The following is a 56,452-nucleotide window of genomic DNA, read 5'->3' as shown; positions in this document are numbered from 1 at the left end:
ACGGCCTCTTGTGGAGCCGAGCTTCACACCATGCAATAGCCATGCCGGCTTGCCCATTCGCGCAAATCCCGATGGATTTGCCAAGCGCCTGCGGTTTATATAAATTGATAGCTGTCAGCGCTTATGGGTAAAGGGCTAAAGAGCTAAAAACCTTAAACTTCAGACGACTTTAAATGCTGAGCGGATCCACATCCACCAGCCAGCGCACCAGCGGCCTGTGCTCGGGCAGAGTGCGCAGCCAGTGCAGATACTGCTGCCAGGCATTCAGAAAGCGCAGCAGGGCGCTGCGGTTGCCGGCTTCCAGCAGCATCTGGGCACGCTCCACATTGGCCACGCGCTGCACCGCCATGGGGATGGGCGGGTAGATGAACACTTCGTCCAGATAAGGCAGCTTGGCCTCTTTGGCGACCTGGGTGGCGGCATTCAGAAAGGCCTGGGCGGCTTCCTGGGTGCGTGCATCGGCCCGGACTATGGCCTGAAAGGCATAGGGCGGCATGCCGGCATCCAGCCGTTCCTTGAGCTGCTGCCTGGCAAACGCCGGGTAGTCATGCTTGCGCAGTGCGGTGTAGACGGCGTTTTGCGGGTCGTGGCTTTGAATCCACATTTCCGGATGGCTGCCCTGTGCCTGCACATATTGCGCGTCGCGTCCGGCACGCCCGGCGGCCTGCATCAGCAGGCAGAACAGCCGCTCCGGGGCGCGATAGTCGCTGGAGTACAGCGCGCTGTCGGGTTGCACGGCCGCCACCAGCGTGATGCGCCGAAAGTCATGGCCCTTGGCCACCATCTGGGTGCCTACCAGCACATCCACATCGCCGGCATGCACCTGGGCCAGTTGCTGCTCCAGGCTGCCCTTGGCCTTGGTGGTGTCGGCGTCGATGCGCGCCACGCGGGCCGGATTGCCGTCGGGGCGCTGCACATTGCGCAGCAGCCGCTCCAGCTCTTCCTGCAACTGCTCCGTGCCCTTGCCCAGCGGCAGGATGTCGGGGTTGCCGCAGTTGGGGCAGGCAAACGGCACACGCTGGGTAAAGCCGCAGTGGTGGCAGCGCAGCGTGCGGTCGCCCTTGTGAAAGACCTGGTGAGCGCTGCAATGGGGGCAGTCGCTCTTCCAGTTGCAGTCGGCGCAGAACAGCACGGGGGCAAAGCCGCGGCGGTTGAGCAGAATCAGGCTTTGCTCGCCGCGTTTGACGCGCTCGGTGATGGCCTCGATCAGCGGCGGCGAGAACACGGCGCGTTTGGGTTGCTGGCCCATGTCCACCATTCTCACCCTGGGAAGGCTGGCCGCGCCTGAGCCGGCCGCGCCAATGCTGGCCGCGCCGATACGGCTGGGCATATGCAGGCGCAGGTAGCGGCCGACATCGGGTTCCGAGGCATGCCAGCTCTCCAGCGACGGTGTGGCGCTGCCCAGAATGACCTTGGCGCCGGTATCGCGCCCGCGCCAGATGGCCAGATCGCGTGCCGAATAGCGTGCCCCTTCCTGCTGCTTGTAGCTGGCGTCATGCTCCTCGTCGACCACGATCAGCGCCAGTTGCGGCACGCTGGCAAAAATAGCCATGCGCGTACCCAGCACGATGCGGGCGCGGCCCGTGTGAGCGGCCAGCCAGCTTTTGAGACGCTGCGGGTTGGTCATGCCGCTGTGCATGCTGACTACGGCGTCCTTGCCGTACTGAGGCACGAAGCGGGCGACAAATCGCTCTTCCAGCTGAGGCGTGAGGTTGATCTCGGGCACCATCACCAGGGCTTGAGCCTCCGGGTTGGCATCCAGCACGGCTTGCACTGCACGCAGATAAACCTCGGTCTTGCCGCTGCCAGTGCTGCCGTAGAGCAGGAACGGGCCGGGGTTTTGCTCAATTTGCTCAAAAACCGCCGATTGTTCGGCACTGAGGGCGAGCAAAGGCGTTGCGCTGCTGGCGTCCTGCGTGTGAGCCATCGTCTCGGTGCTCGCTTGTGCTGCTTCAGCGACTTGTGTCTTCTTGCGCTTGCCGGCTGGCGTCTTGGCTGTCTTGGACGGAGTCAGCCGCCGCGCCAGTTGTTCGGGCGACATATCGCGCAATTGAGGCGGCAAGGCGGTGACGGCGATCTCGCCCAAGCTGCGCTGGTAATAGTGCGCGGCAAAAGCCACCAGGCGTCGCCAGGCCTGGTTCAGCGGTTCTATGCCCTGCAGCAGGCCGGCAATGCTGCGCAGTTCCACCCCGTCTGGAATGGCTTCGGGGGCGGCGGGCGTATCCCAGACCACACCCAGCAACTCTCTTTTTCCCAGAGGAACGCGCGCCAAGCTGCCGGGCTCCAGCCATGCATCGCTAACGTAGCTCAACAGATCACCTACGGCGCTGTGGGCAGGGGTCTGGACGGCAACGTAAACGATATGGGACATGGAGTTGGATCGGGGGAAGGCGCTGCAGAGGCCGCGGTTCCTCAGAGCTATAGCAGATTTTGAGGCCTGCAAAGGCTTTGCGTTCTGTGGATAACTTTGTGAGAAACAATATGCGCGAAAGGCCTGAGCAAGTCCTGTTCGTGTTTGCAAGCCGGCAGGATGGCTGAGCGGTTGAATAATTAATTTATTTAAAACAAAGACTTATATGTATTCATGAGGCGATGATGAGCTTGCTTCGACGGAGTGTTGGCAGGGAGTCTGCATCGCCATATCTGTGCATAAATCAGGCGGCGAGTCACTGTCAACCGAGAAGCTCCCTAAACCTAAATGCTTCCAAACCGCTGTGCAAAGTCCTTAACTTCTCAAAAAATAGCACTAGAGCCAGCAGCCATGAGGCATGCAGTTATCTTGAAGCATTCATATGTGGATAACTTCCGTCAATCGATGCCAAGGTGGATGAAAAAATAAAAAAGCGCCAAGCACTGCTGGCGCCGAATTTTTCAGGGTCTGAGATTTAGTGATTTGAAATCAATGATTTGCTGCCGCTTTGCTGCATCTCAGGCCGGCAATTGTCGTTCAATAACCATTTGATCTTATCGGGTGATTGGGGCCCGTTGCTCTGCAACAAATGCCTGGGAAGGCAGTTGTTGCAGGGGGGAATCAGCCCTTTGTGCGCAGCAGGCGCGAGTGGCTGTGCACAGCTTCGACCAGCGCGGCCACATGTTCGGGCGGGGTGAACTGGCTGATGCCGTGACCCAGATTGAAGATGTGGGTGGGGCCGGTGGTGCTCTTGTCGGTATGGGGCTTGCCAAAGCTGTCCAGCACGGCACGCGCCTGGGCGGCGACCTGCTCGGGTGCGGCAAACAGCACATTCGGGTCGATATTGCCCTGCAGCGCCTTGCCGGGGCCGCCGATCTCGCCGCCCACGATGGCGCGCGCCTTGCCCAGATTGGCAGTCCAGTCCAGACCCAGCACTTCGCAGTCGATGTCCTTCATGTCGGGCAGCCAGATGCCACCGCCCTTGGTGAAGACGATGCGGGGCACGTCGCTGCCGTCCACGCCGGTGCGCTTGAGCTGAGCCAGCACGCGCTTGGTATAGGCGAGGCTGAACTCCTGGAAAGCACCGTCGGCCAGCACGCCGCCCCAGCTGTCAAAAATCATCACGGCCTGTGCGCCGGCATCGATCTGGGCGTTCAGGTAGGCCGCCACGCTGTCGGCGTTGACTTCCAGGATGCGGTGCATCAGGTCGGGGCGCGAGTACATCAGCGACTTGACGGTACGGTAGTCATCGCTGCCCTTGCCCTCGGTCATGTAGCAGGCCAGAGTCCAGGGGCTGCCCGAGAAGCCGATCAGCGGTACACGGCCATTGAGCACCTTGCGGATATTGGTGACGGCGTCAAACACATAGCGCAGCTTGTCCATGTCGGGCACGGCCAGCTCGGCCACGGCGGCCTCGTCGCGCACCACCTTGGCAAAGCGCGGACCTTCGCCTTCGGCGAACGACAGGCCCAGGCCCATGGCGTCGGGCACGGTCAGGATGTCGCTGAACAGAATGGCAGCGTCCAGCGGGAAGCGATCCAGCGGCTGCAGGGTCACCTCGGTGGCGTAGTCCACATTGGTGGCCAGGCCCATGAAGCTGCCGGCCTTGGCGCGGGTGGCCTTGTACTCGGGCAGGTAGCGTCCCGCCTGGCGCATCAGCCACAGGGGCGTGTAGTCAGTAGCCTGGCGACGGCATGCGCGCAGGAAGGTGTCATTGGTCAGGGGGGCGAAACTCATATGCCGATTGTCGCCCACTCCGGCTTTCCCATTCACCACAATCCCGAGCGGCAATTCAGCTCTCTGTGCAGGGATGGCGGCTGCCATGGTTTGTCATGCAACCGTCATCCAAATGTCGCGCGGGCTTCATCTGCGTTTTCCACAATGACGCCACGCAGACACACCGTGTGGCACAGGCAGGCCGCCAACTGCGTCCAACACCGGAGGAAAGCAGACATGAGGCATCCCGAGATTCTTGATGCGCTGAATGGCCAGAGCATCGCGACGACATCATCATCGGCTCCCTCGCTTTCCCATCGTCCCGCCAGTCCCGTGCATCCTGCCGCGCCCGCTTTGCGCCTGCAGGTGCGCTGGGCCCGGCATCTGGACGAGGTTCGCCAGGCCCAGCGCCTGCGCTATCAGATCTTTGCCGAAGAAATGGGCGCTGTGCTGCAGACCCCCGTGGCAGGTCATGACATCGATGTCTTTGACGATTTCTGCGAGCATCTGATGGTCTGCGATGAAGAGCAGAACAAGGTGATCGGCACCTACCGTCTGCTGACCCCCGCCCAGGCCCAGCGCGCCGGCGGTTTGTACAGCGATCAGGAATTCGATCTCTCGCCCATCAACGCCTGGCGGGCACAGATGGTCGAGCTGGGGCGCAGCTGCGTGCATGCGGAGCATCGCCAGGGCGGCGTGATTCTGGCGCTCTGGGGGGCGTTGGCCGAATTCATGCAGCGCAACCGGCTCGAGGCCATGGTGGGCTGCGCCAGCATTCCCATGCAGTACCCGGGCCTGGCCCATGGCGAAGGTCCGGCACGCATCTGGCAGCAACTGCGCCAGAGCCATCTGGCCGAGCCCGAGTTGCAGGTGCGCCCCCGAGTAGCCCTGCCCGAGGAGTTGGCGCATATCAGCAATGTCTCGGCAGATGCGTTGAAGGTCGAGCCGCCAGCGCTGATCCAGGGCTATCTGCGTGCCGGTGCCAAGGTGCTGGGTGCGCCGGCCTGGGACAGCGACTTCAATACGGCCGATCTGCCCATCATGATGCGCATGCAGGATCTACCCTCACGCTACCGCCGACTGTTCGGGCGCATGAAGGCCTGAGGCGAGAGCAGCAAGTAAAAAGCCTGTGGCCATGCCACAGGCTTTTTTGATGGCGGGACGGGTCATGCCGCGTGGCTGGGCTCATCTTCCAGGCCTTCGGCAAACAGGCCCAGCGCCGTAACCATCAGGCCCAGCATGAGGAAGGCATAGGCTGCAATGGACAGCACCAGACTCATGCTGTAGCCCCATTGCAGAACCGAGCAGGCCCAATCCCAGGACCCATAAAGCGCGCTGCACTGATTGCTGGCCGGCATGTGCACATACCAGGTGACGGCGATCCACATCAGGACCAGCATCACCACCGTGGTGCGAAGCTTGTGTGACGGCGTCTGGTCCATGTTCTTGAGCAAGACCAGCGGTATGGCTCCGCCCCAGACAAACATCATCAGCCAACTGAAGGCAGGAGCCTGCGCCAGTGCCTGTTGCAACCAGTGCATCTTGGGCATGCTGTTGATGCTGGCCAGGACGTCCCAGGCAAAGGGCAGGGCCAGACCGGCGATTGCCAGGCTGGCCAGCGCCAGTGCACGCAACAAGCAAAGACGTTTGTGAGACGGCTGGTGGATAAGGTTGGCATGCATGGCTTACCTCCTGTGCAGTTCAGGCAGTTCGCAGTGGTCAACGCGTGCAAGGCTGGCAAAGGCTGGAAACTGCGGTTGCGCCTGGCTTGTGGGCAGTTCCAGTCTAGAGCTTTTGCCTGGTTTGTGCCATAGGCACTATGCGCCTGCTTGAAGTCGCGCTCCACTCCAAGGCGAGGCCGATGTGCCCAGTCGTAAAGTTGATTGCGCCAGGTTCATTGAGCTTGCCGGGGCTGGCATCTGCCAACCCCTGGGGCTAAGCTTGATCCGCTCGACTCAGGGCCATGAACCCGCAGCGCCGGGCAAAGGAGTTCTTATGCTGAGCCATTCTGCTGTGACGACGATGCTGCCGGTAATGGATATGGCGCGTGCTCGTGCTTTCTACGAAGAAAGCCTGGGTCTGCAGCCAGGAGAGCTGCGGCCCGATGGAAAGTTTGTCTACCTGGTTGGCGGCAGTGCGCTGGCCCTGTTTCCAAAGCCTGGCGGTACCAAGGCCGAGCACACGGCCATCAGCTTTCGGGTGCCCGATATCGCTGCCAGCATTCGGGAACTGAAAAGCCGGGGTGTGGTGTTTGAGGACTACGACTTCCCCGACTTCAAGACCGTCAACCATGTCTGCGTGCTGGGGTCCGAGAAAGCCGCCTGGTTCAAGGACACCGAGGGTAACTACCTCTGCCTGCACGAGGAAGTGGAGACAGCCTGAATTGCGTCATGCTTTGCGCACGGTAATGGCCTAGATCTGTTTGAGTGCGTCAAGCACCTCGCTTTTGGAGAGCAGCTCGCTCAGCACCACAGGCTGCTTGCCGGGCAGGTACAGCACGTAGACGGGGACGCCGCTGCGCCCCAGCGATTGCAGTGCCTGGGTGATGGCCGGATCTTGGCGTGTCCAGTCGGCGCGCAGCAGCTGCACCTGGTGCTGCGCAAAGGCAGCAAGCACCTCGGCATTGCTGAGCGTGGTGCGCTTGTTGACCTGGCAGGTCACGCACCAAGCGGCCGTGAAGTCCACAAACACCGGCTGGCCCGAGGCATGGGCAGACTGAACCTTGTCTGCCGACCAGGGTTGCCAGAGTTCGCCGGCCTGTGTTTGAGCCTGGCCCGCAGGCTCGGCCTTGATCAGCGGCAGGGCGTAATAGGCCACGCCAGCGGCCAGCAGCAGGGCGAGAGCGCCGAGGCTGATGCGGCTCTTGCCGCGCAGGCCCAGGGCCCAGATCAGCGCGGCCAGCACCAGCAGCAGGGCCAGCAGGGCCGCAGCGGCATCCATGCCGCCCTGATGGCCCAACACCCAGACCAGCCAGACCACAGTGGCAAACATGGGGAAAGCCATGGCGTGGCGGAAGGTCTGCATCCAGGGGCCGGGCCGCGGCAGCCAGCCCACGACGGAAGGCACGAAGCTGGCCAGCAGATAGGGCAGGGCCATGCCGACGCCGAGTGCGGCAAACACCGTCAGTGCCTGCGCCGCAGGCATATCGATGGCAAAGCCCAGCGAGGCCCCCATGAAGGGCGCCGTGCAAGGCGAGGCAATCGCCACGGCCAGCACGCCGGAGAGAAAGGAGTCCAGCACCGGGTTGCGTGCCTGGGCGCTGGCAATGCGGCTGGGCAGCAGGCTGCCGAATTCGAACAGTCCGGCCAGATTCAGCCCCAGCACGGTGAACAGCGCTGCCAGCAGCGACACCACCACGGGTGACTGCAGCTGGAAGCCCCAGCCCAGCTGCTGGCCCGCCGCGCGCAGGCCCAGCAGCAGTGCGCCGAGTGCCACAAAGGACAGCACCACGCCGGCGGTATAGGCCAGGCCGCCCAGTTTCTGGGCCTGGCGGTTCTGGCCATGGCCCGCAAAGCCCAGCACCTTGATGGCCAGTACGGGAAACACACAGGGCATGAGATTGAGGATCAGGCCGCCGATCAGGCCGCCCAGAAGGGCCGCCCAGAGGCTGCCTGCACTGGCCGTATTGCCTGCCAGTACGGGCTGTGAAGCGGTCTTGTTGGCCTCCAGCGCCGCAGCCAGGGCCGGCGATACGCCAGCCAGTGCGGGGGCGCTCCATCGGCCCTGCACGGTCAGTTCGCTGCGCCAGCCAGCGCTTTCGCCGCGCTCCAGCGCGGCAGCGCGCTCAGCAGGCGGCAGGGCCAGCACCACGGCCAGTTGCGCCGCGGTTTCGCCGCGCATATCGGACATCGGCATGTTCTCGCCCACCCAGACCTCTCCGTCCCAGTGCTGCGTCCAGTCCTTGCCCGACTCTGCGGCATGTTTGAAGGTGTCGGCATTCTCGGGATAGAACTCCAGTGTCTTGCCCTTGAGGCTGGCCGGCAGTCCGGGTATGCGCAGCGTCACTCGGTCGTCGGGCAGGTTCGTGCCTTCGGCCTTGCCGGACTCGACAAGGGCCTGGCCGCCCTGGCTTAGCGCCTGGGGCTGGCCGGCCTGTGCCTGCACAAAGGCCTGGCTGTGAGGGGCGCTGCTGCCCTGAACGGGGATCTGCAGCTGGAAGTTACCGGACTCGGGAATGCATTCCACGCGGCAGACCAGCCATTCGGCGGCCAGGCCCAGGTCCACTACGCCAGAGACCGGTGCCTTGAAGTCGGCAGCGACCTTGATGGGCACGGGCAGCAGCACCGTGTCCTCATAGCCATAGTTGACCAGGGGCCCCACGCGCAGCGCATGAGGCAGCGGCCAGGCGATGGGGCCGGCCTCCAGGCCCGGAGGCAGTTGCCACTGCAGCACGGTGGGTAGGCCCGAATCGCCAGCATTTTTCCAATAGGTATGCCATTCGGGTTGATGGCTGATCTTCAACCCCAGCCAGAAGACCTGGCCGGCGACGATGCCCTCGGGGGCCTGGGCCACCAGCTCGGCCTGCACGCGCGGCGTCTGCACGGTGGCGGCACCCGAAGCCGCATTTTTGAGCAGGATCTGCGCGCCAGCGCCGGTGGCAAAAGCACAGGCCCAGACGGCCAGCGCCAGCATCAGCCAGAGTGAAAGGCGCTGAGAGAGGCGGCGGGGTCCGGTGGTCAGGGAAAGGGCTTGAGAAGACATGGCGGACGGTGGGAGTCTGGAGCGGTGTTTTTGGTTCCCTGCACGGGGGCGGCCGATTGGCAAAACCAATGCTTGCATAGGCGCATGGTATTGGACAGAAGGCGCGGGCGGACTCCATCATGGTTCGGCCTACAAGGCTCAAACAGCCCGCAGCCGGAGCCGGTCGCAGGAGTCCGTTTCCGGGCAATTACAGGAGACAAGCATTATGGTGAATACTTCACGCCGCCGCTTTCTTGCCACCTCGGCTGCCTGTGCTGCCACCGCGCTGCCCTGGCATGCGGCCGCTGCGCCCGGCTATCCGGACAAGCCGGTACGAGTCATCGTGCCGTTTCCGGCCGGTGGCACCACCGACGTCGTGGCCCGGCTGACCATGCAGAAGTTGGGTGAACTTGCGGGCCAGTCCTTCGTGGTCGACAACAAGAGTGGCGCCAACGGCGTCATAGGCTCCGAGCTGGCGGCCCGCGCAGCACCCGACGGCTATACCTTGCTGATGAACACGGCGGGAGCGCAGACCCTGAGCCCAGTGCTCTACAAGACCGGCTACGAGGCGCTGGCCAGCTTCGAGCCCATCAGCCATCTGTGCGATGTGGGCTTTGTGGTGATTGCGCGCAAGGACCTGCCCGTCAACAGCATGCAGGAGCTGACGGCCATGGCCAAGCAGGGCAAGCCGCTGAGCGCCTCCTCGGGCAGCAGCATGATTTCGCTGATCACCGAGCAGTTCAAGAAAGTGATCGAGGCACCGGGCATCGTGAATGCCCAGTACAAGGGCACGGGCCCGCAGATGCAGGCCGTGGTGGCGGGCGAGGTGGACTTCTCGTTCGACTCCTTCACCTCGGTGGAGATGATTCGCGCTGGCAAGGTCAAGGCCCTGGCCGTGCTGCTGCCCCAGCGTGTACCGGCCTTTGCGCAGCTGCCCACGCTGCGCGAGCTGGGCATAGCGGGCATGGATTTCAATTCCTGGTCGGGGCTGCTGGCTCCCAAAGGTACGCCTCAGGACATCGTGGGCTATCTGGCCCAGCAGATGGACAAGATCATGCAGATGCCTGATGTGCTGGCCAGGCTTGCCGGCTACAACTACATGCCGCGGCGCAGCACGCCCCAGGAGTTCGGTCGGCTCATTGCCGCCGACCATGAGCGCTGGAAGCGCATCGTCAAGGAAACAGGCATCACCCTGGGCTAGCTTCGCGCGAAGCAGATCCGGCCTCCGCGGCCAGGTTGGCGACGGAGCTGGGCGGCTGCCCGCCCACCTCGGCCGGGATGGCGATGCGCTTGCAGGGCTCGGCACTGGCCATCAGCGCATCGCTGTCCACGGGGGGCTGTGCTTGGAGTTCCTCTGCCGTCTGGGCCTGCTCCTCCGTCCCTGCGGGCTGTACCGGGGCCTGGGCTGCAGCCGGCAGCATGTGCGCCTGGCGCCAGTTGCCCCAGCGGTAGTAGGCCAGCATCATCAGCATGGAGCAGACGGAGCTGATGGGAAAGCTCCACCAGATGGCATCCACGCCCATCACGGGTTGCAGCCAGCGCGCCACGGGCACGCGTATGCCCCACATGGCAATTGCCAGGATGAGCACCGGCGCCATCACGGCCCCCGTGGAGCGCACCACGCCGGCCAGCACAAAGGTCACGCCGAAGAAGAGGAAGGAGCCTATGGCAATGTGGTTGAGATGGCGGGCCACCTCCAGTGAGGGGCTGCCGCCGGGCAGAAACCAGCCCAGCACATGACGGTCCAGCAGCACGATGAGGACGATCAGGCTGCCCGTCATCAAGAGATTGCCCAGCATGCCTGCATTGGCCGTGGCGCTGACACGCCTCCAGAGCCCTGCTCCCACGTTCTGCGCAGCCATGGACGAACAGGCTGCGCCTATGGCCATGGCCGGCATCTGCACATAGGTCCACAGCTGCAGCGCTGCGCTATAGGCTGATGCCGTCTGCACGCCATGCTCGTTGACCATGGAGATCATGGCGATCATGGCCAGCGAGATCATCACGATCTGCACGCCCATGGGCAGGCCCTTGACCACCAGAGTGCGCACAATTGTCAGATCGGGCTTGAACAGCCCCAGCTGCCGGCGACCTATCCACAAGGGATGGCGGCGCAGGCGCAGCCAGCCCAGCAGGGCAAAAAAGCTCACGGCATTGGCAATCAGCGTGGCCACTGCCGAGCCCTGGATGCCCATGCGCGGTACCGGCCCCCAGCCAAAGATCAGCAGAGGGTTGAGCGCCATGTCCAGCGCCACGACGACGAGCAGAAACCAGAACGGCGTTCGGGTGTCTCCCGCGCCGCGCAGGGCCGCCGTCACAAAGCTGAACATGAACAGCAGCGGAATGGCCAGAAAGATGATCCGGAGATAGGCCTCGGCCAGCGGCAAAGCCGCCTCGGGCGTGCTCATCCATTGCATGAGATGGCGCGACAGCGGCCAGCCCAGCACGGCAATCAGCAGCGAGACAACACCAAAAAACGTAGCGCTGGTGCCAAGCACACGTTTGGCCTGCGCGATGTTTTTCGATCCCATGCTCTGGGCGATCAGGATATTGGTTGCCATGCTGATGCCGAACACCGCGCCGATCAGCGCAAACATCACGTTGTTGGCATTGGCGGTGGCCGTCAGAGCGGCCTCTCCCAGGTGGCCGCCGACCCAGATGGCATTGACCGAGCCGTTGAGCGACTGCAGCACATTGCCGGCCAGGATCGGCAGGGCAAAGACCAGCAAGGTGCTGGCAATCGGGCCCTGGGTCAGGTCGCGGGTCTGGGGCTTGGAGTTGGCGGTGCGCGTACTCTGGCGCGGGGCGCTGGCGGAGGCTTCAGGCATCGGCCCATTGTGGGGCATGTCGGCCGGTTGCGGTTGACGGGCGGTGGGCCCGGAATCCAGGGCAGGAGGTGGTTTTGGGGCGCTGGCGCAGCTACGATGATGGCCATGAGCAATACACCGACCACTCCCGCAAGCGCGCTTCCCCGCTGGCCGTCACGCTTCTGGGCGCAGGCCTCGGCCCATGACTTTGCCCTGGCCCAGAGCAATGGTCTGGCCGCCGATACCGTGGCCGTGCTGCCCGTGGCGGCGGTGGAGCAGCATGGGCCGCATCTGCCGCTGTCGGTGGATGCCAGCCTGATAGAGGGCGTCATCGATGCTGCTCTGGCGCAACTGCCCGCCGAGCTGCCGGTGCTGTTTCTGCCGGCGCAGAATATCGGCTTTTCGGTCGAGCATACGCACTATGCGGGCACCTTGAGCCTGCAGCCGGCCACGCTGATCGCGCTGTGGACGGAGCTGGGCGCCTGCGTGGCGCGCGCCGGCATCAGGAAGCTGCTGCTGCTCAACGGTCATGGCGGCCAGGTCAGCGTGATGGACATCGTTGCGCGCGAGCTGCGCATCAAGCATGGCCTGCTGGTCTACAGCGCCAGCTGGTTCGGGCTGGTGGACGACGCGGCCAACCAGCAGTTCTGCGCGCATGAGCATCGCTTCGGTATTCACGGCGGCGAAGTGGAGACATCGATGATGCTGCACCTGGCACCCGAGACCGTGCATATGGAGCGTGCGCAGAACTTCGCCTCCAGCTCGGAGTTGCGGGCCGGTAAATACCACTTCATCGGCAATGGCCGCAGTGCCAAGCTGGGCTGGGCGATCGAGGACTACAACCCGGCCGGAGCCGTGGGCAACTCCGCCGCCGCGACGGCCGAGCGCGGCGCGGCCATGGTGCATTCATCGGCCGAGGGCCTGGTCAGGCTGCTGAGCGAGATTCATGACCTGCCCCTGAGCACGGTGGGAAACCAGCCGCAGCCGCTTTGAATTCAGGAGCTTCTTACACAAGAACAGCCTGCATTTGCAGGCTGTTTTGTTTTGAAAATCAATGCTCTCAATCGCTAGAAGCTACTGAAAGCATAGTCCTCGCTGTCATTGCTTCGGTATTTTTGCCTGAGCAATCACATCGCCCCAGCGCTTGATTTCCGATTGCAGCAGCTTGGCGGTCTGCTCTGGCGTGCTGGCCTGGGCCTGCACATTCAGTTCGCGCAGCTTCTTGGCGACCTCGGGGTTGTTGACGGCGGCGTTGATTTCCTTGTTCAGACGCGCGATCACGGGGGCGGGTGTCTTGGAGGGTGCCGCCAGTGCATTCCAGGACGAGGCCACAAAGCCCTTGACGCCGGATTCCTGGGCCGTGGGCACATTGGGCAGCAGCGGCGAGCGCTTCTCGCCCGTCACCGCGAGCAGGTTCACGGCTTTGGAATTGATCTGGCCCATGATGGGTGTGAGAATTTCCACGGCCGCATCGATCTGCTTGCCGCGCAGCGCGGTCACCACGGCGGGGGTGCCGTTGAAGGGCACGATCTGAGCATCGATGCCGGCCGTGGTCTTGAACAGCTCGGCCGCCAGGTGCTGGGTGCTGCCCACGTTGATGCTGCCCAGGTTCAGCTTGCCGGGATTGGCCTTGGCATAGCTCACGAGTTCGCCCAGGTTCTTGAAGGGCGATTTGGCATCGGTGATGACGCCGATGTCGAAGTAGCCCAGCGTGGAGATGGGCGTCAGGTCCTTGACCATGTCGAAGGGCAGATTGTTGAACAGGTTCACCGTGACGGCGCTGCCGTTGGACATGAGAAACAGCGTATGGCCGTCGGGCGCCGCCTTGGCCACGGTGTCGGCCGCCACGATACCGCCCGCGCTGGGCTTGTTGTCTATGACCACGGGCTGGCCGAGCTGGGTGGACAGCTGCTGCGCCACCACACGGGCCGTCACATCGGCCACGCCGCCGGCTCCGAAGGGAACGACGATGCGGATGGGTCGGTTGGACAGGCCTTCGGCCTGGGCGGTGGCGGCAAATCCGCTCAGCAGGGCAGCCCCCGCTGCGGCACTGATCAGGGATTGGGTAAAACTGCGGCGTTTCATGCTTGTCCTTCTGTCTGAAACTTTTATCCCAAGAGTGTGCCGCCGAAAGATGCCCGGAGGCAGCCGCAAAGCGTTCTGTCTGCTATGCCGCACAGGTATGGCTAGTTACCGCTTGCTTGCAGGGTATCCAGTCCCCAGTGATGCATGACCTCGCGCACTATCAGCAGGGCGGCTGCATGCTCGGGGGTCTGCGGCAGCTGCGGGTCGGCATGGCCGGGCTGCTGGGCCTGGCGCGCCAGCAGCTCGAACAGGTTCTCGATGGCCTCGCGTGACGCCTGAGTGGCTTGCGGGTCGGCTGTGGCACTGTGGATCAATTGCCGCAGCAGCGGGGCTGTCGTTTGCAGCAGACTGGCGCCTGCAGGCAGCCAGCGCCCGGCCGGCATGACGGCATCCTCGACATCGGCAATCGCGTTTTCCAGCATCAGCGCATTGGGCATGCGCTGGGCAAAGGCCTTGACCAGGGTGGCAATGCCGATGGGCAGCCGGTGCTGCTGCGCGCCTATGTCAAGCGTCAGCGCCGTATTGCCAAGGCTGAGAAAGATGGAGTCCATGCAGGACTTGTAGCAGCTTGTGTTTGCCTGCGCCGGGGTCGTGGGTGATCAGGCTGCGGTGACCCAGTCTCTGTACTCGAGCCCATCCAAATGATTGAGCGTATTGAAGCTTTGCAGCATCAGCCGCTTGGGGCTGATGCTGAATTCGGTCACGGCAATATTGCGCAGCCGCATATTGAGGGCGATGGTTACCTCGGGCGCGGTTCCAAGCACCTGGCCCACGGCCGCGGAGATGGGGCCGCCGCTGCTGACCAGCAGCACGTTCTGGCCGCTGTGCTGGTGGCGTATCTCCTCGAGCACCTGGTGCACTCCATCCGCAAACCCGTTCCAGTCAGGCATGCCGACCGGGCTGATGGTGCCTCCCATCCATTGCGCCAGCGCGTCGCACAGCAGGCGGAAATGATGGCGGTACAGCTCGGGCGTATCAGGCCTGGGCAGAGGGGCAGGATGGATGGCGCGCAGCAGGGCTTCGCTGTCGTACTCGTTGAGTCCGGGCCGGCTTTGTGCCTCGGGGCTGGAAGCGCTGCCCAGGCCCTGGACTATGCCGGCCAGCGTCTGCTGATGGCGCTTGAGCGTGCCTGCATAGACGGCGTCGAACTTCAGACCTCGCTCACGCCAGTATTCACCCAGACGCACCGCCTGTTCCTGGCCGCGTGGGCTGAGCTGGTCGTAATCATCCGCGCCAAACGAGGCCTGGCCATGGCGCACAAGGTAGAGGTTTCCCATGGCGCGGATGTTGGGCCTTGCCCGCTTGCGGCGCTGTCATGCCTGCGACCTGCTGGCGCTTGCGCGACAGCGCACGGGCTGGCATTTCCGCAACCGTCGTCAGGATTGACGCACGGGCAGAGCATGCTGCTCGGTTAAGATAGTTGAGAGCGATTCTCAAAAACATAACAACACGCTCCGCTTTCGGTACTGGTTCACGGATCTCCTGCACTTGGCTGGCAGGAGGCTTGTCGGTTTCGAGGCGGAGCGTGTTTTTTATGCCTGTTCACCTTCTGGAGCCCTCCATGTTTCGACGACCCCTGTTTGCACTGGCCGCCGTTGCCAGCCTGTGCGCCCCTGCGCTGTCCGCCCACGCCGAGGACATCACGCTCTATACCACCCGTGAACCGGCACTGATCCAGCCCTTGCTGGCGGCCTTCACGGCCCAGACCAAGATCGGCGTGAAGACGGTCTTCGTCAAGGACGGCCTGCTGGAGCGCGTCAAGGCCGAAGGCCAGCGCTCGCCTGCCGATGTGCTGATGACGGTGGATATCGGCAATCTGCTGGATCTGGTGGACGGTGGCGTGACCCAGCCAGTCAAGTCCAGCATTCTGGAAGCCGCCATTCCTGCCCAGCTGCGTGCCGCAGACAATCAGTGGTTTGCGCTGTCCATGCGGGCCCGCGTGCTGTATGCCGAAAAGGACATGAAGATCGGCGCCTTCCGCTATGAAGACCTGGCCAAGCCGCAGTTCAAGGGCAAGGTCTGCAGCCGTGCCGGCCAGCACCCCTACAACACGGCGCTGATTGCCGCCATGATTGCCCATGACGGCGAGGCCAAGACCGAGCAGTGGCTCAAGGGCGTCAAGGCCAATCTGGCACGCAAGGCCACAGGTGGTGACCGCGACGTGGCGCGTGACATTCTGGGCGGCATCTGCGATGTGGGCCTGGCCAACACTTATTACGTGGGCCATATGAAGGCGGCCAAGGAAGGTACGGACGCACGCAAGTGGGGTGATGCCATCAAGGTCGTCAAGCCTACTTTCAACGATCCCAAGAGCGGCACGCATATCAATATCAGCGGCGCCTCGGTGGCCAAGCACGCGCCCAACCGCGATCAGGCCGTGAAGCTGCTGGAGTTCCTGGTCTCCGAACCGGCCCAGAATATGTACGCTCAGGCCAACTACGAGCACCCTGTGCGCAAGGGCGTGGCGCTGGACCCCGTGGTGGCCCAGAGCATCGGCGAGATCAAGATCGATCCGCTGCCGCTGACCGAGATTGCCAAGCACCGCAAGGCTGCCAGCGTGCTGGTCGACAAGGTGGGGTTTGATAAATAAGTAGTCCCCTGAGGCGCTGATGCGCCTTCCCCCTCTCTCGCTTCGCGGGAGGGGGACAACACCTTCGCTGCGAGGCGGCTCTTGCTCGGTGTTCCTTTGATGGAGCATGCCTGTCCAAGGGCCGTTTCCTTTTTGATTTTTTGATGTTTTCTTATCTTCGTTCAGGGCTCAGGCCCGTTGGGCCGGTGTGGCAGGGCGCAAGCTGGTTGATTGCGCTGGGGGTGTTTGCGCCCATTGCCTCGCTGGCCTGGCTGGCGCTGGGGGCGGACTGGGCGCACTGGCAGGATCTGCTGCGCTATGTGCTGCCCGATGCCGCAGCCAATACGGCCTGGCTGCTGGGCGGGGTGGGCCTGGTGGTGCTGGTGGTGGGCACGGGCTGTGCCTGGCTGGTGACGGCCTGTGATTTTCCGGGGCGGCGCTGGCTGCACTGGGCACTGCTGCTGCCGCTGGCCATGCCGGCCTATATCGTGGCCTTTGCCTATCTGGACCTGCTTCACCCCATAGGCCCGGTGCAAGGCGCGCTGCGCTGGTTGCTGGGGTACGACAGCCCGCGTCAGTGGCGCCTGCCCGATCTTCGCTCCATGGGCGGTGCGATCTTCGTGCTGGGCTTCACGCTCTACCCCTATGTGTACATGACGGCGCGCTCCATGTTCATGACCCAGCCGGCGCATCTGATGGAGGCTGCACGCTCGCTCGGTGAGACCCGCTGGGGTGCTTTTTGGCGCGTGGCCCTGCCCATGGCGCGACCGGCGCTGGTTGTGGGTCTGAGCCTGGCGCTGCTGGAGACACTCAACGATATCGGTGCGTCCGAGTTTCTGGGCGTGCACACGCTCACGGTGTCGATCTACACCACCTGGGTCACGCGCTCCGATCTGGCTGGTGCCGCGCAGATTGCCTGCTCCATGCTGCTGGCCGTGGTGGCCCTGGTCTGGCTGGAGCGTCAGGGGCGCAGTCGTCAGCGCTTTGGCTCGGCCCAGCGCATGCGGGCCATAGCGCCGCACCGCCTGCCCGCGGGCAGGGCCTGGCTGGCAACACTGGCCTGCAGTCTGCCGGTGCTGATCGGCTTTGCTGCGCCAGCGGCCTATCTGGCCTGGGAAAGCGGCAAGCGTCTGGTGCAGGGCTCTGGCGTGTCCGAGGGCCTGGTATCCAGTCTGCTCAACACGTTGGGTTTGGCACTGGGCGTGACCGTGATCGCGGTGGCCGCGGGTCTTGTCGTGGCCTGGGCCACGCGCACAGGCATCAGCACGCGAGCGCCGTCACGCTGGCCCGCGCAGTTGGCGGCGCTGGGCTACGCCGTGCCGGGCACGGTGCTGGCCATCGGCCTGCTGACGCCTGCGCTGGCGTTCGACGCCGGGCTGGCCCAACTGTTTGGTATGAACGGCCTGCCGCTGATGGGGCAGGGCATTGTGTTGGTGGCTGCCTGCGTGATTCGCTTTCTGGTCATGCCCGTGGGCGGCATCGAGGCCGGACTGGCCCGTATTCCGCCGACGCTGGAGCAGGCATCGCGTCTGCTGGGCGAAAGCCGCCTGGGCACGCTGCGCCGCGTGCATCTGCCGCTGCTGCGGCCCGCCATGGCCACCAGTGCCATGCTGGTGTTTGTCGACGCCATGAAGGAGCTGCCCGCCACCTTGCTGCTGCGCCCGGCCGATTTCGACACCCTGGCCACCTGGCTCTATGCGGAAGCCGCGCGCGGCACCTATGAGGAGGGCGCGATCGCCGCGCTGTGCATTGTGGTCGCGGGGCTGGTTCCCGTCATGCTGCTGGCGCGCACGCAGCTGTCGGGTGGGCAGCGATGAATAAGCATGAAGATGGGCTGCGGCGCCTATGGGTATTACGCAAGCAGCTATTGAATATGAATAGGACTTACGCAAACAAGAATGCAACAATGGCCGGCCTTTTGAGGCAGTTGTCTTGCATGAACCCGTTTTGCGTAAGTCGTGATGAAGTGATTGCATGACCGCCTCTCTACAAATTGCGCAGCTGCAACTGGGCTATGACACGCCCAAGGGCTTGCACACCGTGCTGCAGGGCTTTGATCTGCAGGTGCCTGCAGGTCATATCGCCAGCCTGCTGGGGCCCTCGGGCTGCGGCAAGACCTCCGTGCTGCGAGCGATTGCGGGTTTTGAGCCGGTGCGCGCGGGAAGCATTCATCTGGGCGAGGTATTGCTCTCCGGCCCCGGCACGCATCTGCCTCCCGAGCAGCGCCATGTGGGCATGATGTTTCAGGAATACGGCCTGTTCCCGCATTTGACGGCAGTGCAGAACGTGGGCTTCGGCCTGCGTCGGATGGGCAAGCCAGAGCGCGACAAACGTGTGCAGGAGCTGCTTGCCGTGGTGGGGCTGGCGAATTCAGGTAGCAAGTTCCCGCACGAACTGTCCGGCGGTCAGCAGCAGCGTGTGGCGCTGGCCCGCGCCCTGGCGCCGTCCCCGGCCTTGCTGCTGCTCGATGAGCCATTTTCCAATCTTGATGCCGCCACGCGCGAGCGCCTGACGCTGGAGGTCCGCGACATTCTGCGGGCCACCGGGCAGACGGCGATTCTGGTCACGCACAACGCGCAGGAGGCCGAAACCATGGCCGACCAGATCTGCAGGATGACGCCGGCCCAGCTCTGAGCCGGCTCTGAGGTCTAAAGCAGGACGCGGCCTGATGTGACGGTCACGGTATGGCCGCCCACCCAGAGCTTGCCGTTGGCGGCGGTCTGGACATGAACCTGTCCGTCACGGCCCACGCATACGCCTTGTGCGGCGATATAGGGCGTCTGCAGCAGACCCTCGCCGGTCAGCCATTGGGCCAGTGCAGCATTCAGGCTGCCGGTGACAGGGTCTTCGCTGGCGGTCTCGCCTATCAGAGCGCGCACTTCAAGGCGTGGCTGGGCTAGGGTCACTTTTTCTTGAGCTGCTTCTTCCGCCTGCTTGGCAAAAGCGCGGGCCTCGCGGCTGGAGCGGCCAATCAGCGGGGCATCCTCTTCCACCTCATAAATGGCCGCCAGACCTGCTTTGGCCCCCAGCTTTTTGAGTGCTCCAAAGTCTGGCTCCACACTCAGAACCGTATCGGGGTGGTCGAGCAGCATTCCCAGCCAGGGCGAGCCGTTGTAGAGGCTACGCGCCATCAGCAATTGTTCCCGCTGCAGGCCCAGGGCCTGCAGCACGGGTGCCAGCTCCTCTTCGGAAATCTCCTGGGAGTCGAGTGAGGGTGCTTCGAAAAAAAGAGCGCCTTGTGCATTGCAGCCAATGGCTACCAGGCCTTTTTGGCACTCCTGCAGTACCTGCTCGGGGTTGCGCGGCTGGCCGCCCTGGGCCAGCCAGGCATGGCAGCTGCCCAGCGTGGGGTGGCCGGCAAAAGCCAGCTCGCCCGCGGGCGTGAAGATGCGCAGCCGGTAGTCGGCGCCCGCAGCCAGCCCCTCGGGCGTGGGCTGCAGCACAAAAGTGGTTTCCGACAGATTGGTCCAGCGCGCGAAGGCCTGCATCTGGGCCTCGCTCAAGCCGTCGGCACCCAGTGCCACGGCCACGGGGTTGCCGAGCAGCGCGGTGGTCGTGAATACGTCCACGGTCATATAGGGACGAGAGAGAGGGCTGGTATGTGCGGAGGCAGACATGGGCAGCGATTGTCGGCAAAAAGAAAAACCGGCGCTGCACGGAGGTTCGTGGCAGGCCGGTTGATGGGGCATTGCACATGCCATGGGGTGTTAGAGACGCCGAGCAAGAGCCGCCTTGCGGCGATGGCGTCGTTCCCCTCCCGACGAGAGAGGGGGAAGGCGCGTCAGCGCCTCAGGGGGTGTTGCTGCGGATGGCGTCAGCCAGAGCAGCAATGCCAATATTGATCTGCTCGGCAGACACTGTCACGTACGACAGGCGCAGCGTGTTGTTCTGCGCATCGCCGGCGTAGAAGGGGGCGCCGGGCACAAAAGCCATATTGCGCTCCACGGCCTTGGCCAGCAGGGCCTGGGCGTCCATGCCCGCAGGCAGCTTGACCCAGAGGAACATGCCGCCCACGGGGCGTGTCCACTTCACGTCGAGGCCGGCCATCTCGCGCTCCAGAGCCATCAGCATCACATCGCGCTGAGCCTTGTACATGGCTCGGATGGTGGGCACATGGCGGTCCAGGAAGCCGTCCTTGATGACTTCGGCCACTACGCGCTGATTGAAGCTGGGGGTGTGCAGGTCGGCGGCCTGCTTGGCCTGGGTCAGCTTGCCGTAGACGGACTTGGGCGCGACGATGAAGCCGATGCGCAGGCCCGGGGCAAGCACCTTGGAGAACGAGCCCATGTAGATCACGCCCTCGGGGTTGCGTGCAGCCAGGGGCAGGGGAGGCTCCTGTTCGTACCAGAGGTCGCCGTAGGGGTTGTCCTCGATCAGGGGAATGTCCAGCTCCCTGGCCTTGTCGACCAGAGCCTGGCGGCGCGCATCGCTCATGGTGCGGCCGGTGGGGTTCTGGAAATTGGGCAGCACATAGGCCAGACGGGCCTTGTCGGCGCCGCTGCCGATCTGCTTGGCGAAATCGTCGATCAGCATGCCTTCGTCATCGCTGTCCACGCCCACGGCCACGGGCTCCATGGGGGTGAAGGCCTGCAGGGCGCCCAGGTAGGTGGGCTTTTCGACCAGCAGACGGCTGCCCTTGTCCAGGAACACCTTGCCGATCAGGTCCAGCGCCTGCTGGCTGCCGGTGGTGATCAGGATCTGCTCGGGATCGACGTTCCAGGGCAGGAAGTCGGCAATCGCCTGGCGCAGCGGGGCAAAGCCCTCGGTGGTCGAGTACTGCAGGGCCGCGGCGCCGTCACGCTGCATCACGGTCTGGCAGGCTTCGGTGAACGCGTCCAGGGGGAAGGCCTTGGGGGAAGGCAGGCCGCCAGCCATGCTGATGATGCCGGGGCGGTCGGTCAGCTTGAGGATCTCGCGGATGGCGGAGGAATTCATCTTGGCAGCACGTTCTGCCAGCGTCCATGTTGTCATAAAACAGTACTCGATCTCTACGTTGCCAGCCCGGGCAGGGCTGGCCGGTGTGCATTCTCACGCCGTTGTCCGGCATGTGCCGGCCTGAGCTTGGGGCTCGGGATGCAATCGCTGCGGCGCACAAAGCGCTGCAACCATGCACCAGCAGGTGGGCTTATTGTGTCGCGGCCGGTTTGCCTGTGTGGGCTGGCGGGCAATTGCGACTGTTTGGTCTGCAGTCGGTGAGACTGCAGACCGTGACCATAGCCCTGTGTGGAGGGCGGCCAAGAGAGGTTGATGGACTCAATATACGCTTGAGACCATTACAGTACCTATACAGACAGTCTCACAATCATGGCTTCTGTATCGGTATTCGCTTCAATACAGTTCGCTGCACATCACCATGTCCATCTCCCTGTCCCGCCAGGCGGCCCTGACCCTGACCCAGCAGCTGGCCGAGCGTCTGGCCGAGCGCATACGCACAAGGCTGCTGCCCGCAGGCGCGCGCCTGCCTTCGGTGCGTGAATGCGCGCGCCAGCAAGGCGTGAGCCCCTACACGGTGGTGGCTGCCTACGACCTGCTGCAGGCCCAGGGGCTGGTCGAGGCCAGGCCGCAGCGCGGCTTTTATGTGCGCGATATTGTGCAAAATCCGCTTCAAATGCCGGAGGGTAAAGCGCAGATAGCTATCAATGCGGGAGCGGTCAATACCCCGGTAGGCATCCCGCCTGGCACGCGCATCAACGCCACCATGCTGATTCGCGGCATGTTTGTGGAGAGTGTGGCCGGCAAGCCCCAGCCCGGTGCCGGCGTGCTACCTGCCGAATGGCTGGATGCCGGCTTTCTGGTGGCCGCCATGCGCAAGGTCACCAGCGGGCAGGCGCTGCGCGAATCGCTGGTGCGCTATGGCGAGCCCATGGGCGACAGCCGGCTGCGCGAGGCGCTGGCGCGGCGCCTGCAGCGCATAGGCATTGCGGTGGGGACTGGCCAGATCATCACCACCCTGGGGGCGACCCAGGCGCTGGACATCGTGAGCCGAGCCTTGCTGCAGCCCGGCGATCCGGTGATGGTGGAAGAGCCGGGCTGGGCCGTGGAATATGCGCGCCTGGCCGCCATGGGCATGCGCGTGCTGCCCGTGCCGCGCGGGCCCGAGGGGCCGGACATGGCGGTGATGCAGCGCTATTGCGAGACCATGGCCCCCAAGCTCTATGTGAGTGTCAGTGTGCTGCACAACCCCACGGGCTACAGCCTGAGCGCGGCCAGCGCCCATGAGGTGCTGCAGATGGCGCAGCGATACGGCTTCTATGTGGTGGAGGACGATAGCTACTGCCATATCGCTGCCGATCACGCTCCGCGCGTGACGGTGCTGGACCGCTTGCAGCGCAGCATCTACATCAGCGGCTTTGCCAAGGTGCTGGTGCCCAACTGGCGCCTGGGCTATCTGGCCGCGCCGCCCGATCTGGTCGAGAGACTGCTGGACACCAAGCTGCTGTCCACCCTGTCCACGCCGACCCCCATGGAGCAGGCCCTGGCCCTGTGCATGGAGCAAGGCCAGTTGCGCCGCCATGCCGAGCGGCTGCGCCAGCATCTGGCCCAGGCGCGCACGCGCAGCGTGGCGCTGGCCCAGGCCGCTGGCTGCCTGTTTGTGGCCGAGCCTGCTGGCATGTTCGGCTGGGTGGATACCGGCGTGGATACCGAGGTGCTGACCCAGTTGCTGCTGGATCAGGGCTACATGATTGCCCCAGGTGCCATGTTCCATGCCAGCCGGGGCTCCAGCACCTGCATGCGCATCAACTTCGCGACCACACAGGATGCCGCCTTCTGGCGTGTCTTCGAGCGCGTGGTGGCCCAGATGCGGGCCCAGGCACAGAAGTTGTAGAACGTGTTGACGATCTCCTCGCGCCGCGACAGAGGGCTTTGCGGGATGGGATGCAAGGGGGCGGCCCCCCGCGCGCGATACCGCAGCAATAGCCCTGCTATTGCGAGGATTCGCGCGGCCGGCGAGGCAACGCCGCAGACCGCCCGCAAACCCTCTGTCCCGCAGGGTTGGGGCGAAATCGGGCGATTTCTGCGCGCTGACTCTTGCTTGCACCCCGGTGCAAGCGGCGAGCCAACGCTTTGAACTCATCCCGATTGCGCTCCAACGCGACTGCGTAGAGATCGTCAACACGTTCTTAACCCAGCTGGACGGGACCCTGATGAATATGGCAGCCGGTGCGCTGCAGCAGCTCGCCAAAGGCATCGGACATCAGATACTCGAATTCCACGGGGCGCTGCCTGCCTATGGCATCGCCCTCCACCACGCCGCTGGCCGGGTGGCACATCAGCAGGCCGCCGGCTGCCATATGCGGCAGCCAGCTGGCCATCTGCCGGCCGTAGCTGGCCGTGTCGGGCGCATCAAAGCCGTAGACGCCGCCAAAACCATGGTTCATGGGAATGTCTGCATGGCGTAGTTGCCGAGTGGTGGTCCAGCCGCCGAGCAAGGCGATGATGGCAGCCTTGGGGCTGCGCCACAGACCCGAGGCCGGTGCCGTGGAGCGCACCCAGGGCATCTCGTGCGCGGCGTAGCGGCTCTGGAGCTCCTGCTGCATGGCGGCCCGCAGACCCGGTAACTGATGCACATGCTGGTGGCCGTCTATGAAGTCCGGGGCCGTGCCCATGACCTGCTCGAAAGCATCGAGCTGTTCGCGCCAGGCCTGGCGCATCAGACCCTGCGGCATCTGCCGTGCATAGGCCTGGCGTAGCACCGTGCCCAGCGCCTGGGCGTCATGCTGTCCGCCATGGTCTTCGGTCAGGTTGAAATGCAGCCCCACCGAAAGCCGGGGGCGCAAGTCCCGTAATGCCGGCGCGGCTTGCGGCCACAGAGGCGAAGTGGTCATGCAACTGGTGGCCGAGAGACGGTCGGCTGCAGTCAGCTGCTGCACGGCCTCATCCACCAGCGGATGCAGGGCGTAATCATCGGCGCACAGCAGGATGGCGCGTGAGGTATTCATGTGATTCATGCGGCGCTGCGTGCCTTGAAGGCCCAGAACTTGCTCATGACAAAAGTGCCTATGGCCACCAGCACCAGCACCGCGGCCAGACTCCAGAAGTAATGCCAGTGCAGCCAGTTCAGGGCGATGTAGTACAGCGCCTCATTGGCGACAAACGAAAGACAGGCCACGGCAAAGAATTTCGCCACCACCGGCCAGCCCCTGGCCTGCGCTGCTGAAAAGGTGAGCAGCGCATGACCGTTGTAGCTGACCACAAAGGCCACGAGAAACGCCAGCACGTTGGCCCAGAGCGGCGGCATGCCGGAGAATGAGACCAGCAGGCCGACCACCGCCAGATGTGTGGCTGCTGCCGAGCCGCCCACCAGTACGAATTGCAATAGCTGCGGCAGGCGGCGCAGTCTTTGCAGCGCGTCCGCGATCACGATGGCTCGCGCAGCGGGCTGCGGTCCTCGTCATGCGCCACCAGGTAGATGGGGCGGCGCTTGACCTCTTCGTAGATGCGGCCGATGTACTCGCCCAGAATGCCTATGGACAGCAGCTGTACGCCCGAGAACAGCATGATGCTGGCGGCCAGCGTGGGCCAGCCGCGCAAAGGGTTGCCAAAGAACAGGGCTTCTGCCGCAATCCACAGGCCGTAGGCCAGAGCCAGCAGCGAAATGCCCGCCCCCACCATGCTCCAGACGCGCAGCGGCAGGGTGGTGAACGAGGTCAGGCCCAGGAGGGCCAGGGACCCCAGGCGGCGCAGATTGAAGCTGGAGCTGCCGGCGACCCGGTCCTTGGGAACAAAGGGCAGGGCGGCGGTCTTGAAGCCGACCCAGGCATACAAGCCCTTCATGAAGCGGTTGTTTTCGGGCAAGGCCTTGAGGGCATCGACGACCTTGTGGTCCATCCAGCGGAAGTCGCCCGCGTTGGGCGGCATCTTGACCGCGCTGCCCGAGTTCATCACGCGGTAGAACAGATCGGTACCCACGCGCTTGGCACCGCTTTCTGCGCCGCGGTCGGCGATCACGCCATAGATCATCTCGTAGCCCGATTGCCACAGCCCATGCATTTCGGCCAGCATCTCGAGCGGATGCTGGAAATCGGCGTCGATGAGCAGCACGGCATTGCCGCGGGCGTGGTCTATGCCGGCAGACAGTGCGGCTTCCTTGCCGAAGTTGCGCGACAGGGCCAGATAGCGCAGCGGCAGCTCCTGGGCGAGGCGCAGGCTCAGCTCATGCGTGCCGTCACGGCTGCCGTCGTTGACCACCACGATCTCGAAATCGGGCGTCAAGGCACGAACCGTCTGGGCCAGTGCACGCAGAAAGCCTTCGATATTGGCCTGTTCGTTATAGGCCGGCACCACGCAGCTCAGCCTCAGCGGCTGGCGCGGCAATTGTGCTGGCGGGGCTGCAGGTGCATATTCGGCGTGAAGATCGGTCATGGGGCAGGATTTTCGCGCAAGTCTGTAACTGCTTGCTGGAGCCGGTCACGGTTTGTGTCGCCTCAAAAGGGCCGTCGCTATACTCACGCCCCTGGGCAATGCTGCCCCTACTCCTTTCTTTTCCTGATCGTCTGATGACCGCTGTCCCACGCGAATCTCTTGTTCTTGGCGGCCGTGCCGTTGCCGCCTTGCTCGCTGTATACGGCGTGATCTGGCTGGCCATTCACTGGGTGACGGCCCTGGCTGCGCCCGGGGACAACGTGGAGCAGCTGATCTGGATTCACTCCCTGGAGCTGGGCTATTTCAAGCATCCGCCGATGCCGACCTGGATCATGGCCGCTTCCGCGGCTGTCTTTGGTCCGTCCATAGGGCTGACCTATGTGCTGGGCGGCGTGCTCACACTGGGCTCATTGGCGATTTTCTGGAAGCTGCTGTGCGATATGCGCGGCCGGGCCTATGCGACTGTGGGCCTGCTGGCGGCGCTGAGCATCACCTTCTATTGCGGGCGGCTCTACTACTACAACCACAACGTCGTGATGATGCTGTGGATCTCGCTGGCCGTGGCGCTGAGCTGGCATGTCACGCAAAAGCCGTCCCTGGCTGGCTGGGCCTTGCTGGGCCTGGTCTCGGGCCTGGGCATGCTCAGCAAATACCAGTATGTGCTGGCGCTGGGCGTGATCGGCCTGTGGTGGCTGCGCATTGGCGCCTGGAAGAACCCCGTGCATGTCAAAGGGGCTGCGCTGGCGACCGTGATCGGCCTGCTGGTGCTGTCTCCCCATCTGTACTGGCTGAGCACCCATGACTGGATGCCCATGCATTACGCCGAGCGCACTTCGCTGGGGCTGCACCTGGATACGGCCGCCCGTATCAATATGTCCTGGAAGTTCGCAGTGGACTGGATCTTCAACCGCTGCATGCCGGCCTGGATCGTGCTCGGGGTGGCGCTCTGGTGGGGGCGCCGCAGGGCGGGCAAAACTGGAGCGCAGACCGCGCCGGCAAAGGTTGCGCCGGTCGCCGCAGACAGGATGCTGAGGGAGTTCTGGCTGCTCTGGGGCCTGGTGCCGCTGCTGGCCATGCTGGCGCTATGCCTGTTCACGGGCTCCTATCTGCACCTGCAATGGGGTACGGCCTTCATGTTCCTGTGCGTGCCGGCCGTCATGGAGTGGGCGCGCTCGCCACGGAGCTGGGGTGCAGCCGGGGACATGCGTGCCGCCTGGCTGACCTTTGGGGTTCTGCAGGCGCTGCTGTTGCTGCAGTTCTGGCTTGCTTCGCCCATGGGGCTTTCGGGCTACAAGAGCACCCATCAGAACCATATCCCCGTGGACCGGATCGTGGAAGGTCTGGCGCCGGCGGCGCATCAGGCACTGGGCGGCCCTGTGGACATCATCATCGGCCCGCAGGCGCTGGCCGGGCGCATTGCCATGGAGTTGCCCGAGCGTCCACGCGTCTATGTGGAGCGCAATCTGCAATACAGCCCCTGGATTCGCGAGGATGAGCTGCCGAATGCTCGCATCATCGAGGTGATGGTGGCACCGGACCCCTTGCCCCCGGGTCTGACGCGTGCCTATGGTGTCTGGGCCTGGCGGCCCGTGAAGATCGCCCAGGGCGAGCATTGAGGGCCGCCCCCCACAAAGGCAAAGGCGGGCATCGAGCCCGCCTTTTTGATGGGAATGGCCGACGTGGCCTGACTCAGCTGGCTGCGTGATAGATGCGTGCGCGGCCGGTCTGCGATGCGCCGCGCAGACTGCTTTCATAGGTGCTGTCTTCGGCAGCAGGCACCAGGGCCTTGGTGCGACGCTGGTTGAGCACGGAAAGCCGTGCCAGTTGGTCACGGACCAGGGAAATTTCGCGGTCCAGGTTCTGTGCACGCTCGCGCAGTGCAGGCGTCCAGTCGTCTGCCGAGAAGCGTTTGACGAGCTGTGAGAACGCCACCATGGCGTCACGCAGGCGGGTGCTGGACTGTTCCAGCGCGGATGCGTCCGGTGACTGCAGCGATGCCGAAACGGTCTGAATCACCGCATCCAGCGAATCGAGCATTTCTTGCAAGGTCATCGGGTCAGCCTCTGTTCGGGAGTTCAGGCGCGGGCGCTTCAGCCGCGAGCGTGAACCAGGAATTCTTCGGTATTGGCCAGCAGCTTGTCTGCCACGGCCTCGGCGTTGACGCGGAAGCTGCCATTGGCAATGGCTTCGCGCATGGCCTTGACGCGATCGGCATCAAAGTCGGTATTGGTGCGGCTTTGGCTGTCCAGGGCGCGGGCCGAGGACGAAAAGGACACGGGCACGCCGGCGGCGCGCTCGGACAAGCCTTTGGTCGATTCTTCGGTGGCAACCGTGGTGGCGGATTTCGGGGCCTGCTTGGCGGCTGCAGCGGTCTGCTGCAGGTCCGGCTTATTGCCTATCTTCATGCTGGTTCTCCAATCGCCCTGTATCGGCGTAGGGCGCTGTAGCCTTGCTTTCGACAAGGGCGCGTAAAACTTGAGGAATATTTGGCATGGTCTTTAAAGTGAGTATGCACTCTCTTGTTATTGAACCAGAACCACGCCACTGGCATTGACCGTTCCTGTGACAAGGCGGCCATTATCCATGCGAACCCGTACCTGTTGCCCTTCTCCGGCTGCAGCCATCGCCTTGCCCGAGCCGGCAACGCTGAAACCGCCACCGTTGACCATCACCTGCACGGGCGATCCCGCCGTGAACAGGGCCGGCGGACGTACCATGTTCTGGCGCAGAGCCTGCCCCGACGTCAGCGGTCGCGCCGCGACCATGCCGATGAAATCCTGTGCATTGGCGAAGACGGGGGCGCTGTCCTCGGCCCAGTCCACTTCAGCGGGGGCTGCGTCCTCGGCGCTCAGCGTCTTGCCGGCCGGAATATTGCCCTGGGCCACCCAGGCCGGGCCATAGGCCCGCACGGTGATGGGCAGGAACACGTTCCAGGGCACGCTGCCCTGCACGCAGCGCAGGCCCAGCCGGGTGCGACCCCAGAGGCGACTGCCCGCAGGCAGATAGGGCTCGACCTTGGCGCAGGCTGCCAGGCGCAGGCGCGAGTCCAGCTGGCCCATCTGCACCTCCATGCGCAAAGCCATGCCATTGCCGGCCTGCACGGTCTCTGCCAATGGCTGGTGCAGAGCCGCATCGACAAAGCGCTGTCCGATCTGGCTGAGCTGCGCCGCGCCGTCCTGGGCCTGTGCGCCAGCCGTCAGCAGCAGCGCAGCGAGACCCCATGCTGCAGCCAGGCCTCGAGAGGGGCGAAGGCACAGAAACAGGGAAAAGCGGCCAGACATGCATCAATCCTTTGAAGCATCCGCAGTCACGAGGCTGCAGACGATGCTGGCAAATATAGGCGTGACATGGCTTGCGCAATGGCTTGAAGAGCCAGCGCAATACCGCTTTCTTCGCGCTTTAGTTTGCGCTGCCGATTTTCATAATCCTCGCATGCCGCAGTCCGTGGGCTCCGGCATCCCCGAATTCTGAAAGCGAGGCCGCAATGCTGAACAAAATGACTGAACGACTGGACTTCCAAAGCGAGGCGCTGCTCTTGCGCGCCGAGCGCCAGCGTGCCATTGCCAGCAATATTGCCAATGCCGACACCCCCGGCTATGTGGCGCGCGACTTCAACTTCCGTGAAGCCTTGATGGCCGCGACCAGCGGGCCCAAGCCCCTGACCCAGGCCAGCGTCACGACGGCAGGCCATATCCCGCTGCAGGCGCAGATGTCGGACGAGGCGCTCAAGGCCAAGCTCGGCTATTCGGTCAATTCCCAGCCCAGCCTGGACAACAACACCGTGGATCTGGATCGCGAGCGCGCCAATTTCGTCGACAACTCCGTGCGCTACGAAGCCACGCTGCGCTTCATCAACGGCCAGGCCAAGACCATGCTCAGCGCCATTCAAGGCCAGTAAGCCCAGGAGCTAAACCATGTCCATGTTTTCCATCTTCAATATCTCGGGCAGCGCGGTCAGCGCCCAGTCCCAGCGCCTGAACGTGGTGGCCTCCAATCTGGCCAACGTCGATGCCGTGGCCGGCCCCGACGGCAGCGTCTACAAGGCGCGCCAGGTCGTTTTTCAGACCGTGCCCATGGGCAACGACGGCAGCGCGGGCGTCAAGGTCAATGCCATCAGCGAGGACAACACGCCCGGCCGCCGCATCCACGACCCCAGCAATCCGCTGGCCGATGGCGAGGGCTATGTCACCCATTCCAACGTGAGCGCCGTGGACGAGATGGTGAACATGATCTCGGCGTCACGCTCCTATCAGAACAACGTGGAAGTCATGAACACGGCCAAGACGCTGCTGCTCAAGACTCTGCAAATGGGCCAGTAAGCCCGGGAACACACACATGATCTACGGCGCAAGCAGCGTGGACGGCACCACGACCAACACCACCAGCAATACCAAGAACTCGGTGACCAACCCCAACGAGGCGCAGGACCGTTTCCTCAAGCTGCTGGTGGCCCAGCTCAACAACCAGGACCCCATGAATCCCATGGACAACGCGGAAATGACCTCGCAGATGGCGCAGATCAACACCGTGACCGGTATTCAGCAGTTGAACCAGACCATGGCCTCCATGTCCAGCCAGTTCACGGCCATGCAGGTGCTGCAGGGCACTTCCATGATCGGTCGTACGGTGCTGACCGAGGGCAACACCCTGGGCGTGGCGGCCGATGGCACGCATACCGCTGCCTTCGACCTGGAAAACCAGGCGGCCAGCGTCAAGATCCAGATCACCACGGCCAGCGGCGAGCTGGTGGACACCATCGACCTGGGGGCCGGCGCTGCCGGGCGGAACTACTTCACCTGGGATGGCAAGGACAAATACAGCGGCGATGCCTCGCAATTGCGCTACAGCGTGGTCGCCACCAATGGCACGACCGCCGTGGCATCCACACCGCTGGCGCCGCATGCCGTGATTGCCACCAGCTCGGCCAATGGCTCTTTGTCGCTGGAGCTCGATAACGGCGACAGCGTGGCTTATTCCGGCGTCAAGGCCGTTTACTGATTGAGGAACACATCATGGGTTTTCAACAAGGTCTCTCCGGCTTGAACGCCGCCAGCAAGAATCTGGACGTCATCGGCCACAACATCGCCAACTCCAACACCACGGGCTTCAAGGCCTCGCGCGCTGACTTTGCCGAGATGGTCGCCAGCGCCATCGGCTCGGCCAGCGGCCAGAGCAGCGGCATCGGCGTCAACGTGGCCTCCGTGTCCCAGCAGTTCAGGCAGGGCTCCATCACTTCGACGGGCAACAACCTGGACATCGCCATCAACGGCAACGGCTTTTTCGTCGTCAAGCAAAGCGACGGCAGCATCGCCTACACGCGCGCCGGCAACTTCGGCCTGGACAAGGAGGGCAACCTCAAGACCGTGGACAACGACAATGTCATGGGCTATGTGGTGGACCCTTCGACCGGCAAGATCCAGTCGGGTGCCACGCCTGTGCCGATGAGCTTCCCCACAGGACAGCCGATTCCCGCCAAGCAGACATCCAAGGTGAATGTGGAGCTGAATCTGGATGCACGCGCCACGGCGGCCGCCGGCGACGCGACAGCCACGCCTCCTGTCGCTGCCACGCCTCGTGCCACCTATGGCACCTCGCTGAATGTGTATGACACCCAGGGCACGGCGATCCCGGTCAATCTGTATTTCGAGAAAGACGCCACAGGCAACACCTGGAATGTCTTCAACTCGCTCGATGCCACGGCCACGCCCATCGGCAAGGCCGTGTTCGACGCGAGCGGCAAGCTCACCAGCGTCACCCCCAATGCACCGACCACAGGTTCGGGTACCACGCTGAATCTGAGCGTCAGCGGCGGCACGGCCAATCCCAACGGCCTGCAGCCCTTCAATGTCGCGTTCGATTTCGGTGGTCTGACCCAGTTCGGCACCAAGTTTGCCGTCAGCAGCCTCAAGCAGGACGGCTATACCTCGGGCGCACTGACCGGTATCAATGTGGGCCGCGACGGCTCCATCGTGGCCTCCTACTCCAACGGCGTCACGCGCACCGAAGGCCAGATCGCTCTGGCGGCCTTCACCAATACCCAGGGTCTGGGCTCCATCGGCAACAACAAATGGGTTGCCACCTCCGACTCCGGCCCTGCGCTCAATGGTTCGGCCCAGACCGGCACCTTCGGCTCGCTGCAGTCGGGCGCGCTGGAAGAATCCAACGTGGACCTGACGGCCGAGCTGGTCAACATGATGACGGCGCAGCGCTCCTATCAAGCCAACGCCCAGACCATCAAGACGCAGGATCAGGTGTTCTCCACACTCGTGAACTTGCGATAACAGATAAGTCCCTGAGGCGCTTTGCGCCGGGGCTGCAAAGGCGATTGATTTGACGGAAGGAAGGTCAGCATGGACAAAATTATTTATACGTCGATGACTGGGGCCAATGCGGCAGCCCAGCGTCAGGCCGTGCTGGCTCACAACCTGGCCAATGCGGGCACCAACGGCTTCAGGGCCGAGATGTCCACCTTCCGTTCGGTACCGCTGCAGGGTTCGGGGGCCGGCACGCGCGTGTTTGCGCTGGAGGCCACCTCCGGCTATCAGGACACTCCCGGTCCGGCCCAGCGCACCGGCCGTGCGCTGGACGCCATGGCCATGGGCCGCGCCTGGTTTGCCGTGCAGGGCCTGGATGGCCAGGAAGCCTATACGCGCAACGGCGTGTTCGAGATATCGCCCGAAGGGCAACTGGTCAACAGCAATGGCCAGGCCGTGCTCTCCGACGGCGGCGCGCCCATCGACATCCCGCCCGAGTCCACGATCTCCCTGGGTTCGGACGGCACGCTGACCGCCAAGATGGGCAACCAGCTACCCGTGGCCGTGGGGCGCGTCAAGCTGGTCACGCCGCCCGTCGATGAGCCGCTGGTGCGCGGCGATGACGGCTTTTTCCGCGCGGCGCAGGGCGATGCGCTGCCCAACGATGAAACAGCGCGCCTGTTGTCGGGCTCGATCGAGGGATCGAACGTCAACTCCGTCGAAACCATGGTCGGCATGATCGCGGCCTCGCGCCAGTTCGAGCAGCAGATGAAGCTGCTGCAGACCGCTGAAACCAACGATAAATCCGCCAGCCAGCTGCTGAGCTTGAACGGCTGATAGCCAAAGGAATACGTCATGATCAATTCGCTGTTCATTGCCAAGACCGGCATGGAAGCCCAGCAGACGCAGCTGGACGTGATTTCGCACAATCTGGCCAACGTCTCCACCACCGGCTACAAGCGCGCGAATGCGGTCTTCGAGGATCTGATCTATCAGAATCTGCGCCAGTCGGGTTCGCAGACCACCGAGCAGAATCAGCTGCCGACCGGCCTGCACCTGGGCCTGGGCGTGCGCACCGTGGCCACCAGCCGCAACTTTCTGCAGGGCAGCCTGCAGCAATCGAGCAATGCGCTGGATGTGGCCATCAACGGCAACGGCTTCTTCGAAGTCAATATGCCCGACGGCACGATTGCCTATACCCGCGACGGTTCGTTCGAGGTCGATGCCCAGGGCCAGCTGGTGACCTCCAGCGGCCTGCCCGTGGCCAACGGCATCACCATCCCGCAGGGTGCGACCAAGGTGTCGATCAGCCATGACGGCGTGGTCAGCGTCACCATGCCCGGCCAGGCGGCGCCGCAGCAGGTGGGCAATATCGCGATGAGCCAGTTCATCAATGCCGCAGGCCTGGAGCCCCGCGGCCAGAACCTCTACGTCGAGACCGCTTCGTCGGGCCAGCCCCAGCAGGGCACGCCTGGCACCAACGGTCTGGGCACGATTCAGCAGGGCTATCTGGAAGCCTCGAACGTGAATGTGGTCCAGGAGCTGGTGACCATGATTCAGACGCAGCGCGCCTACGAAATGAATTCCAAGGCGATCCAGACCTCCGACCAGATGCTGGCCAAGCTGGCACAGCTCTGATTGATCACCATGTATTGAGGAGCAGCTTGCGCTTGATGACTATGGTTTTCAGATCAATTCATTGCTGAATTCCATTAGGAGAAAGCGCTGAAAGCTCTGATTTCAATAGCGTGCCTCGCGCACGCAAGGGCACAAGGGGCGAAGCGCCTGACTGCCAAGGACTTGCCGCCATGTTCAAAGCCATTGTTTCCCATTGCCCGCCGCTCTGCGCCCTCGCCGGGGCCCTGCTGGTGTCGGGCTGCGTCACGCTCAATCCGCCGCCGCCCGTGGACATGCCATCCACCGCACCTCCCGTGCTGCAGCCGCGCGAGCAGACGGCCCAGAATCCCACCGGCAGCCTGTTCAACGCCAGCCGCTACCGTCCCATGTTCGAGGATCAGCGCGCCCGCATGGTGGGCGATTTAGTGACCGTGAATATTGTGGAGCGAGTCTCTGCAGGACAGAGTACGGACTCCAAGGTGGGGCGCTCCAATGACATGAGCACGGGCATCACCAGTTTTCCTCTGATCAAGGGGAGTGCTGGAAAGGCCCTCTCAGATGCGCTGAGCATGGGAGTCGATAGCAAGAACGACTTCAAGGGCTCCGGTGCGACGAGTAGCAGCAACTATTTCACTGGCTCCATTGCCACCACCGTGATCGACGTGCTGCCCAACGGGCATCTGGTGATTGCCGGCGAGAAGCAGATCGGCGTGAACCATAACGTCGATGTGCTGCGTTTCACGGGCACGGTGGACCCGCGCTCGCTGCGTCCGGGCAGCACCGTGGCATCGACCCAGGTGGCCAATCTGCGCGTCGAGTCGCGCAGCCGTGGCCAGGCAGGTGAAGCCCAGTCAATTGGCTGGTTGTCCCGGTTCTTTTTGAACGTTATGCCGTTCTGATTCTTCCGAGAATGGGTAGTATGAAAGTACTGTCCACGCTCCTGTCACTGCGCCCTGCGCACACCGCCTTGCTGGTGGTCGCAGCCCTTGGCGCCAGCGGGCTCACCCTGCCTGCGCATGCCACACGCATCAAGGAGGTTGCCGCCATCCAGGGCGTGCGCAGCAACCAGTTGACAGGCTATGGTCTGGTGGTCGGCCTCGACGGCACGGGCGACCAAACCACGCAGATGCCCTACACCAAGCAGGCACTGGCCAATTACCTGGAGCAGATGGGCATCGCCCTGCCGGCCACGGGCAATGCGGCCCAGCTGCAGCTCAAGAACGTGGCGGCGGTGATCATCACGGCCGAGCTGCCGGCCTTTGCACAGCCCGGCCAGGCCATAGACATCAATGTCTCCTCCATGGGCAATGCCAAGTCGCTCAAGGGTGGCACGCTGGTGGCGACACCGCTGCGCGGCGCGGACGGCGAGATCTATGCCCTGGCCCAGGGCAATGTGGTGGTCGGCGGTGCCGGGGCTGCGGCCGGCGGCTCCAAGGTGCAGGTCAATCACCTGAACGCGGGCCGCGTGCCACAGGGCGCTCAGGTTGAGCGTGCAGTGCCCACTCCCGTCAACCAGGGCAACACGATCACGCTGGGCCTGAATCAGACCGACTTCCAGACCGCCGACAAGATGGTGCGCGCCATCAACCAGCGCATGGGTGCGGGTACGGCCATGGCATTGGACGGCCGCACGGTGCAGGTCAATGCACCCATCGATCCGGGCTCGCGCGTGCGCATGATCGCCGAGATTCAGGAGATGCCCATCGAGACCTCCAAGCCGGCGGCCAAGGTGGTCATCAATGCACGCACCGGCTCCATCGTGCTCAATCAGGCGGTGACCCTGGGCCCCTGCGCGATTGCGCACGGCAATCTGTCCATCACCATCAGCACCACGCCGGTCATCAGCCAGCCTGCACCATTCTCGCAGGGGCAGACCGTGGTGGCGCAGAAGTCCGACATCCAGGTCAAACAGGAGCCCGGCAAGGTCATCAACATGCCCAATTCGCCCCAGCTCACCGATGTGGTGCGGGCGCTGAATTCACTGGGCGCCACGCCCCAGGATCTGCTGGCCATCCTGCAGGCCATCAAGGCCGCGGGCGCCATGGACGCCGAGCTGGAGGTGATATGAGCACGTCATTGCCCCATTCTTCATCCCTGGCGGCCAGCAATGCGCTGGCTGTCGATGCACGTTCGCTCAATGCGCTCAAGACGGCTGCCGGCGAGAACAGCCCGCAGGCTGCGCGCGAGACGGCCAAGCAGCTCGAGTCGCTGTTCATGCGCGAGATGATCAAGAGCATGCGCGAGGCGACCATGAAGTCCGGCCTGCTCGACAGCGCGCAGGGCAATCTCAGCACCGATCTGCTGGATCAGCAGCTCTCGGTAGCCATGGCGGGCCAGCCTGGCGGTCTCACCGATGCCATCAGCAAGCAGCTGGCGCGCAGCATGGGGGTCGACGCCGCCGAGGACGCAGAAATTGCCGTGCCTTCCACCCTGAGCCTGAGCCGCAATGCATGGCGCAATGTGGGCAGCAACGGCGCCTGGAGCGGCAGCCGCAGCCAGGCTGCGCAATCGATCAATGCCTATGCACCGGCTCCCAAGGGGCGCGACAACTTCGTGACGGCGCACACCGGCGCGGCCCAGCGCGTGGCTAGCGAGAGCGGCATCCCGGCCCACTACATGATCGGCCAGGCCGGACACGAGACGGGCTGGGGCAGGAGCGAGATCCGCAACAAGGACGGCAGCAACTCGTTCAACCTGTTCGGCATCAAGGCTGGCGGCAGCTGGACGGGCAAGGTCGCCGAAGTCACGACCACCGAATACATCAATGGCGCGCCCAAGAAGGTGACGGCCAAATTCCGCGCCTATGACTCCTACGAGGAGTCCTTCCGCGACTACGCACGTCTGATCGGCAGCAATCCGCGCTACGAAAAAGCCATGGCCCAGACCGGCTCTGCCCAGGCCTATGCCAGCGAGCTGCAAAAGGCCGGCTACGCCACCGATCCGGCCTATGCGCAAAAGCTCAGCCGCGCCATCCAGAGCGTGGCCCAGGTCAGCGTCGCCAACGCCGGCAACAACAGCGCCAATGTCGCAAGCCGTCTGGGCGTCAGCGCCCGTGCCGCCCAGATCAACAAGATCACCGAGAACCAGTCATGAGTCTTCTGAACGTGGGCGCGCGCGCCCTGATGGCCAACCAGATCGCCCTGCAAACCACGGGGCACAACATCGCCAACGTCAACACCGCCGGCTATTCGCGCCAGAGCGTGGCCTTCCAGACCTCGGCGGGCCAGAACATCGGCAATGGCTATATCGGCAATGGCGCCGATGTGGCGACCATCTTGCGCAACTTCAGCGAGCTGCTCAACCGTCAGGCCACGGCGGCCACCGCCGCCAGTGCCGCAGACTCCGCGCGCTCGAACTCGCTCAACCAGCTGCAGGAAGTGTTCTCCGGCGGAACCAACGGCCTGGGCGCGGCCATCAACGACATGATGAATGCGTTTGCCGATGTGAGCAGCGCACCTACCGACTCTTCGGCACGCCAGGTGGTGCTGACGCGCATGAGCGAACTGGCTGCGCGCTTTCGCTCGGCTTCGGCCCAGCTCGACGAGATGGACTACAGCACGCGCCAGCAGATGAGCAATGACGTGAATGTGGTCAACAGTCTGTCCCAACAGGTGGCGGCGCTCAACGGCCAGATCAGCAGCGCCATTGCCACGGGCCACATGCCCAATGACCTGCTCGATCAGCGCGACCAACTGGTGCGTGACATCAACAAATACGTGCAGACCTCGCAGGTCGACGCCGGCGATGGCTCCATCAGCCTGTTCGTGGGCGGCAGCCAGCCGCTGGTGCTGGGGCAGAGCGCGGCCAAGCTCAGCCTGCAGGAGTCCACGCAGTACCCCGGCAGCGGCAAGATGAGCCTGTATTTCCAGCAGCAGGGCGGGCAGCCCGTGGAGCTGACTCCGGCCATGGCCGGTGGCGGCGAGATTGCCGGTCTGCTGCAGTTCCAGAACAACGACCTGAGCGAGGGGCGCAACCTGCTGGGGCGCATGGTGATCTCGATCGGCGATACGCTCAATACACAGAACCAGCTGGGCCTGACCTTGTCGGGTCAGAAAGGCGGGGCGCTGTTCAATATTCCGATGACGACCACGGGTTCCACCACGGGTGCTCAATGGGTACAGCCCGATACGCCCACGGTCACGGTCAAGGACTCGAGCGCGCTCAAGGCTTCGGATTACAAGATCGTTTTCGGCAACGATGCGCCCAAGGGCAAGGTGGTGCGCCTGTCGGATGGCCAGACCACGGCCTTCAACGATCTGACGGACCTGCGCGGCATGACGATCGACGGTCTGCAGTTCGATCTCAAGAACGATGGCCAGGCCGGCCAGTCCGTGCTGTTCAGTCCTGTGGCATCGGCGGCGCACGATATTCAGACCATGGTGCATTCCGGCAATGATCTGGCGGTGGCCAATCCGGTGTCGGCCAAGATCAACTCGCTGGGCGATGCGGCCGTCCGCATGTCCAGCCTGAAGGTGGAAAAAGGCTTCGATGCCTCTACCTTTCCTGCGGGCACCACCTTGTCTTTCGCTCCCGATGGGGCGGGCGGCATGACCTATACCATCACGCCTGCCCCCAGCGGCGTGGCTGCGACAGGCGCTTATATCTCAGGGCAGGCCATCGAGCTGGCTCCGGGGCTCAAGGTGACGCTCACCGGCACGCCTGCGGTGGATGGTGCCACCAGCGATACCGTGAGCTTCGGCTCCAACAGTTTCTACAGCTCGGATACGGGCAATGCCAGCTCTTTCCTGTCGTTGCGCGACGCCGTGATCTTCGATGGCGCGACCACGCTCAGCGACGGTTTTTCCACCGCCATGGCGCAGATCGGCACGCGCACGCAAAGCGCGGCCTACGCAGCCAAGCTGTCCGACTCGATTGCCAAGAATCTGGAGGGCGATCGCACCGCAGTGTCCGGCGTCAATCTGGACGAAGAAGCCGCCAAGCTGCTGCAGTACCAGCAGTCCTACCAGGCCTCGGCCAAGATGCTGCAGGTGGCTCAGGGCATTTTTGACAGCGTGATCCAGGCCGTTGGCCGTTAACCCCCTACAGCCGGAGAACAGGCATGAGCATCAACCGCATTGGCACGGCCAATATGTATGACAGCACCATCAACAACCTGGGCTCGCGTCAGAGCAGTCTGGTGGACCTGATGGAGAAGACCACGGCGGGCAAGCGCGTGCTGCGCGCCAGCGACGATCCCGTGGCGGCGGCCCAGGCCGAGCGCGCACGCACCCGCATCACCCGTTCCGAAAATGACCAGCGCGTGCTCGGTGCCCAGCGCGATGTGATTGCCCAGGGCGAGTCCGAGCTGGGCAAGGCTCATGGTGCTTTGCAGGATTTTCGTGATCTGGTGGTGCAGGCCGGCAACGGTTCGTATGACCAGGTGGCGCGCGATGCGCTGGTCCAGCAGATGCAAAGCCTGCGCGATCAGATTCTCGGCTATGCCAATGCCAAGGACTCCAATGGCTTGCCGATTTTCCGCGGGCTGGGCAGTCCCGATACGCCGCTGCAAAGCACGCCTCCGGGCTCGAGCAGCCAGCTCAACCCCGGCCAGAGCACCGGCAGCGATAACGGCTTGCCCATCTCGCTGGATGGTCATGCGGCCTGGTTGAACGTGCCCACCGGCAACGGGGTGTTTGTGGTGAATGGCGCTGCCTCCAATTCCGGCAAGGCTTGGGCGGATTTGGGCTCGGTCACCGACCCGAGCCAGGTCACCGGCGATAGCTATACCCTGGTGTTCACCAAGGATCCAAGCAGTGGCGAGATCAGCTACGAGATCAACTCCAGCTCTGCCACGGCGACCAATCCCGTGGTTACAGCCACACCTTACAAGGAAGGGCAGGCGATTACCGTCGGCGGCCAGCAGATCAGCGTCAAGGGTACTCCGGCCGACGGCGACAGCTTCACCATGTCTCCAAGCACACGCACCGATATTTTCAGCGTGCTCGATCAGGCCATTGCTACGGTCAAGGGGGGCACGACGGGATCGACTGCATTGCAGCAGGGTCTGGGGCGCGCCTTGAGCGAGCTGGATTCGGGCATGAACCGGGTGCAGGCCATGCGCAGCTATGCCGGCGACCAGCTCAACCGAGCAGACCGCCTGGAGTCCGACATGAAGGATCAGGCGCTGACGCAGGAGGGCGCCCGTTCGCGTGCCGAAGATATCGATATGATCACGGCGCTGTCGCAAGTGGATACGCAGAAGGTGGGCTTGCAGGCCGCCCTGCAGTCCTATGCACAGATGCAGAAGCTTTCGCTGTTCAACTACATCGGCTGATTCCAGCGGGCTCTGTCCGTCTTGATGTCTCGTCGTCTACCTGTCCAAATCCTCCATGACCCAGTCTGCCCTCAGCTCTTTGACTCTTGGTTATCGGCCGCTCTGGGGACGTACGCGACGCCTGGCAGGGATTCAGCTCTATGTCCACGAGGACTCGGGCTCCTCTGCCGACATGGCGCATTTCCTGCGCACGGTGGATGAGATCTGGAGCCGTCAGGCCCCGCCGCTCTTGATATCGCCGCAGTCCCGCCAGGTTCTGTGCAATCTTCTTGAACATGCACCTCAGGGCAGTCCCTGGATAGAGGTGCGCGGCGACTGGCTGCAGCAGGATGAAGGTATTTACGAGCTGGTGCAGAAGGCCAAGGCACGCGGGCTGATGCTGGTCTGGGGCGGATCGCTGGCCGATGTGCCCGATGCCGATGCTGCGCGCTGCTTTGCCAGCAGCCTGCTGAGCCTGCCGCCAGAAGGTGCCGCTGGATTGCCCAATGCCGTGCGTTCCAGCCAGCCGGCAAAAGATGCGGACAAGGAGACTGCCTCGGGCTTTTTTGCCACTCAGCCCCTGAATCTGCTGGACGGCCAGATGTACCAGAGCCTGCAGAGCCTGGAGCTGGCGCGCTCCTGTCTCGACGAACACGAAGCGGCCGCCGTGGCCGGCTGGCCCGTGGCAGACACCATGCAGGCCTTTCGGCTGCAACAGCCCCAGCCCTCGCGCGATGCGCTCTTCAGGCTCATGAAGGCCATCGACAAGGAACAGTCCCTGGATGTGATGGAAGAGATACTGGGTTCGGACCCGGTGCTGGCCTATCGCTTTTTGCTCTATACCAACTCGGCTGCACTGGGCCTGCGTCGCGGCGTGGACTCGCTGCGCCGTGGGCTGGTGATGCTGGGGCTGGGCACGCTGGAGCGCTGGCTGGCCGACCAGCTGCCCCATGCCTGCACCGAACAGGACCTGGTGCCTCTGCGCACGCAGGTCGTGCTGCGCGCCAGGCTGGCCGAGCAGTTGATCGAGGCCGGGGTGAGCCTGGACCTGCAGCGTGAGATGTATCTGTGCAGCCTGTTCTCGCAGCTGGATTTGCTGCTGCATGAGCCGGTGGCCACCATCTTGCGACGCACGCCGCTGAACGAGCGCATTTTCGATGCCATCGTCACGCGCTCCGGTCCTTATGCGGCCGTGCTGCAGATGAGCCAGGCTCTGGAGAGTCGTGACCCGGCACCCATCCGGCAGCTGCGCGAGCAGGAGGAATGGGAGGCCGAAGACCTCAATCGGATGCTGCTGCGCATGCTCAGCGAACTCAAGTTGGGCATGCCGCAAGCTCAGGCCTGAGTGTCTGGGTGAGAATTCGCTAAAAACAGGCTCTATCTCCTGATGGGAAAGCACAGGCAGCTATCAAATTGATGGATGCGCTGTGAGGCAGAGTCGTGCATAAGCAGGGCTTGGCTGCCGCTTATCCGCGCATTGCAGGGGCGCCGGATTCGGACAATTGGGATATCCAATCCGTCCGTGCGCCATGTCCGAATCCCAAGACAAAAACCTGCCCGCCACCGAACGCAAGCTGCAGAAGACGCGTGAAGACGGCCAGGGTGCGCGCTCGCGCGATCTGTCGCATCTGGCCATTCTGGGTACGGGCGCATTGCTGATGCTGATGGGCACGCAGCCCATGATCAATCATCTGCGCGAGGCCATGGCCCGGCAACTGGTGTTCAACGCTGCGGCGGCCAAGACTCCGGCGCTGATGCTGGAGCGCTTTCAGTCCATGCTGGTGCTGGGTCTGGGCATTGCCGTGATCTTTGCTTTGGTGACCACCACGGCCTCGGTGCTGTCCGGCGTGGCTGCCGGCGGCTGGATCTTCAGCTTCAAGCCCATTCAACCGCGCTTTGGCAAGCTCAACCCCTTGTCGGGTCTCAAGAATCTGTTTTCCAAGCAGCAACTGACCACGGTGGTCAAGATGGTGTTCATGACCATCGTGCTGGGCTTTGTAGCCTGGAAGTACATGAGTGCCAATATTGCCGAGATTGCGTCGGTTTCGGCCCAGCCATCGCCCATGGCGCTTGCCATGGTCGGCTCCTGGCTGACCACGGGCATCACCTTGCTGCTGATCGTGGTGCTGCTGGTTGCCTTGATCGACGTGCCGCTGCAGGACTTTCTCTTCAAGTCGCGCCTCAAGATGAGTCATGAGGAGGTCAAGCAGGAGCACAAGGAGTCCGAAGGCAATCCGCAGCTCAAGGGCAAGATCCGCCAGAAGCAGCGCGAGATTGCCGACCGTGCCAGCGTCTCGGCCGTGCCGAAAGCCGACTTTGTAGTCACCAATCCCACCCACTATGCCGTGGCGCTGCGCTATGACGACGCCTCTATGGCTGCTCCCCAGGTGATTGCCAAGGGCACGGATCTGGTGGCGCTCAAGATTCGCGAAATCGCGGGTGCGCACCAGATACCGGTGCTGGAGTCGCCCATGCTGGCGCGTGCACTCTATGCGCATGCAGATCTGGATCAGGCCATTCCTGCCGCGCTCTACACCGCTGTGGCCCAGGTGCTGGCCTATGTCTATCGTCTCAAGGCTGCACTGAGCGGCCAGGGTCCCATGCCCGATGCCCTGGGCGAGCCCCCCGTGCCCGTGGAGCTGGATCCGCACCGTGGCCGCACCCAGCCTGCGGCGGTCGATGCTGCTGGGCAGCAAGAAGGTAATCTGTGATGTCGTCGAATCCTCTGCAACTGTTCCAGAAGTGGTCTGGCTCCAACGCCGGTGCCCTGCAAGGGATGACTGCTCCCATTCTGGTGGTGGCCATTCTGGGTCTGATGGTGTTGCCCGTGCCGCCCTGGCTGCTGGACACCTTCTTCACCCTCAACATTGCCGTGGCGCTGATGGTGATGATGGTGGCGGCCTACATGATCAAGCCGCTGGACTTCGCGGCCTTCCCTTCGGTGCTGCTGCTGACCACGCTGATGCGTCTGTCGCTCAACGTGGCATCGACGCGCGTGGTGCTGATGGAGGGCCACACCGGCCCCGGCGCCGCGGGCGCGGTGATCGAGGCCTTCGGTCACTTCCTGATCGGCGGCAACTTTGCCGTGGGTCTGATCGTGTTCAGCATTCTGGTGGTCATCAACTTCGTGGTGATTACCAAGGGTGCCGAGCGCATTGCCGAAGTCTCGGCCCGCTTCACGCTGGACGCAATGCCCGGCAAGCAGATGGCCGTGGATGCCGATCTGAATGCCGGTCTGATCGACGAGAAGGAGGCCAAGCGCCGCCGTGCCGAAGTGGGCGAGGAAGCCAATTTCTTCGGTTCCATGGACGGTGCCAGCAAGTTTGTGCGTGGCGATGCGATTGCCGGCATTTTGATCCTGGTGATCAACGTCATCGGCGGCTTGATCATCGGCATGGCCCAGCACGGCCTGTCCGCGGGTCAGGCGGCCGACAGCTACATCCTGCTGGCCGTGGGTGACGCGCTGGTGGCGCAGATTCCAGGCCTGCTGATCTCGGTGGCCTCGGCCATGGTGATCTCGCGCGTGGGCAAGGAATCCGATATGGGCCGCCAGATCGTGCAGCAGCTGTTCATGTCGCCCAAGGTGCTGGGCATCACTGCCGGCGTGATGATCTTGCTGGGTCTGATTCCCGGCATGCCGCATCTGGTGTTCATCAGCATGGGGGCCTTGCTGGGCTGGGGTGCCTGGGTGCTGGACAAGAGGGAAAAAGCCCGTCTGGCCGCCCAAAGCAGTGCCCCGGCGCCCCAGCAGCAGGCTGCGCAAAATGATGGCGAAGCGACCTGGGACGATCTGCAGCCCGTGGACTTGCTGGGTCTGGAACTGGGCTATCGCCTGATCGCGCTGGTGGACAAGAGCCGCCAGGGCGACCTGCTGACGCGTATCAAGGGCGTGCGCCGCAAGTTCGCGCAGGAGGTCGGCTTTCTGCCGCCGGCCGTGCATGTGCGCGACAACCTGGAGCTCAAGCCCAGCGCCTATCGCATGACGCTACGCGGCGTCATGGTGGGCGAGGGTGAAGCCTTCCCCGGCATGTTCCTGGCCATCAACCCCGGCGGCATCACCACGCCGCTGATCGGCACGGCCACGACCGATCCGGCCTTTGGTCTGCCCGCGCACTGGATCGACGAACGGCAAAAGGAAGCGGCACAAATGGCCGGTTTTACCGTCGTTGATTCGGAAACCGTGATGGCGACGCATTTGTCACACTTGATGCAAGTGCACGCGGCCAAGCTGTTGTCTCGTACCGAGACGCAGCAGCTCGTTGACCATGTGGCCAAGCTGGCCCCCAAACTCATCGAAGAAGTCATCCCGAAAATGGTGCCCATCACAACGTTCCAGAAAGTGCTCCAGCTGCTGCTGGAGGACTCTGTGCACATTCGTGATATCCGCACCATCATCGAGACGCTGGCCGAAAACGCCACGCAGACGGCAGACCCGGTGGAGCTGGCGCGTCGCGTGCGCATTGCACTGTCGCCTGCCATCGTGCAGCAGATCTACGGTCCGACCCGCGAGCTCAATGTGATTGCCATCGAGCCCGGCCTGGAGCGTCTGCTGGTGCAGGCACTGTCGAACCCCAATGCGCCATCGCTGGACCCCGGCGTGGCTGAAATCCTCACACAAAAAGCGGTCGATGTGGCCAACCAACAGGAAGAGCTGGGCCTGCCCGCCTGCCTGCTGGTGCCGGACGCGATCCGCAACTCTCTTGCCAAGCTGCTGCGTCGTGTGGCGCCGCGTCTGCAGGTGCTCGCGCACAGCGAGATTCCCGAGACGCACACCATCCGCATCGGCCCGATTCTTAAAGGTGCAACCGCATGAATATCAAACGCTTTTACGCCCCGACCGCCCGCGAGGCCCTGGCCAAGGCGCGCATGGTTTTTGGCGACGGCACCCTGATTCTTTCCAATCGCCAGACGCCGGACGGAGTGGAAGTCATGGCCACGGCCGAAGAGACCCTGCAGGACATGGATGCCGGCATGCAGACCGGTTCACCCCTGCAAAAGGCACTGGAGCGCCGCGCCAGCGACGAAGGTATGAGCAGCCTGCGCAAGGAGCATTCGCCTCTGGCTCCCGCTGCTGCCAGGCGCAGCCAGGGCGGTGAAGCCATGAGTACGCTGGAGCATGTGCAGGCGCGCCAGACGGCTAAGGAAGAGCAGGCCCGCGAGATGCAGGTCCAGGCCAAGCCGGTCAAGGCCATCAATGAACTGGCCCGGCATTCCGTGCAGGACGATGTGGAACAGCTGTCCATGAGCACGCTGACCTTCCAGGACTATGTGCGCGAACGCATGCTGCGCCGTCGCCATGAGTCGACGCTTGACAGCAGCGAAGCTCTGCCTACTTTTGCCCAGCGCGTGCAGGAGCGCAATAACGAGCGCCCCGCCATGGCAGCCAAGTCTCAGTCGGCCAGCGCCGCGGTGGTCCGCCACAATCCTCTGCGCCCCGAGAAGATTCAGCTCAAGGAAAGCGCCAGGCCCGCAGCCGTCGCTGCGCCTCAGAACTTCATGCAGGAGATGCAGTCCATGAAGGATCTGATCGAGGAGCGCTTCAACACGCTGACCTGGCTGGGCCAGACGCGTCAGAACCCGATCCAGTCCAGCCTGATGCACAAGCTCATCCGTGCCGGATACTCGCCCGCACTTGCACGTGCGCTGATCGAGAAGCTGCCCGAGACGCTCTCCGCTGGCGACGCCGTGCGCTGGCTGATGCAGGTGCTGGAGCGCAATCTGCGCACCGATGCTGCCCAGCCAGCCATCTATGAGCAAGGCGGAGTGTTTGCCCTGGTCGGCTCGACCGGTGTGGGCAAGACCACGACCACGGCCAAGCTGGCGGCGCTGTGTGCGGCCAAGCACGGTCCCGCATCCGTGGGCCTGATCACGCTGGATACCTACCGCATCGGTGGTCATGACCAGCTGCGCACCTATGCCCGCATGCTGGGCATGGTGGCCCATCAGGCCCATGACAAGGCAGCGTTGCAGGACCTGCTGGGCCTGCTGCAAAGCAAGAAGATGGTGCTGATCGACACGACCGGCGTGGCCCCGCGTGATCCGCGCAAGGATGAGATCATGGATGTGCTGGCCATTGACGGCGTTCAGCAGTTGCTGGCCGTCAATGCAGCCGCTCAGGGCGATGCGCAGGACGATGTCATGCAGGCCTTCAAGGCGCGCGGCTCGCAGCATGCCATCCTCACCAAGGTCGATGAAGCCGTGAAGGTAGGCCCCTCGGTGGATACGCTGATTCGCCATCAGATCCAGCTGTGCGGCGTGACCAATGGCCAGCGCGTGCCTGAAGACTTCGAGCGCGCCAATGCGCAGTTGCTGGTCTCGGCCTCCATGCGCTCGGCTGCAAAGTCGGCCTTTGATCCTCAGTCGCTGGATCTGGACTTCTTCTTTACCCCTTCGTCCGCCAGCGGCGCAGAGGCTGCCCATGCTTGAGCGTCGCTCGCCCCTGCATCAGGGCATGGCTCTGCATATGAGCGATGCCAGCACCGCCGGCTTGCGCGTGCTGGCCGTGCTGCACAGTGCGTCAGGTGCCGCTGCCGAGCAGGCAGTGCTCTGGCCGCTGTGCGCCCAGCTGCAGCGCCTGGGCCAGAAGGTGCTGGTGCTTGATGGCAGCCAGGCCGAATCCTTTCACACGCCAGGTCTGGCCCAACTGCTGGCGCAGCATGCCTGGCAGGCCCAGGCGGGACTGCGCGCAAGCGTCGGCGACGCCCAGTCGGTGGCCAGTCTGCCGGCGCGGCAGGGTCTCAAGCAGCTCAAGGCCTCGGCCGACGAGATGGGGCTGGACATGCTGACGGCCCTGCAAGCCTATGTGCGGGGCTACACCACCGTGATCATCTATGCGAGCAGCGAAACCTTGACGCCGATGCTGCAAGGTCAGGGCCTGCAGCCGCTGCTGGTCGTGCCGCCCGATTCCGAGCACCTGATCGAAAGCTACCGCCAGCTTAAGCATCTGGCCGTGTTTGCTGGCGTTGAATGCACGATTGCCGCGCTGGAAGCGCCGCTGACGGCAGACGGCCCGCAGAAATACGACTGGAGCCGCAAGCAGAGCAGCTCGCAGACAGCCAAGCAAAACGCTCAGACACGATTGCAGCGTCTGAATGCGCTGCTACAGTGTTCGCAGCGCCACCTGGGCGATGCCCCGGTGCTCATGCGCCTGCGCTGGCGCCAGGCCAGCGATCTGCATCAGCTCACGCTGCACATGCTCAAGACGGCCTGCATCCTGCCCATGCATGCCCAGCCCACGGCGGCTGCCGCGCCTGAATCCCTTGTCTGGAGCCATTGACTGCCATGTACACCGCCAAAGGCCAACTCGACCGCGACGCGCTGATTCGTCAGCATGTGCCGCTTGTGCGTCGGATTGCCTTGCACATGATCGCCAAACTGCCACCGAACGTAGAGCTGGATGATTTGATCCAGGTCGGCATGATAGGTCTGGCCGAAGCGCTGTCGCGCTTCGAGAGCGAGCAAGGCGTGCAATTCGACACTTTCGCCAGCCAGCGCATCCGTGGCGCCATGCTCGACGAACTGCGCGAAGGCGACTGGATGAGCCGCAGTTCGCGCAAAAGCCAGAAGGAAATCGAGCAGGCGCTCAACCGCCTGGAGCAGCGTCTGGGCCGGCCCCCGCTGGAGTCGGAAATCGCGGCCGAGCTGGGCATGGCCCTGGATGACTACCAGTCCCTGCTGGGCAAGGTGCGCGGCACGCAGCTGGTCTATCTCGAGGACATAGGCGGCGGCGACGGCGACGATGGCGACGACTATCTGGAGCGGCATGTGGCCGACTCGGGCGCCGACCCCTTTGCCTTGCTGCGCGACCAGCGCATGCGCTCTGCGTTGGTAGAGGCCATCAAGACCCTGCCGGAGCGTGAACAATATGTGATGGGCATGTACTACGAGCACGACATGAACCTCAAGGAAATCGCCGCCGTGCTTGGCGTGACCGAATCGCGGGTCTGCCAGCTGCACAGCCAGGCCATCGCCCGCCTGCGCACCAAGATGCGCTCGCATTGATCACTGAAACGGTTCGCCAGGCGCGGGCCGTTCACCACAACAGAAGCCGCCGCGCTGCAGATTCCATCTGTCCACGCGGCGGCTTTGCTTTTGTGACGCAGCCTGGCTGCGTTCTGGTGCTTCGCTATCGATAGCTTGTGGGTTCTACGGCATTGGGTTCATGGATGTCTTGATTGATCACCTGTCGTCGCTGCAAGCAAAAAGCCCTGTTGCATTGCTGCAGCAGGGCTTTGGAGTGAGTGGCTTTGCAATCAGTGCATCACATGCGGCTGACCGTCGAACATATGCTCAAAACTTGCAAGCCAGGGCTCGGCAAGCACGCGAATCTGGGCATCGTTGCGCAAGATGCGCTGCATGATGCGCGCCTTTTCCTTGCGCAGTTCGGGCGCCAGCTTTTCATCTCGCGAGCGAAAGCGCAACTGCTCGATCAGCACGGCACAAGTGCCCTCATAGCGCGCAACACCGTCCCAGTCCTTGGCCTGGGCGGCCTGCAGCATCTTGACGCTGCTTTCCTCAATGGCGCGGTAGAAGTCGATCAATGTGTGCTCCATATTTTGTTAGATGGTTTGACCCATTTCGCGCCAGCCTTGAGCGACGGGGGCAATCACCGCCTGCGCAGCATCCAGCAGAGAGGAGTCGTTACGCAAATTGGCCAAAGTAATCTGGGTAATGCTGTAGTCGTACAGGGAGGCTAGGTTTTGCGCAACTTCTCCGCCTTGTTGCATGTTCAGAGAAGCTTTCAGGCCTTCTTCCAGAATCCGCACCGCCTTGCCTATTTGTCGCCCCTTTTCCTCGATATCACCACGCTGCATGGCGCCTTTGGCTGCATTCAACGAGGTTTCCAGGGCATCAAACAGCAACTGAATCAGCATATGGGGCGATGCGCCGTTCGCCACGGATTGAACACCTACCTGACGGTAAGCGTTCGCTGCACTGCGATTCATCGATGTGTACATAAATGTTCCTTGGTGTCCTTGGACTGTTATCGACACCATTCCCGAAGTCTGAAGCGTTTAGCTCTTATTCCACTGTGAGACCTGCTGCGACATATAGGTACTCAAGGTCGAATAACTAGCCATCTTGGTATCGAGTGCCGTGTACTGAGCCCGCATGCGGGCCTCAAAAGCCACGGCCCGATCATTGACCCGATCCTGAGCATCCGTGTTGCTCTTTTTCTGAGCCGTGAGACTCGCCGTCTTGGTGTCAAACGTACCTTCAAAATCCAGCATACTTTTGGTCAGGGCTTGCATGCGAACCGCCAGGCCCTGGGTGTCACCTTGTCCCTCGGTGCCAGCGCTGGCAAAGACTGCGCTCAAGCTCTCGGGATTGCTCAAGGCCTTTTCAAGATTGGCCTTGTCGGTGGTTGAGGTGCCAAATGACAGTTTGCCCCCCTTGGCAATCTGAATCCCCAGCTCTGACAAACGATTCACGCCACCAATGCCACTCACTGTCCCCGCGATGGCGCTGCGCAGGCTGTTGGCCATGCTCACGGCAGTGGAGTCACCCTGCAGCGTTCCTGCAACTTTGGATTCCGCATCGTATTTGGTGGAGGAGACCAACGCATCATTGAGCGCGTTGTAGGCATCCATAAAGGTCTGCAAACTCTTCTTCAGGCCTTCCGTGTCCGTCTTCACCGTCACGCTGGCCGCAGCCGTGGTGAGCTGCGAAACCGTGATGTTCAAACCCGGCAAGGTGTTCTTGAATTCATTGGTGGCCGATTCCACCGAGATGCCATTGACGACGATCCTTGCATTCTGAGCGTCCTGCTTCACGGTTTTTCCATCGCTGCTATCCAACTTCATCAAGTTGGTATCGCCCGTCGCGGTCAAGGTGAACTTGGCATTTGCCCCGGTATCCTTGGAGCGCAAGACCAGACGCTGTTGTCCATCGGCATCCGTCATGACGGATGCGACCACGCCGGTATTTTTTTCGTTGATGGCTGCAACCACATCGCCCATCGAAGAGCCTGGCTGGATGGTGATAGGAGGAACGGTATTACCGCCGATTTTCAGCTCCAGCGAGCCACCAAACTTGGCATCTGCCGCCATCAAACCGGAGGCCTGCGAATGCCCTCTGGCCAGGGCTTCCACCGTGACTTCAGAGGTTCCCGCCAAGGCATTGGCATCGGTGACCGCAACGGTCACGGCCGCATTCGAGGAAGCCGCCGTGGTGGTCTTCCAGGTCTCTTTCTTGGCCAGATTGGTGGCCGCATCCGAGAGCGTGGACATCAAGGATTTCAGCTTGCCATATGCGGATATCTTGGTATCCAGCGACGAGGCACTTGCCTGCAAGGCCTTCAGGGGCGACTTTTGCAGGGTCACCATCTGCGAGATCAGCGATTCAACATCCAAACCGCTACCGATGCCAGCTGCTGTCAGTCCCATGGCAAGTTCCTCCTAGTTGTCCTAGCCTCAAGCAGCCCGGCCAAATTACACAAATCATGCATCATTTGCAACCGGCGGCAAGACGCGAGACGATTCCATCATGCCTACTCTTTGTCGGCAGATATTGCGCCACCTTGAGAGCCTGCGCTTTCCTCTGCTAATAATCACTGAATCAGTTTGAGCACCGATTGGGGCAGCTGATTGGCCTGCGCCACCATGGCAGTACCTGCTTGCTGCAGGATCTGTGTACGACTCAGGTTCGCGGTTTCTGCGGCAAAGTCCGCATCCATGATGCGCGAGCGCGCTGCGGCTGTATTTTCTGATGCGACTTGAAGATTGGAAATGACGGCCTCAAAACGATTCTGTGCGGCACCATAGGTAGCACGAGTATCGTTGACCAGATCCAGGGCCGAATCAATTGCAGTCATCGATGCTTTGGCTTCGGTGGCTGTGCCTGCACCAGCAGTTGCTAATGTTCCCAACGCCCCTCCCAGGGAGTCAGGGGCACCTGAGGCGCCAGCAACCACACCCAGTCCACTAGGCGGTGCCGTTGTCATGTCCGAAGCAGGAATCGTGATCTGGTTGTCTGCACCTGTATTCGCGCCAACTTGAAAAACAGTCGCAGCACTATTGTTGAGTAGCGGGCGGCCATTGAATTTGGTACTGGTCGTGACACGAGCAATCTCCTGCGCCAATTGCTGGTATTCCTTATTCAGTGAGTCTCTATCAGTCGAGCCATTGGTGTCATTCGCAGCTTGAACAGCCAACTCACGCATGCGTTGCAGGTTGTCGCCAATTTTGCTCAAAGCGCCCTCTGCGGTTTGTGCCATGGAAATGCCGTCATTGGCATTCCGCATGGCTACATTCATACCGCGCACCTGTGCGTTCATGCGCTCGGCAATCGCGAGACCTGCGGCGTCGTCCTTGGCGCTGTTGACGCGCAGGCCTGACGAGAGTCGTTGCATGGTGGTTGACAGCGAGGCTTGCGATGTATTGAGGTTGCGCTGAGCATTCAGCGAGGCAAGATTGGTATTGATGACAGATGCCATGGGCAGAGCTCCTTGTTCGGCTTGAAGAATGGCCAACAGTTCTGGGCGTGGGCCCACTGAACGTCAGACAGCACGCCAGACCTCCAGCTTTGCCTATCTGATGCTTTGATTGTGCGGAAACTCTCTGGACGCTAAAGCTTCAATAAAAGCCGGGATCAGCCTTTATTTCCATTGTCTCGTTGGTCCACTAATAAAAAAAGCCTTGGGCATTGCCCAAGGCTCTATGAATGGTCGGCGAATCTAGTCTGTGCCGTGGCAAGTCAAATTAGCGCAGCAAGGACAGTACACCTTGAGGCAGTTGGTTGGCCTGAGCCACCATGGCTGTGCCTGCCTGTTGCAGAATTTGGGAGCGACTCAGGTTTGCTGTTTCCTGAGCAAAGTCGGCATCTGTAATTCGTGAGCGTGCAGCAGAAGTGTTTTCGGAAGCTACTTGCAAGTTGGCAATGACCGCATCAAAACGGTTTTGGACTGCACCGAATTCAGCACGTTGACCATTGACTTTGTCAAGGGCCGTATCCAAAGCTGTCACTGCTGCCAAGGCCGACGAAGCGGTGCTTCCCAGTGTTGCAGTAGAAGCCGTTCCTTGTACCACTGATCCCAACTCCGTTGCCATATTGGTAGTGGTCAGCGAGATTTGATTGTCCGCAGCCGTATTGGCTCCAATCTGGAATCCAAAACTACCGCTGGCACCACCCGAGCCCGTCAGCAGCTCTTGATTGTTAAATTTGGTGTTTTTGATCACACGCTCATTTTCTGCAGCCAGTGCCTTGAACTCTTTGTCCATCGAAGTACGGTCAGCAGAGCCATTGGTATCGTTTGCGGCTTGTACAGCGAGTTCACGCATGCGCTGCAGATTCTCGCCAATCTTACCCAGCGCGCCTTCAGCCGTTTGCGCCAGCGAGATTCCATCGTTGGCATTGCGAATCGCCACATTCATGCCACGTACTTGGGCACCCATGCGTTCAGAGATGGCCAGGCCGGCTGCATCATCTTTCGCACTATTCAGGCGCAAGCCGGAAGACAGGCGCTGCATGGAGTTCGCCAGCGAAGTCTGGGAAGTGCTCAGGTTGCGTTGTGCGTTGAGCGACTGCAGGTTGGTGTTGATGGTCATGCCCATGGCGATAGCTCCTCTTGGTCAATTCAAAAATTTGCCACCACTTGCATAAAGAAAGCAAGTTGGGCAGTTACCCCATTCCACGCAAGTCAAGCACCAGCTCTGAGAACGTGTGGACCTTAGTGGTACAGGGCTTTTGTTCCCTGTTGTTTGGGATATCGGAGCTCGAGAAGCAAACTTTAGAAGAAATTTTCATGAGCAGCTTTGATCTTGCCCCCGTAGTTCCGGACACCGTCCAGTCGCTAAGCTAGCCCTGATGGGCGGGGTGATTCTGCCGTCGTCGGAACTCCCTGGGCGATATCATCCTCAAACTCGAATGCGGGTGGATTTTGTTGAAGTGCTCGAACGCCCCCGGCAATTGCGCCAGCACCGTTGGCGCGTCACGCAGGTCCATACGGCTCATGTAGTCGCGCTTGAAGGTGTTGACGAAGCTCCCGGCCATGCCGTTGCTCTGCGGGCTACACACGTTGATCGGCTTCAGGCCCAGCGATCTAGCAATGCCACGCGTCTCGTGCGCGATGTAGGCGCTACCGTTGTCGGTGAGGAACTCCAATTCACGCTCCAGGGGCACGGCTTCAACCGTGCCAAAGCGCCGCTCCACGGCTTCCACCAGCATGTCGCGCACAGGCTCTCCCGCAAGTCCCTTGCCCTCCCAAGCTCGCCAGGCCAGGATCTCCCGGTCGCAGCAGTCCTTGGCGAAGGTGGCTGTGACCGTCTCGCCCGAATCGCACTTGATCTCAAAGCCGTCAGAGCACCAGCGCATGTTGCTCATCGGCACACTGACCTGGCCATCGTGAATACGGCTCGAATGCCGTCGCTTGGGCGCCTTGGGCAACAGCAGTCGATGCTGCGCCATGACCCGGTAGATGCGCTTGTGGTTCAGCACCTGTTGACCTTGCGAACGTCGCTCTCGATTGAGCAGCGCACCGGCGCGGCGATAGCCATAGCTGGGCAACTCGGCAATGTGGCGCCGCAGGTCAGCCAGCAAGAGCTCATCCTGGACCGAAGTGCGGCCTCTGCGGCTGTCCTGCCATTGGGCAGAGCGGTGATGCCGCACATGCAGATTCGAGCGCGCCACGCCCAGCACCGAGCAGACCGACTTCATCGGTCGTCCCCAGGCAACAAGGGCGAGCGCGCAATCCACTTTTTTGCTGCGCCAAGCTCCACGGCTTCCTTGAGGATCTCGTTCTCCAAGGTCTTTTTGCCCAGCACACGTTGCAGCTTGGCGATCTCGGCGCGAGCTGCGGCCAGCTCCGAAGCCGGCACAACCGCTTCGCCGGCGCTCACGGCCACCAGTGCGCCTTCGCGATCCAATCGCCGCCAAGTGAATAGCAAGCTCGCCGACACGCCCTCCTGGCGGGCCACGAGCGAGACGCTCATGCCCGGTTCATACGTCTTGCGAACCAAGGCAGCCTTCTCGGCAGCCGACCAGCGCCGCCTGCGCTGGTCTCGGGTGATGACCTCAATCGTCTCTGTATGCCTAGTCATACGCACAGTCCTATGCCTATCTCAAAGATAAACGATGGACCGTGTCCGGAGATTTAGGGGGCTATCTCAGCTTGTCGTGAGGAGGTGGTTGGAGATGCGCGCCCTTTCCCCTTGTTATCCGTAGCTGCTATCGCCTAGGGCACGGCAGAATCCTGGTATCACTGCAGATCAGTTTGCCAACATGTCTCATTTGCCTTACACATCCGACCTTCCTGTTCTGAGCGTTCATAGCAAAGAATTCATTTCTATCCGAACCATGATTGATCATGCTCAGTTTCTGGAAGCGTTGGGTGCCTTGAGCGATCTCGCGGCCAAAGACCTGAGTTATGCAAAAAATGCCATTCTTTGGCTTTACATAGGTTATGTATACACGCGCCTGACCTTGTGGCCAAAGGCCATTGATGCTCTGCAAGCTACTTTGGAAATTGAGCCCAACATGCCTGATGCAGAGCGTCTGCTATCTTTGGCTCTTTTTAGCATAGGCCGCAAGCAACAAGCTTGTGCTCTTATTGATGATGCTTGCCGAAAAAACAAGAATATAGGCGCGCATTGGCAGATGCGCGCCTATATTCATGCTCACAGCAATAAGGACCCATTCAATACATTGGAGACTGCTCGTGATTGGGGGCGCCGATTTTCCGATCCACTGACCCGTCGCGCCAAGCCATTTCTGGGACATAATCGTGACCCGCTCCGCAAGCTCAAGATCGGTTATGTCACAGCGGACTTTCGTCAGCATTCTGTCGCTTTTTTCATGCGACCCATTCTTGCTTATCATGACCCCGCAGCGGTGGAGGTGCATGTATACTCCAACTCAGCTCTCAAGGATGCATTTACCGCTGATTTGCAAAGCCTTGTTCCTTATTGGCATGAAATAGAAAATTTGACTGATGAGCAAGTGCTTGGTCAAATTCGTTGTGATGCGATCGATGTTCTTGTTGATCTTTCCGGTTTTACACAAGGGCATCGACTGACCGTTTTTAGCCATAGGGCGGCCCCCGTCCAAGTTACTTGGCTTGGCTATATGAATACCTTGGGCATGAAGGCCATGGACTACAGGATGGCGGACGCAATGACGGCTCCTCCAAGTCATGCGCCTTACTATTCCGAGTCTTTGTTTCAGCTTAATTGTGTGGCTACTTACACTCCTCCAAGCTATGCCCCTTTGCTTGAAGAGCCACCAATGCTACGCAATGGCTATCCCACACTGATTTCGCTAAATAGCTCAGCCAAAATTACGGATGCTATGCTATTGGTTTGGGCTCGCATTCTTCAGGCTCGCCCGGATGCGCAACTCATCATCATGGTCAAAGAACTGGAGTCGACCGCTGCACAAGAGCATATGCAGCCTCGGGTTGTGGCGGCTGGTCTTCCTATAGATCGAGTTTCGGTTTTGCATCAGCAACAACTAGATCGGTTTATGGAGTTGGGTCATATTGCCGATATTCAATTGGATACAGCCCCTATTTCAGGGGGGACTACGACTTTGCATGCGCTGTGGATGGGGCTTCCCATAGTGACGATGGATGCTGTGCGTGGAGTAGATGCTTGCACAGCAGGCATATTGCGCTCAGTGGGAATTACTGGAGAGATTGCGCAAGATGAAGATGACTACGTGGACACGGCGCTGCGGCTCATGAATGATCCAGAGCGCTTGAGGCTGCATCGATTACAGGTCAGAGGGATGATGAAAAAATCGCCCTACATGGATTATGCGGCTCGAACCAAAGAAGTTGAAGCTGCCTATCGAATCATGTGGATGAACTGGTTGCAAGGTAATAAATCGCGGTTACAAGCTGAATTGATATCTGAATCAACTGGACTACCCCTAGGTAGGTAGACATCCCTAGTCTATCTTTTGACCAGGGGAGGCAGTCCATGAGCGCACAGAGGTTTACGCCAGAATTCAAGGAAGAGGCGGTCAAGCAAGTCACGGAGAAGGGGCTCTCGGTGACTGAAGTTGCAGTCCGTTTAGGGGTGTCTACACATAGCTTGTATAAATGGCTCAAGGCCGTATCCCCAGACAGGAGCGAGCAGCACTCCCAAGAATTGCTCGAAGCCAAGAGCGAGATCTTGCGTTTGCGCAGTCAGATGCGGCGGATCGAAGAAGAGTGAGACATCTTAAAAAAGCCGTGCGGTACTTGGCCAGGGAGCCCGAGTGAAGTACCGCTTTATGGGCTGCTGCCGGTTTCAAAGACACCTTGTTAAGGTGGAAGATGAAACTGGAGGTGGTTTATGGGGACGAGACGGCAGTTCAGCCGGGAATTCAAGGTTGAAGCGGTCAAGCTGGTGACCGAGCGAGGCGTTGCAGTGGCGCAAGCTGCGCGCGACCTAGATGTGCACGAGACGCGGCTGAGGGCATGGATGCGCGAGCTGACGGCAGACTCGCAGCAGGCGTTCCCCGGCAAGGGTGTGATGAAGTCCGAGCAGGCCGAGATAGAGCGGCTGCGCAAGGAGGTTGCCAAGCTCAAGATGGAGCGCGACATCCTGAAAAAAGCCGCGGCCTTCTTCGCCAAGGAGTCGATGTGAAGTTCGGCTTCGTTGCGAAACACCGAGGGGCCTGGCCGGTGAATCTGATGTGCGAGGTGTTGATTTCCACCCAGAAGTGACCCACTAGCCCCCGGTTTTTCCATCTCAATCTGACCCACGCATTAACCCTAGC

At 62.3% G+C, this 56,452-nt stretch carries 49 protein-coding genes and 2 pseudogenes; 29 read left to right on the top strand and 22 right to left on the bottom strand.

Annotated elements, in window-relative coordinates; translation table 11 throughout:
* Positions 1 to 169 precede the first annotated feature (169 nt).
* Both priA and hemE read right to left on the bottom strand, forming a co-directional pair.
* Complete coding sequence (gene priA / locus ACWGXF_RS08260) at positions 170 to 2,371, bottom strand: replication restart helicase PriA (protein ID WP_256629648.1); 2,202 nt, start codon at positions 2,369 to 2,371, stop codon at positions 170 to 172.
* A gap of 660 nt (positions 2,372 to 3,031) precedes the next feature.
* Positions 3,032 to 4,147, bottom strand: a complete 1,116-nt coding sequence (hemE, locus tag ACWGXF_RS08255) for a uroporphyrinogen decarboxylase (protein WP_003065572.1) — start codon at positions 4,145 to 4,147, stop codon at positions 3,032 to 3,034.
* Positions 4,148 to 4,363: 216 nt separating this feature from the next.
* On the opposite strand from hemE, the gene ACWGXF_RS08250 reads away from it, so the two are divergent.
* Complete coding sequence (locus ACWGXF_RS08250; protein WP_003065570.1) at positions 4,364 to 5,230, top strand: GNAT family N-acetyltransferase; 867 nt, start codon at positions 4,364 to 4,366, stop codon at positions 5,228 to 5,230.
* A 62-nt stretch (positions 5,231 to 5,292) separates the two neighbouring features.
* Here ACWGXF_RS08250 and ACWGXF_RS08245 read toward each other — a convergent pair whose 3' ends face one another.
* Positions 5,293 to 5,808 (bottom strand): hypothetical protein, encoded by a 516-nt coding sequence (locus ACWGXF_RS08245; RefSeq protein WP_003065569.1) that lies wholly within the window; start codon positions 5,806 to 5,808, stop codon positions 5,293 to 5,295.
* A 313-nt stretch (positions 5,809 to 6,121) separates the two neighbouring features.
* On the opposite strand from ACWGXF_RS08245, the gene ACWGXF_RS08240 reads away from it, so the two are divergent.
* The gene (locus ACWGXF_RS08240; RefSeq protein ID WP_256629649.1) at positions 6,122 to 6,508 is read left to right on the top strand and encodes a VOC family protein; all 387 of its coding nucleotides are present in this window, start codon (positions 6,122 to 6,124) and stop codon (positions 6,506 to 6,508) included.
* A gap of 30 nt (positions 6,509 to 6,538) precedes the next feature.
* On the opposite strand, the gene ACWGXF_RS08235 is transcribed toward ACWGXF_RS08240, so the two are convergent.
* Positions 6,539 to 8,827 carry a protein-disulfide reductase DsbD family protein gene (locus ACWGXF_RS08235; protein WP_256629650.1) on the bottom strand — a complete coding sequence of 763 codons (2,289 nt, stop codon included), beginning with the start codon at positions 8,825 to 8,827 and terminating at the stop codon, positions 6,539 to 6,541.
* A 205-nt stretch (positions 8,828 to 9,032) separates the two neighbouring features.
* Between ACWGXF_RS08235 and ACWGXF_RS08230 the strand changes: the two genes are divergently transcribed.
* On the top strand, positions 9,033 to 10,007 hold the full coding sequence (locus tag ACWGXF_RS08230; RefSeq protein WP_039050725.1) for a Bug family tripartite tricarboxylate transporter substrate binding protein: 975 nt from the start codon (positions 9,033 to 9,035) through the stop codon (positions 10,005 to 10,007).
* On the opposite strand, the gene ACWGXF_RS08225 is transcribed toward ACWGXF_RS08230, so the two are convergent.
* Positions 9,994 to 11,634 (bottom strand): MATE family efflux transporter, encoded by a 1,641-nt coding sequence (locus ACWGXF_RS08225; protein WP_256629652.1) that lies wholly within the window; start codon positions 11,632 to 11,634, stop codon positions 9,994 to 9,996. The two genes, ACWGXF_RS08230 and ACWGXF_RS08225, sit on opposite strands and share 14 nt — an antisense overlap.
* 96 nt (positions 11,635 to 11,730) lie before the next feature.
* On the opposite strand from ACWGXF_RS08225, the gene ACWGXF_RS08220 reads away from it, so the two are divergent.
* The gene (locus ACWGXF_RS08220; RefSeq protein ID WP_012836836.1) at positions 11,731 to 12,606 is read left to right on the top strand and encodes a creatininase family protein; all 876 of its coding nucleotides are present in this window, start codon (positions 11,731 to 11,733) and stop codon (positions 12,604 to 12,606) included.
* A gap of 105 nt (positions 12,607 to 12,711) precedes the next feature.
* Here ACWGXF_RS08220 and ACWGXF_RS08215 read toward each other — a convergent pair whose 3' ends face one another.
* From ACWGXF_RS08215 to ACWGXF_RS08205, 3 genes are all read right to left on the bottom strand, one after another.
* Positions 12,712 to 13,698 (bottom strand): Bug family tripartite tricarboxylate transporter substrate binding protein, encoded by a 987-nt coding sequence (locus ACWGXF_RS08215; RefSeq protein WP_012836837.1) that lies wholly within the window; start codon positions 13,696 to 13,698, stop codon positions 12,712 to 12,714.
* 101 nt (positions 13,699 to 13,799) lie between these two features.
* Positions 13,800 to 14,249: a hypothetical protein gene (locus ACWGXF_RS08210; protein WP_054073259.1), complete on the bottom strand. Its 450-nt coding sequence runs from the start codon at positions 14,247 to 14,249 to the stop codon at positions 13,800 to 13,802.
* 48 nt (positions 14,250 to 14,297) lie between these two features.
* Entirely contained in the window at positions 14,298 to 14,975 is a 678-nt protein-coding gene (locus ACWGXF_RS08205) for a histidine phosphatase family protein (RefSeq protein WP_202788689.1), read from the bottom strand.
* A gap of 284 nt (positions 14,976 to 15,259) precedes the next feature.
* Here ACWGXF_RS08205 and ACWGXF_RS08200 point away from each other — a divergent pair, with 284 nt between their 5' ends.
* From ACWGXF_RS08200 to ACWGXF_RS08190, 3 genes are all read left to right on the top strand, one after another.
* Positions 15,260 to 16,288: an extracellular solute-binding protein gene (locus tag ACWGXF_RS08200; protein WP_003065551.1), complete on the top strand. Its 1,029-nt coding sequence runs from the start codon at positions 15,260 to 15,262 to the stop codon at positions 16,286 to 16,288.
* A 143-nt stretch (positions 16,289 to 16,431) separates the two neighbouring features.
* Entirely contained in the window at positions 16,432 to 18,084 is a 1,653-nt protein-coding gene (locus tag ACWGXF_RS08195) for an ABC transporter permease (protein ID WP_041743883.1), read from the top strand.
* A 157-nt stretch (positions 18,085 to 18,241) separates the two neighbouring features.
* Positions 18,242 to 18,901 carry an ABC transporter ATP-binding protein gene (locus ACWGXF_RS08190; protein WP_003065547.1) on the top strand — a complete coding sequence of 220 codons (660 nt, stop codon included), beginning with the start codon at positions 18,242 to 18,244 and terminating at the stop codon, positions 18,899 to 18,901.
* 14 nt (positions 18,902 to 18,915) lie between these two features.
* Here the strand turns inward: ACWGXF_RS08190 and ACWGXF_RS08185 are convergent, their stop codons facing one another.
* Together ACWGXF_RS08185 and ACWGXF_RS08180 are read right to left on the bottom strand one after the other, a co-directional pair.
* Positions 18,916 to 19,842, bottom strand: coding sequence for a PhzF family phenazine biosynthesis protein (locus ACWGXF_RS08185; RefSeq protein WP_452101856.1), 927 nt, complete (start codon positions 19,840 to 19,842; stop codon positions 18,916 to 18,918).
* Between the two features lie 214 nt (positions 19,843 to 20,056).
* Positions 20,057 to 21,238, bottom strand: a complete 1,182-nt coding sequence (locus ACWGXF_RS08180) for an aminotransferase-like domain-containing protein (RefSeq protein WP_039050716.1) — start codon at positions 21,236 to 21,238, stop codon at positions 20,057 to 20,059.
* 382 nt (positions 21,239 to 21,620) lie between these two features.
* Here ACWGXF_RS08180 and ACWGXF_RS08175 point away from each other — a divergent pair, with 382 nt between their 5' ends.
* Positions 21,621 to 23,093: an aminotransferase-like domain-containing protein gene (locus ACWGXF_RS08175; RefSeq protein ID WP_256629654.1), complete on the top strand. Its 1,473-nt coding sequence runs from the start codon at positions 21,621 to 21,623 to the stop codon at positions 23,091 to 23,093.
* Positions 23,094 to 23,388: 295 nt separating this feature from the next.
* On the opposite strand, the gene ACWGXF_RS08170 is transcribed toward ACWGXF_RS08175, so the two are convergent.
* The 3 genes from ACWGXF_RS08170 to ACWGXF_RS08160 are packed head-to-tail and all read right to left on the bottom strand — an operon-like array spanning position 23,389 to position 25,630.
* Positions 23,389 to 24,216, bottom strand: a complete 828-nt coding sequence (locus ACWGXF_RS08170) for a ChbG/HpnK family deacetylase (RefSeq protein ID WP_256629655.1) — start codon at positions 24,214 to 24,216, stop codon at positions 23,389 to 23,391.
* The gene (locus ACWGXF_RS08165; RefSeq protein WP_012836845.1) at positions 24,213 to 24,629 is read right to left on the bottom strand and encodes a GtrA family protein; all 417 of its coding nucleotides are present in this window, start codon (positions 24,627 to 24,629) and stop codon (positions 24,213 to 24,215) included. The genes ACWGXF_RS08170 and ACWGXF_RS08165 overlap by 4 nt, the downstream gene beginning before the upstream one ends.
* Positions 24,626 to 25,630: a glycosyltransferase family 2 protein gene (locus ACWGXF_RS08160; protein WP_452101831.1), complete on the bottom strand. Its 1,005-nt coding sequence runs from the start codon at positions 25,628 to 25,630 to the stop codon at positions 24,626 to 24,628. The genes ACWGXF_RS08165 and ACWGXF_RS08160 overlap by 4 nt, the downstream gene beginning before the upstream one ends.
* 134 nt (positions 25,631 to 25,764) lie before the next feature.
* Between ACWGXF_RS08160 and ACWGXF_RS08155 the strand changes: the two genes are divergently transcribed.
* Entirely contained in the window at positions 25,765 to 27,246 is a 1,482-nt protein-coding gene (locus ACWGXF_RS08155; RefSeq protein ID WP_039050755.1) for a glycosyltransferase family 39 protein, read from the top strand.
* 73 nt (positions 27,247 to 27,319) lie between these two features.
* On the opposite strand, the gene ACWGXF_RS08150 is transcribed toward ACWGXF_RS08155, so the two are convergent.
* The 3 genes from ACWGXF_RS08150 to flgA form a co-directional block, all read right to left on the bottom strand.
* On the bottom strand, positions 27,320 to 27,682 hold the full coding sequence (locus tag ACWGXF_RS08150) for a hypothetical protein (protein WP_003065537.1): 363 nt from the start codon (positions 27,680 to 27,682) through the stop codon (positions 27,320 to 27,322).
* A 38-nt stretch (positions 27,683 to 27,720) separates the two neighbouring features.
* A complete protein-coding gene (flgM, locus tag ACWGXF_RS08145) occupies positions 27,721 to 28,035 on the bottom strand; it encodes a flagellar biosynthesis anti-sigma factor FlgM (RefSeq protein ID WP_003065535.1) in 315 nt (104 codons plus the stop codon).
* Between the two features lie 117 nt (positions 28,036 to 28,152).
* Complete coding sequence (flgA, locus tag ACWGXF_RS08140) at positions 28,153 to 28,911, bottom strand: flagellar basal body P-ring formation chaperone FlgA (protein ID WP_256629656.1); 759 nt, start codon at positions 28,909 to 28,911, stop codon at positions 28,153 to 28,155.
* A 203-nt stretch (positions 28,912 to 29,114) separates the two neighbouring features.
* Here flgA and flgB point away from each other — a divergent pair, with 203 nt between their 5' ends.
* From flgB to ACWGXF_RS08055, 17 genes are all read left to right on the top strand, one after another.
* On the top strand, positions 29,115 to 29,528 hold the full coding sequence (gene flgB, locus ACWGXF_RS08135; protein ID WP_003065531.1) for a flagellar basal body rod protein FlgB: 414 nt from the start codon (positions 29,115 to 29,117) through the stop codon (positions 29,526 to 29,528).
* A 16-nt stretch (positions 29,529 to 29,544) separates the two neighbouring features.
* A complete protein-coding gene (gene flgC / locus ACWGXF_RS08130) occupies positions 29,545 to 29,949 on the top strand; it encodes a flagellar basal body rod protein FlgC (protein ID WP_003059205.1) in 405 nt (134 codons plus the stop codon).
* A 16-nt stretch (positions 29,950 to 29,965) separates the two neighbouring features.
* Entirely contained in the window at positions 29,966 to 30,628 is a 663-nt protein-coding gene (locus ACWGXF_RS08125) for a flagellar hook assembly protein FlgD (protein WP_034353098.1), read from the top strand.
* 14 nt (positions 30,629 to 30,642) lie between these two features.
* Positions 30,643 to 31,911 (top strand): flagellar hook protein FlgE, encoded by a 1,269-nt coding sequence (gene flgE / locus ACWGXF_RS08120; protein ID WP_012836849.1) that lies wholly within the window; start codon positions 30,643 to 30,645, stop codon positions 31,909 to 31,911.
* Between the two features lie 69 nt (positions 31,912 to 31,980).
* Entirely contained in the window at positions 31,981 to 32,721 is a 741-nt protein-coding gene (locus ACWGXF_RS08115; RefSeq protein ID WP_003077982.1) for a flagellar basal body rod protein FlgF, read from the top strand.
* A gap of 18 nt (positions 32,722 to 32,739) precedes the next feature.
* Positions 32,740 to 33,522: a flagellar basal-body rod protein FlgG gene (gene flgG, locus ACWGXF_RS08110; protein ID WP_003065524.1), complete on the top strand. Its 783-nt coding sequence runs from the start codon at positions 32,740 to 32,742 to the stop codon at positions 33,520 to 33,522.
* A 170-nt stretch (positions 33,523 to 33,692) separates the two neighbouring features.
* Complete coding sequence (locus ACWGXF_RS08105; RefSeq protein ID WP_256629657.1) at positions 33,693 to 34,400, top strand: flagellar basal body L-ring protein FlgH; 708 nt, start codon at positions 33,693 to 33,695, stop codon at positions 34,398 to 34,400.
* Positions 34,401 to 34,420: 20 nt separating this feature from the next.
* Positions 34,421 to 35,569: a flagellar basal body P-ring protein FlgI gene (locus ACWGXF_RS08100; protein ID WP_003065520.1), complete on the top strand. Its 1,149-nt coding sequence runs from the start codon at positions 34,421 to 34,423 to the stop codon at positions 35,567 to 35,569.
* A complete protein-coding gene (gene flgJ, locus ACWGXF_RS08095) occupies positions 35,566 to 36,594 on the top strand; it encodes a flagellar assembly peptidoglycan hydrolase FlgJ (RefSeq protein WP_012836851.1) in 1,029 nt (342 codons plus the stop codon). The genes ACWGXF_RS08100 and flgJ overlap by 4 nt, the downstream gene beginning before the upstream one ends.
* On the top strand, positions 36,591 to 38,537 hold the full coding sequence (gene flgK, locus ACWGXF_RS08090) for a flagellar hook-associated protein FlgK (protein ID WP_452101830.1): 1,947 nt from the start codon (positions 36,591 to 36,593) through the stop codon (positions 38,535 to 38,537). Before flgJ ends, flgK begins: the two co-directional genes overlap by 4 nt.
* A gap of 23 nt (positions 38,538 to 38,560) precedes the next feature.
* A complete protein-coding gene (gene flgL / locus ACWGXF_RS08085; protein WP_256629659.1) occupies positions 38,561 to 39,775 on the top strand; it encodes a flagellar hook-associated protein FlgL in 1,215 nt (404 codons plus the stop codon).
* Between the two features lie 55 nt (positions 39,776 to 39,830).
* Positions 39,831 to 41,099, top strand: a complete 1,269-nt coding sequence (locus ACWGXF_RS08080) for an HDOD domain-containing protein (RefSeq protein WP_256629660.1) — start codon at positions 39,831 to 39,833, stop codon at positions 41,097 to 41,099.
* A 184-nt stretch (positions 41,100 to 41,283) separates the two neighbouring features.
* Positions 41,284 to 42,465 carry a flagellar biosynthesis protein FlhB gene (flhB, locus tag ACWGXF_RS08075; protein WP_256629661.1) on the top strand — a complete coding sequence of 394 codons (1,182 nt, stop codon included), beginning with the start codon at positions 41,284 to 41,286 and terminating at the stop codon, positions 42,463 to 42,465.
* Positions 42,465 to 44,567 carry a flagellar biosynthesis protein FlhA gene (flhA, locus tag ACWGXF_RS08070; protein WP_034378020.1) on the top strand — a complete coding sequence of 701 codons (2,103 nt, stop codon included), beginning with the start codon at positions 42,465 to 42,467 and terminating at the stop codon, positions 44,565 to 44,567. The genes flhB and flhA overlap by 1 nt, the downstream gene beginning before the upstream one ends.
* The gene (gene flhF / locus ACWGXF_RS08065) at positions 44,564 to 46,180 is read left to right on the top strand and encodes a flagellar biosynthesis protein FlhF (RefSeq protein WP_256629662.1); all 1,617 of its coding nucleotides are present in this window, start codon (positions 44,564 to 44,566) and stop codon (positions 46,178 to 46,180) included. Before flhA ends, flhF begins: the two co-directional genes overlap by 4 nt.
* A complete protein-coding gene (locus tag ACWGXF_RS08060; RefSeq protein ID WP_012836858.1) occupies positions 46,173 to 47,030 on the top strand; it encodes a hypothetical protein in 858 nt (285 codons plus the stop codon). The genes flhF and ACWGXF_RS08060 overlap by 8 nt, the downstream gene beginning before the upstream one ends.
* A 5-nt stretch (positions 47,031 to 47,035) precedes the next feature.
* Positions 47,036 to 47,755: an RNA polymerase sigma factor FliA gene (locus ACWGXF_RS08055; protein WP_012836859.1), complete on the top strand. Its 720-nt coding sequence runs from the start codon at positions 47,036 to 47,038 to the stop codon at positions 47,753 to 47,755.
* A gap of 251 nt (positions 47,756 to 48,006) precedes the next feature.
* Here ACWGXF_RS08055 and ACWGXF_RS08050 read toward each other — a convergent pair whose 3' ends face one another.
* From ACWGXF_RS08050 to ACWGXF_RS08025, 6 genes are all read right to left on the bottom strand, one after another.
* On the bottom strand, positions 48,007 to 48,306 hold the full coding sequence (locus ACWGXF_RS08050; RefSeq protein WP_256629664.1) for a flagellar protein FliT: 300 nt from the start codon (positions 48,304 to 48,306) through the stop codon (positions 48,007 to 48,009).
* Positions 48,307 to 48,312: 6 nt separating this feature from the next.
* Positions 48,313 to 48,711 carry a flagellar export chaperone FliS gene (gene fliS, locus ACWGXF_RS08045; protein WP_256629665.1) on the bottom strand — a complete coding sequence of 133 codons (399 nt, stop codon included), beginning with the start codon at positions 48,709 to 48,711 and terminating at the stop codon, positions 48,313 to 48,315.
* A 57-nt stretch (positions 48,712 to 48,768) separates the two neighbouring features.
* Positions 48,769 to 50,139, bottom strand: a complete 1,371-nt coding sequence (gene fliD / locus ACWGXF_RS08040; RefSeq protein ID WP_256629666.1) for a flagellar filament capping protein FliD — start codon at positions 50,137 to 50,139, stop codon at positions 48,769 to 48,771.
* A gap of 164 nt (positions 50,140 to 50,303) precedes the next feature.
* Positions 50,304 to 51,188, bottom strand: coding sequence for a flagellin domain-containing protein (locus tag ACWGXF_RS08035; protein ID WP_256629667.1), 885 nt, complete (start codon positions 51,186 to 51,188; stop codon positions 50,304 to 50,306).
* A gap of 265 nt (positions 51,189 to 51,453) precedes the next feature.
* Positions 51,454 to 52,305: a flagellin N-terminal helical domain-containing protein gene (locus ACWGXF_RS08030; RefSeq protein ID WP_256629668.1), complete on the bottom strand. Its 852-nt coding sequence runs from the start codon at positions 52,303 to 52,305 to the stop codon at positions 51,454 to 51,456.
* Positions 52,306 to 52,549: 244 nt separating this feature from the next.
* Positions 52,550 to 53,790 (bottom strand): IS3 family transposase gene (locus ACWGXF_RS08025; protein ID WP_370466507.1). Its coding sequence is split into 2 segments (ribosomal slippage): positions 52,550 to 53,457 and positions 53,457 to 53,790, totalling 1,242 coding nucleotides; the frame shifts between segments, so codons are not numbered across the junction.
* Positions 53,791 to 53,971: 181 nt separating this feature from the next.
* On the opposite strand from ACWGXF_RS08025, the gene ACWGXF_RS08020 reads away from it, so the two are divergent.
* From ACWGXF_RS08020 to ACWGXF_RS08010, 3 genes and pseudogenes are all read left to right on the top strand, one after another.
* Positions 53,972 to 55,630 (top strand): O-linked N-acetylglucosamine transferase, SPINDLY family protein, encoded by a 1,659-nt coding sequence (locus ACWGXF_RS08020; protein WP_256629670.1) that lies wholly within the window; start codon positions 53,972 to 53,974, stop codon positions 55,628 to 55,630.
* Between the two features lie 38 nt (positions 55,631 to 55,668).
* Positions 55,669 to 55,966 (top strand): annotated as a pseudogene (locus tag ACWGXF_RS08015) (transposase); the annotation flags it as partial.
* Positions 55,967 to 56,025: 59 nt separating this feature from the next.
* Positions 56,026 to 56,381 (top strand): annotated as a pseudogene (locus tag ACWGXF_RS08010) (transposase); the annotation flags it as partial.
* Positions 56,382 to 56,452 lie beyond the last annotated feature (71 nt).

Source organism: Comamonas sp. HJ-2 (genome assembly GCF_053615495.1).
The sequence above is the reverse complement of the archived record's forward strand: the minus strand, read 5'-3'. Positions and strand labels throughout refer to the sequence as shown.

Bases quoted from the DNA above. Each gene is read 5' to 3' on its own strand.
- ACWGXF_RS08235 (WP_256629650.1), bottom strand. From the start codon at position 8,827: ATGTCTTCTCAAGCCCTTTCCCTGACCACCGGACCCCGCCGCCTCTCT.
- flgJ (WP_012836851.1), top strand. From the start codon at position 35,566: ATGAGCACGTCATTGCCCCATTCTTCATCCCTGGCGGCCAGCAATGCG.
- flgM (WP_003065535.1), bottom strand. From the start codon at position 28,035: ATGAAGATAGGCAATAAGCCGGACCTGCAGCAGACCGCTGCAGCCGCC.
- ACWGXF_RS08185 (WP_452101856.1), bottom strand. From the start codon at position 19,842: ATGACCGTGGACGTATTCACGACCACCGCGCTGCTCGGCAACCCCGTG.
- ACWGXF_RS08125 (WP_034353098.1), top strand. From the start codon at position 29,966: ATGATCTACGGCGCAAGCAGCGTGGACGGCACCACGACCAACACCACC.
- ACWGXF_RS08060 (WP_012836858.1), top strand. From the start codon at position 46,173: ATGCTTGAGCGTCGCTCGCCCCTGCATCAGGGCATGGCTCTGCATATG.
- ACWGXF_RS08100 (WP_003065520.1), top strand. From the start codon at position 34,421: ATGAAAGTACTGTCCACGCTCCTGTCACTGCGCCCTGCGCACACCGCC.
- ACWGXF_RS08150 (WP_003065537.1), bottom strand. From the start codon at position 27,682: ATGACCTTGCAAGAAATGCTCGATTCGCTGGATGCGGTGATTCAGACC.
- ACWGXF_RS08030 (WP_256629668.1), bottom strand. From the start codon at position 52,305: ATGGGCATGACCATCAACACCAACCTGCAGTCGCTCAACGCACAACGC.
- fliD (WP_256629666.1), bottom strand. From the start codon at position 50,139: ATGGGACTGACAGCAGCTGGCATCGGTAGCGGTTTGGATGTTGAATCG.
- ACWGXF_RS08050 (WP_256629664.1), bottom strand. From the start codon at position 48,306: ATGGAGCACACATTGATCGACTTCTACCGCGCCATTGAGGAAAGCAGC.
- ACWGXF_RS08080 (WP_256629660.1), top strand. From the start codon at position 39,831: ATGACCCAGTCTGCCCTCAGCTCTTTGACTCTTGGTTATCGGCCGCTC.
- ACWGXF_RS08190 (WP_003065547.1), top strand. From the start codon at position 18,242: ATGACCGCCTCTCTACAAATTGCGCAGCTGCAACTGGGCTATGACACG.
- flhB (WP_256629661.1), top strand. From the start codon at position 41,284: ATGTCCGAATCCCAAGACAAAAACCTGCCCGCCACCGAACGCAAGCTG.
- flgA (WP_256629656.1), bottom strand. From the start codon at position 28,911: ATGTCTGGCCGCTTTTCCCTGTTTCTGTGCCTTCGCCCCTCTCGAGGC.
- ACWGXF_RS08155 (WP_039050755.1), top strand. From the start codon at position 25,765: ATGACCGCTGTCCCACGCGAATCTCTTGTTCTTGGCGGCCGTGCCGTT.
- flgL (WP_256629659.1), top strand. From the start codon at position 38,561: ATGAGCATCAACCGCATTGGCACGGCCAATATGTATGACAGCACCATC.
- ACWGXF_RS08105 (WP_256629657.1), top strand. From the start codon at position 33,693: ATGTTCAAAGCCATTGTTTCCCATTGCCCGCCGCTCTGCGCCCTCGCC.
- ACWGXF_RS08180 (WP_039050716.1), bottom strand. From the start codon at position 21,238: ATGACAACATGGACGCTGGCAGAACGTGCTGCCAAGATGAATTCCTCC.
- ACWGXF_RS08210 (WP_054073259.1), bottom strand. From the start codon at position 14,249: ATGGACTCCATCTTTCTCAGCCTTGGCAATACGGCGCTGACGCTTGAC.
- hemE (WP_003065572.1), bottom strand. From the start codon at position 4,147: ATGAGTTTCGCCCCCCTGACCAATGACACCTTCCTGCGCGCATGCCGT.
- ACWGXF_RS08195 (WP_041743883.1), top strand. From the start codon at position 16,432: ATGTTTTCTTATCTTCGTTCAGGGCTCAGGCCCGTTGGGCCGGTGTGG.
- flgG (WP_003065524.1), top strand. From the start codon at position 32,740: ATGATCAATTCGCTGTTCATTGCCAAGACCGGCATGGAAGCCCAGCAG.
- ACWGXF_RS08250 (WP_003065570.1), top strand. From the start codon at position 4,364: ATGAGGCATCCCGAGATTCTTGATGCGCTGAATGGCCAGAGCATCGCG.
- ACWGXF_RS08160 (WP_452101831.1), bottom strand. From the start codon at position 25,630: ATGACCGATCTTCACGCCGAATATGCACCTGCAGCCCCGCCAGCACAA.
- ACWGXF_RS08170 (WP_256629655.1), bottom strand. From the start codon at position 24,216: ATGAATCACATGAATACCTCACGCGCCATCCTGCTGTGCGCCGATGAT.
- ACWGXF_RS08175 (WP_256629654.1), top strand. From the start codon at position 21,621: ATGTCCATCTCCCTGTCCCGCCAGGCGGCCCTGACCCTGACCCAGCAG.
- flgK (WP_452101830.1), top strand. From the start codon at position 36,591: ATGAGTCTTCTGAACGTGGGCGCGCGCGCCCTGATGGCCAACCAGATC.
- ACWGXF_RS08115 (WP_003077982.1), top strand. From the start codon at position 31,981: ATGGACAAAATTATTTATACGTCGATGACTGGGGCCAATGCGGCAGCC.
- priA (WP_256629648.1), bottom strand. From the start codon at position 2,371: ATGTCCCATATCGTTTACGTTGCCGTCCAGACCCCTGCCCACAGCGCC.
- ACWGXF_RS08220 (WP_012836836.1), top strand. From the start codon at position 11,731: ATGATGGCCATGAGCAATACACCGACCACTCCCGCAAGCGCGCTTCCC.
- flgE (WP_012836849.1), top strand. From the start codon at position 30,643: ATGGGTTTTCAACAAGGTCTCTCCGGCTTGAACGCCGCCAGCAAGAAT.
- fliS (WP_256629665.1), bottom strand. From the start codon at position 48,711: ATGTACACATCGATGAATCGCAGTGCAGCGAACGCTTACCGTCAGGTA.
- ACWGXF_RS08230 (WP_039050725.1), top strand. From the start codon at position 9,033: ATGGTGAATACTTCACGCCGCCGCTTTCTTGCCACCTCGGCTGCCTGT.
- ACWGXF_RS08200 (WP_003065551.1), top strand. From the start codon at position 15,260: ATGTTTCGACGACCCCTGTTTGCACTGGCCGCCGTTGCCAGCCTGTGC.
- flgB (WP_003065531.1), top strand. From the start codon at position 29,115: ATGCTGAACAAAATGACTGAACGACTGGACTTCCAAAGCGAGGCGCTG.
- flhA (WP_034378020.1), top strand. From the start codon at position 42,465: ATGTCGTCGAATCCTCTGCAACTGTTCCAGAAGTGGTCTGGCTCCAAC.
- ACWGXF_RS08055 (WP_012836859.1), top strand. From the start codon at position 47,036: ATGTACACCGCCAAAGGCCAACTCGACCGCGACGCGCTGATTCGTCAG.
- ACWGXF_RS08035 (WP_256629667.1), bottom strand. From the start codon at position 51,188: ATGGCATCTGTCATCAATACCAATCTTGCCTCGCTGAATGCTCAGCGC.
- flhF (WP_256629662.1), top strand. From the start codon at position 44,564: ATGAATATCAAACGCTTTTACGCCCCGACCGCCCGCGAGGCCCTGGCC.
- ACWGXF_RS08020 (WP_256629670.1), top strand. From the start codon at position 53,972: ATGTCTCATTTGCCTTACACATCCGACCTTCCTGTTCTGAGCGTTCAT.
- ACWGXF_RS08205 (WP_202788689.1), bottom strand. From the start codon at position 14,975: ATGGGAAACCTCTACCTTGTGCGCCATGGCCAGGCCTCGTTTGGCGCG.
- flgC (WP_003059205.1), top strand. From the start codon at position 29,545: ATGTCCATGTTTTCCATCTTCAATATCTCGGGCAGCGCGGTCAGCGCC.
- ACWGXF_RS08240 (WP_256629649.1), top strand. From the start codon at position 6,122: ATGCTGAGCCATTCTGCTGTGACGACGATGCTGCCGGTAATGGATATG.
- ACWGXF_RS08225 (WP_256629652.1), bottom strand. From the start codon at position 11,634: ATGCCTGAAGCCTCCGCCAGCGCCCCGCGCCAGAGTACGCGCACCGCC.
- ACWGXF_RS08245 (WP_003065569.1), bottom strand. From the start codon at position 5,808: ATGCATGCCAACCTTATCCACCAGCCGTCTCACAAACGTCTTTGCTTG.
- ACWGXF_RS08215 (WP_012836837.1), bottom strand. From the start codon at position 13,698: ATGAAACGCCGCAGTTTTACCCAATCCCTGATCAGTGCCGCAGCGGGG.